Origin of the sequence: Streptococcus mitis, from assembly GCF_047459985.1 — a bacterium.
Taxonomy (GTDB): Bacteria; Bacillota; Bacilli; order Lactobacillales; family Streptococcaceae; genus Streptococcus; species Streptococcus mitis_DZ.
Map to the genome: position 1 here is coordinate 173,015 of NZ_JASHHD010000002.1, position 57,671 is coordinate 230,685.

General features: G+C 40.6%; 54 protein-coding genes and 1 tRNA gene (1 of these 55 cut by a window edge). 13 read left to right on the top strand and 42 right to left on the bottom strand.

What is annotated here, in order from left to right:
* Both uvrB and QM959_RS02380 read right to left on the bottom strand, forming a co-directional pair.
* On the bottom strand, positions 1-397 hold the 5' end (the start) of the coding sequence (gene uvrB / locus QM959_RS02375) for an excinuclease ABC subunit UvrB (RefSeq protein ID WP_414371184.1). It extends 1,592 nt beyond the left edge of the window; only the first 397 of its 1,989 coding nucleotides appear in the window; it begins with the start codon at positions 395-397; its stop codon lies beyond the left edge, outside the window.
* A gap of 76 nt (positions 398-473) precedes the next feature.
* Complete coding sequence (locus tag QM959_RS02380) at positions 474-1,427, bottom strand: CPBP family intramembrane glutamic endopeptidase (RefSeq protein WP_414371186.1); 954 nt, start codon at positions 1,425-1,427, stop codon at positions 474-476.
* A 171-nt stretch (positions 1,428-1,598) separates the two neighbouring features.
* Between QM959_RS02380 and QM959_RS02385 the strand changes: the two genes are divergently transcribed.
* The 3 genes from QM959_RS02385 (at position 1,599) to zwf (ending at position 6,142) form a co-directional block, all read left to right on the top strand.
* Positions 1,599-3,764: an ABC transporter substrate-binding protein/permease gene (locus QM959_RS02385; RefSeq protein ID WP_414371188.1), complete on the top strand. Its 2,166-nt coding sequence runs from the start codon at positions 1,599-1,601 to the stop codon at positions 3,762-3,764.
* A complete protein-coding gene (locus QM959_RS02390) occupies positions 3,764-4,504 on the top strand; it encodes an amino acid ABC transporter ATP-binding protein (RefSeq protein WP_124787698.1) in 741 nt (246 codons plus the stop codon). The genes QM959_RS02385 and QM959_RS02390 overlap by 1 nt, the downstream gene beginning before the upstream one ends.
* Before the next feature lie 150 nt (positions 4,505-4,654).
* On the top strand, positions 4,655-6,142 hold the full coding sequence (zwf, locus tag QM959_RS02395) for a glucose-6-phosphate dehydrogenase (protein ID WP_414371190.1): 1,488 nt from the start codon (positions 4,655-4,657) through the stop codon (positions 6,140-6,142).
* A 45-nt stretch (positions 6,143-6,187) separates the two neighbouring features.
* Here the strand turns inward: zwf and ftsY are convergent, their stop codons facing one another.
* From ftsY to QM959_RS02410, 3 genes are read right to left on the bottom strand one after another with little or no spacing between them, the layout of a single operon-like run.
* Positions 6,188-7,453, bottom strand: coding sequence for a signal recognition particle-docking protein FtsY (ftsY, locus tag QM959_RS02400; RefSeq protein ID WP_414371192.1), 1,266 nt, complete (start codon positions 7,451-7,453; stop codon positions 6,188-6,190).
* A 3-nt stretch (positions 7,454-7,456) separates the two neighbouring features.
* Positions 7,457-8,275, bottom strand: coding sequence for a Cof-type HAD-IIB family hydrolase (locus tag QM959_RS02405; protein WP_414371195.1), 819 nt, complete (start codon positions 8,273-8,275; stop codon positions 7,457-7,459).
* Positions 8,275-9,066, bottom strand: coding sequence for a Cof-type HAD-IIB family hydrolase (locus QM959_RS02410; RefSeq protein WP_414371196.1), 792 nt, complete (start codon positions 9,064-9,066; stop codon positions 8,275-8,277). The genes QM959_RS02405 and QM959_RS02410 overlap by 1 nt, the downstream gene beginning before the upstream one ends.
* Before the next feature lie 229 nt (positions 9,067-9,295).
* On the opposite strand from QM959_RS02410, the gene QM959_RS02415 reads away from it, so the two are divergent.
* Positions 9,296-9,991 carry a VIT family protein gene (locus QM959_RS02415; protein ID WP_414371198.1) on the top strand — a complete coding sequence of 232 codons (696 nt, stop codon included), beginning with the start codon at positions 9,296-9,298 and terminating at the stop codon, positions 9,989-9,991.
* A 41-nt stretch (positions 9,992-10,032) separates the two neighbouring features.
* Here the strand turns inward: QM959_RS02415 and QM959_RS02420 are convergent, their stop codons facing one another.
* From QM959_RS02420 to QM959_RS02440, 5 genes are all read right to left on the bottom strand, one after another.
* Positions 10,033-12,021, bottom strand: coding sequence for an ABC transporter permease (locus tag QM959_RS02420; protein WP_414371200.1), 1,989 nt, complete (start codon positions 12,019-12,021; stop codon positions 10,033-10,035).
* A 1-nt stretch (position 12,022) separates the two neighbouring features.
* Positions 12,023-12,781, bottom strand: coding sequence for an ABC transporter ATP-binding protein (locus QM959_RS02425; RefSeq protein ID WP_000173372.1), 759 nt, complete (start codon positions 12,779-12,781; stop codon positions 12,023-12,025).
* A 592-nt stretch (positions 12,782-13,373) separates the two neighbouring features.
* On the bottom strand, positions 13,374-13,646 hold the full coding sequence (locus QM959_RS02430; RefSeq protein WP_001085044.1) for a PspC domain-containing protein: 273 nt from the start codon (positions 13,644-13,646) through the stop codon (positions 13,374-13,376).
* Between the two features lie 58 nt (positions 13,647-13,704).
* Complete coding sequence (locus QM959_RS02435) at positions 13,705-14,154, bottom strand: SprT family protein (RefSeq protein ID WP_414371202.1); 450 nt, start codon at positions 14,152-14,154, stop codon at positions 13,705-13,707.
* Positions 14,141-16,270 carry a Tex family protein gene (locus tag QM959_RS02440; RefSeq protein WP_414371203.1) on the bottom strand — a complete coding sequence of 710 codons (2,130 nt, stop codon included), beginning with the start codon at positions 16,268-16,270 and terminating at the stop codon, positions 14,141-14,143. The genes QM959_RS02435 and QM959_RS02440 overlap by 14 nt, the downstream gene beginning before the upstream one ends.
* A gap of 331 nt (positions 16,271-16,601) precedes the next feature.
* Between QM959_RS02440 and QM959_RS02445 the strand changes: the two genes are divergently transcribed.
* Genes QM959_RS02445 through QM959_RS02455 form a run of 3 tightly spaced genes read left to right on the top strand, consistent with a single transcriptional unit; the run spans position 16,602 to position 18,451 of the window.
* Positions 16,602-16,733: an SPJ_0845 family protein gene (locus QM959_RS02445; RefSeq protein ID WP_004234728.1), complete on the top strand. Its 132-nt coding sequence runs from the start codon at positions 16,602-16,604 to the stop codon at positions 16,731-16,733.
* Positions 16,734-17,639, top strand: coding sequence for a permease (locus QM959_RS02450; RefSeq protein WP_414371205.1), 906 nt, complete (start codon positions 16,734-16,736; stop codon positions 17,637-17,639).
* The gene (locus tag QM959_RS02455) at positions 17,636-18,451 is read left to right on the top strand and encodes a TIGR03943 family putative permease subunit (RefSeq protein ID WP_414371207.1); all 816 of its coding nucleotides are present in this window, start codon (positions 17,636-17,638) and stop codon (positions 18,449-18,451) included. The genes QM959_RS02450 and QM959_RS02455 overlap by 4 nt, the downstream gene beginning before the upstream one ends.
* Positions 18,452-18,543: 92 nt before the next feature.
* On the opposite strand, the gene QM959_RS02460 is transcribed toward QM959_RS02455, so the two are convergent.
* The 24 genes from QM959_RS02460 to QM959_RS02575 all read right to left on the bottom strand — a co-directional run bounded on the left by QM959_RS02460 (position 18,544) and on the right by QM959_RS02575 (position 42,081).
* Positions 18,544-18,957, bottom strand: a complete 414-nt coding sequence (locus tag QM959_RS02460; protein ID WP_414371208.1) for a type II toxin-antitoxin system death-on-curing family toxin — start codon at positions 18,955-18,957, stop codon at positions 18,544-18,546.
* Positions 18,954-19,190 carry an AbrB family transcriptional regulator gene (locus tag QM959_RS02465; protein ID WP_414371210.1) on the bottom strand — a complete coding sequence of 79 codons (237 nt, stop codon included), beginning with the start codon at positions 19,188-19,190 and terminating at the stop codon, positions 18,954-18,956. The genes QM959_RS02460 and QM959_RS02465 overlap by 4 nt, the downstream gene beginning before the upstream one ends.
* Positions 19,191-19,612: 422 nt before the next feature.
* Complete coding sequence (locus QM959_RS02470; protein WP_414371212.1) at positions 19,613-20,533, bottom strand: bifunctional riboflavin kinase/FAD synthetase; 921 nt, start codon at positions 20,531-20,533, stop codon at positions 19,613-19,615.
* A gap of 296 nt (positions 20,534-20,829) precedes the next feature.
* Entirely contained in the window at positions 20,830-24,369 is a 3,540-nt protein-coding gene (gene smc, locus QM959_RS02475; RefSeq protein WP_414371214.1) for a chromosome segregation protein SMC, read from the bottom strand.
* Positions 24,360-25,058: a ribonuclease III gene (gene rnc, locus QM959_RS02480; protein ID WP_414371215.1), complete on the bottom strand. Its 699-nt coding sequence runs from the start codon at positions 25,056-25,058 to the stop codon at positions 24,360-24,362. The genes smc and rnc overlap by 10 nt, the downstream gene beginning before the upstream one ends.
* Positions 25,059-25,398: 340 nt before the next feature.
* A tRNA-Arg gene (locus QM959_RS02485) sits at positions 25,399-25,470 on the bottom strand.
* Between the two features lie 67 nt (positions 25,471-25,537).
* Complete coding sequence (locus QM959_RS02490) at positions 25,538-26,524, bottom strand: GMP reductase (RefSeq protein ID WP_125454453.1); 987 nt, start codon at positions 26,522-26,524, stop codon at positions 25,538-25,540.
* A gap of 198 nt (positions 26,525-26,722) precedes the next feature.
* Entirely contained in the window at positions 26,723-27,502 is a 780-nt protein-coding gene (locus QM959_RS02495) for an L-threonylcarbamoyladenylate synthase (protein ID WP_414371217.1), read from the bottom strand.
* 27 nt (positions 27,503-27,529) lie between these two features.
* Positions 27,530-28,123, bottom strand: a complete 594-nt coding sequence (leuD, locus tag QM959_RS02500; protein ID WP_414371219.1) for a 3-isopropylmalate dehydratase small subunit — start codon at positions 28,121-28,123, stop codon at positions 27,530-27,532.
* A gap of 9 nt (positions 28,124-28,132) precedes the next feature.
* Positions 28,133-29,515, bottom strand: coding sequence for a 3-isopropylmalate dehydratase large subunit (gene leuC, locus QM959_RS02505; protein ID WP_414371220.1), 1,383 nt, complete (start codon positions 29,513-29,515; stop codon positions 28,133-28,135).
* A gap of 3 nt (positions 29,516-29,518) precedes the next feature.
* A complete protein-coding gene (locus tag QM959_RS02510; RefSeq protein WP_414371222.1) occupies positions 29,519-29,788 on the bottom strand; it encodes a DUF1294 domain-containing protein in 270 nt (89 codons plus the stop codon).
* Positions 29,785-30,822: a 3-isopropylmalate dehydrogenase gene (gene leuB, locus QM959_RS02515; protein ID WP_414371224.1), complete on the bottom strand. Its 1,038-nt coding sequence runs from the start codon at positions 30,820-30,822 to the stop codon at positions 29,785-29,787. The genes QM959_RS02510 and leuB overlap by 4 nt, the downstream gene beginning before the upstream one ends.
* 11 nt (positions 30,823-30,833) lie before the next feature.
* Positions 30,834-32,396, bottom strand: coding sequence for a 2-isopropylmalate synthase (locus tag QM959_RS02520; RefSeq protein ID WP_414371227.1), 1,563 nt, complete (start codon positions 32,394-32,396; stop codon positions 30,834-30,836).
* Positions 32,397-32,710: 314 nt separating this feature from the next.
* Positions 32,711-33,367 (bottom strand): MmcQ/YjbR family DNA-binding protein, encoded by a 657-nt coding sequence (locus QM959_RS02525; protein ID WP_414371229.1) that lies wholly within the window; start codon positions 33,365-33,367, stop codon positions 32,711-32,713.
* A 43-nt stretch (positions 33,368-33,410) separates the two neighbouring features.
* Entirely contained in the window at positions 33,411-34,043 is a 633-nt protein-coding gene (locus QM959_RS02530) for a copper homeostasis protein CutC (protein WP_414371230.1), read from the bottom strand.
* Positions 34,044-34,133: 90 nt separating this feature from the next.
* Positions 34,134-34,493, bottom strand: a complete 360-nt coding sequence (locus tag QM959_RS02535; protein ID WP_001237214.1) for a YbaN family protein — start codon at positions 34,491-34,493, stop codon at positions 34,134-34,136.
* An 8-nt stretch (positions 34,494-34,501) separates the two neighbouring features.
* A complete protein-coding gene (locus QM959_RS02540) occupies positions 34,502-34,651 on the bottom strand; it encodes a hypothetical protein (RefSeq protein WP_414371232.1) in 150 nt (49 codons plus the stop codon).
* Positions 34,652-34,750: 99 nt separating this feature from the next.
* Positions 34,751-36,838 carry a type I DNA topoisomerase gene (gene topA, locus QM959_RS02545; RefSeq protein WP_414371234.1) on the bottom strand — a complete coding sequence of 696 codons (2,088 nt, stop codon included), beginning with the start codon at positions 36,836-36,838 and terminating at the stop codon, positions 34,751-34,753.
* Between the two features lie 117 nt (positions 36,839-36,955).
* Positions 36,956-37,804 (bottom strand): DNA-processing protein DprA, encoded by an 849-nt coding sequence (gene dprA, locus QM959_RS02550; protein ID WP_414371235.1) that lies wholly within the window; start codon positions 37,802-37,804, stop codon positions 36,956-36,958.
* Between the two features lie 87 nt (positions 37,805-37,891).
* A complete protein-coding gene (locus QM959_RS02555) occupies positions 37,892-38,581 on the bottom strand; it encodes a sugar phosphate nucleotidyltransferase (RefSeq protein WP_414371237.1) in 690 nt (229 codons plus the stop codon).
* A gap of 11 nt (positions 38,582-38,592) precedes the next feature.
* Positions 38,593-39,471, bottom strand: a complete 879-nt coding sequence (locus tag QM959_RS02560) for a DMT family transporter (RefSeq protein WP_414371239.1) — start codon at positions 39,469-39,471, stop codon at positions 38,593-38,595.
* Positions 39,461-40,330 (bottom strand): phosphotransferase, encoded by an 870-nt coding sequence (locus QM959_RS02565; RefSeq protein ID WP_414371241.1) that lies wholly within the window; start codon positions 40,328-40,330, stop codon positions 39,461-39,463. Before QM959_RS02565 ends, QM959_RS02560 begins: the two co-directional genes overlap by 11 nt.
* A 16-nt stretch (positions 40,331-40,346) precedes the next feature.
* Positions 40,347-41,369, bottom strand: coding sequence for a ribitol-5-phosphate dehydrogenase (locus tag QM959_RS02570; protein ID WP_414371244.1), 1,023 nt, complete (start codon positions 41,367-41,369; stop codon positions 40,347-40,349).
* Between the two features lie 4 nt (positions 41,370-41,373).
* On the bottom strand, positions 41,374-42,081 hold the full coding sequence (locus QM959_RS02575; RefSeq protein WP_000638489.1) for a 2-C-methyl-D-erythritol 4-phosphate cytidylyltransferase: 708 nt from the start codon (positions 42,079-42,081) through the stop codon (positions 41,374-41,376).
* Positions 42,082-42,414: 333 nt separating this feature from the next.
* Here QM959_RS02575 and tacF point away from each other — a divergent pair, with 333 nt between their 5' ends.
* The 3 genes from tacF to QM959_RS02590 are packed head-to-tail and all read left to right on the top strand — an operon-like array spanning position 42,415 to position 45,526.
* Positions 42,415-43,902: a type IV teichoic acid flippase TacF gene (gene tacF / locus QM959_RS02580; RefSeq protein WP_414371247.1), complete on the top strand. Its 1,488-nt coding sequence runs from the start codon at positions 42,415-42,417 to the stop codon at positions 43,900-43,902.
* Positions 43,903-43,911: 9 nt separating this feature from the next.
* Entirely contained in the window at positions 43,912-44,715 is an 804-nt protein-coding gene (locus tag QM959_RS02585; RefSeq protein WP_247935372.1) for a LicD family protein, read from the top strand.
* A gap of 1 nt (position 44,716) precedes the next feature.
* A complete protein-coding gene (locus QM959_RS02590; protein ID WP_414371250.1) occupies positions 44,717-45,526 on the top strand; it encodes a LicD family protein in 810 nt (269 codons plus the stop codon).
* A 69-nt stretch (positions 45,527-45,595) separates the two neighbouring features.
* On the opposite strand, the gene carB is transcribed toward QM959_RS02590, so the two are convergent.
* The 6 genes from carB to QM959_RS02620 all read right to left on the bottom strand — a co-directional run bounded on the left by carB (position 45,596) and on the right by QM959_RS02620 (position 52,951).
* Positions 45,596-48,772 (bottom strand): carbamoyl-phosphate synthase large subunit, encoded by a 3,177-nt coding sequence (carB, locus tag QM959_RS02595; RefSeq protein WP_414371253.1) that lies wholly within the window; start codon positions 48,770-48,772, stop codon positions 45,596-45,598.
* Between the two features lie 200 nt (positions 48,773-48,972).
* Positions 48,973-50,052 (bottom strand): carbamoyl phosphate synthase small subunit, encoded by a 1,080-nt coding sequence (locus tag QM959_RS02600; protein WP_414371256.1) that lies wholly within the window; start codon positions 50,050-50,052, stop codon positions 48,973-48,975.
* A gap of 49 nt (positions 50,053-50,101) precedes the next feature.
* Entirely contained in the window at positions 50,102-51,025 is a 924-nt protein-coding gene (locus QM959_RS02605; RefSeq protein WP_414371259.1) for an aspartate carbamoyltransferase catalytic subunit, read from the bottom strand.
* A gap of 18 nt (positions 51,026-51,043) precedes the next feature.
* On the bottom strand, positions 51,044-51,565 hold the full coding sequence (gene pyrR, locus QM959_RS02610) for a bifunctional pyr operon transcriptional regulator/uracil phosphoribosyltransferase PyrR (protein ID WP_247935376.1): 522 nt from the start codon (positions 51,563-51,565) through the stop codon (positions 51,044-51,046).
* 213 nt (positions 51,566-51,778) lie between these two features.
* Entirely contained in the window at positions 51,779-52,408 is a 630-nt protein-coding gene (gene nth / locus QM959_RS02615) for an endonuclease III (protein ID WP_414371262.1), read from the bottom strand.
* Positions 52,409-52,951, bottom strand: a complete 543-nt coding sequence (locus tag QM959_RS02620) for a YceD family protein (RefSeq protein WP_414371265.1) — start codon at positions 52,949-52,951, stop codon at positions 52,409-52,411. It lies immediately after the preceding gene.
* Between the two features lie 168 nt (positions 52,952-53,119).
* Between QM959_RS02620 and QM959_RS02625 the strand changes: the two genes are divergently transcribed.
* On the top strand, positions 53,120-53,449 hold the full coding sequence (locus QM959_RS02625) for a helicase BlpT (RefSeq protein WP_414371268.1): 330 nt from the start codon (positions 53,120-53,122) through the stop codon (positions 53,447-53,449).
* Between the two features lie 274 nt (positions 53,450-53,723).
* Positions 53,724-55,250, top strand: coding sequence for an ATP-binding cassette domain-containing protein (locus tag QM959_RS02630; RefSeq protein WP_414371407.1), 1,527 nt, complete (start codon positions 53,724-53,726; stop codon positions 55,248-55,250).
* Between the two features lie 44 nt (positions 55,251-55,294).
* On the opposite strand, the gene htpX is transcribed toward QM959_RS02630, so the two are convergent.
* Complete coding sequence (gene htpX / locus QM959_RS02635) at positions 55,295-56,194, bottom strand: zinc metalloprotease HtpX (protein WP_414371271.1); 900 nt, start codon at positions 56,192-56,194, stop codon at positions 55,295-55,297.
* 1 nt (position 56,195) lies between these two features.
* Complete coding sequence (locus tag QM959_RS02640) at positions 56,196-56,756, bottom strand: LemA family protein (RefSeq protein WP_000219828.1); 561 nt, start codon at positions 56,754-56,756, stop codon at positions 56,196-56,198.
* 93 nt (positions 56,757-56,849) lie between these two features.
* Here QM959_RS02640 and rsmG point away from each other — a divergent pair, with 93 nt between their 5' ends.
* Positions 56,850-57,563, top strand: a complete 714-nt coding sequence (rsmG, locus tag QM959_RS02645) for a 16S rRNA (guanine(527)-N(7))-methyltransferase RsmG (protein WP_414371274.1) — start codon at positions 56,850-56,852, stop codon at positions 57,561-57,563.
* Positions 57,564-57,671 lie beyond the last annotated feature (108 nt).

The following is a 57,671-nucleotide window of genomic DNA, read 5'->3' on the forward strand; positions in this document are numbered from 1 at the left end:
AAGTCGCTGAGTGACGGAGCTTGTCAATCTCGTCATTGACTGAACTATCCTTTTCAATATAGGTATCGCTAGAAGGGACATAGGCTTCTGGCTGGTAATAGTCATAGTAAGATACGAAGTACTCAACTGCATTTTCAGGGAAAAATTCCTTAAATTCTCCATAGAGCTGTCCGGCCAGAGTTTTATTGTGGGCAATAACCAGAGTTGGTTTATTGACTTTGGAAATGACCTGACTCATGGTATAGGTCTTCCCTGTACCAGTCGCCCCCATGAGAATCTGAGCTTTTTCTCCACCTTCAATGTTATCTACCAACTGCTCGATGGCTTGGGGTTGATCTCCTGAAGGTTGGTATTTTGATACTAGTTTAAATTGATTGTCTGTGATGCGATTGATCATAAGAATCCTCTCTCCATGTGCTATTCCTATTTTAGCATACTTGTAGCATTTTCACGAAGAAAAGGACGGACCGAAGTCACATCCTTTCATTTTCTTTCTTTAATTGATAAGCGAGATAGACAATCAGCAGTAACAATACCAGACTTGTCATAATAGAACCTTCAATCCCAAAAGATCCTCCTGCTATCCAGTCTTGATAACCTTGTGGTAAAAAGGTCATCAAGGACGTTCCTGATGGTTGACCACTAACTAAAATCCCAAAGAGATTACCCTGAGCAAAATTCCAAGCCCCATGAATACCGGCAACACCCCAAACTGTATCGGTTTTGAGAAGGTAAAGAGCCATGGCAACTCCGAATAAGAAGAGATTTACTAGAGATAAAGGTGTTATACCAGAATTGCTCATATGAAGCAGGGTAAAAAATAGGCTAGATATAACAATAGCAAGTTTTAGATTGGTTCTTGAGACCAATTGAGGAAGGAGCCAAGCACGGGACACCACTTCTTCTGCTGTCCCCTGTAAAATCCAAAATGGGATAGTAAAGACAACAAAGGAAATAGAATAAGGATTCAAGTGAATGGACTCCAAACGATATTGCCCCAAGGCCACTAAACCTAACAAGGTTAGAAGAAAAAGTGCCAGGCCTAGACCAAATCCTTTAAGTAGATTGCTGAGGAAATTCTCACTATAAAATCCCAAGGTTCGAATAGCTCTTTTCTCAACTTTTCTTGTCCATCTGAACACAGTGTTGAGAATAAAGCCAAAGGACAGCAATGATAAAATTAAACGAAAGTCACTTGTTCTATCCATCAAGCTCTGCTGCAAGGTCTGCAAGAAAGTTGCAATATTTTGACCAGTCTCTCCAAAATTTCTAGCAAGTCCTATGAGAGCTAATAAACTAATACCATACAAAGTATAAGCCACAAACTCTCCTATGAAGACAAAAACAAAGGCTAACAAGGGGCTTGTGTAAAGGTTTAACCGCATTTGGGAAACTTGGAAGTCTTTAAATATTCTTCTGTCCTTCATATCCCTGTCCTCTTTTCTTCTATTATATACTATTATTATAGCACTTTATAGTAGCAATTCAAGAAAGAAAAAAGAGACATATGTTATATTTTCTAACATAAAAATCACGTGATTTGCATTTTTTAGTGTTTTCTGATATAATGGGAAAATATTCGGAAAAGGAGACTAAAAATGAAGAAAAAATTTCTAGCATTTTTGCTAATTTTATTCCCAATTTTCTCATTAGGTATTGCGAAAGCTGAGACGATTAAGATTGTGTCTGATACCGCCTATGCACCTTTTGAGTTTAAAGATTCAGATCAAACTTATAAAGGAATTGATGTTGACATTATCAACAAAGTTGCTGAGATTAAAGGTTGGAACATTCAGATGTCCTATCCTGGATTTGACGCAGCAGTAAATGCGGTTCAAGCTGGTCAAGCTGACGCTATCATGGCAGGGATGACAAAGACTGCAGAACGTGAAAAAGTTTTCACCATGTCTGATACTTACTATGATACAAAAGTTGTCATTGCAACTACAAAGTCACACAAGATTAGTCAGTACGACCAATTAAAAGGTAAAACTGTTGGTGTTAAAAACGGAACAGCCGCTCAACGTTTCCTTGAAAGTATCAAGGATAAATACGGCTTTAGCATTAAAACATTTGACACTGGTGATTTGATGAACAACAGCTTAAGTGCTGGTGCCATCGATGCCATGATGGATGACAAACCTGTTATCGAGTACGCGATTAATCAAGGTCAAGACCTCCATATTGAAATGGATGGGGAAGCTGTTGGAAGTTTTGCTTTCGGTGTCAAAAAAGGAAGCAAATACGAGCAATTGGTTACTGAATTTAACCAAGCCTTGGCTGAAATGAAAAAAGATGGTAGTCTTGATAAAATCATCAAGAAATGGACTGCATCATCTTCTTCAGCAGTGCCAACCACAACGACTGCAGCTGGTCTAAAAGCAACTCCTGTTAAAGCTAAATACATCATTGCCAGCGATTCTTCTTTTGCACCTTTTGTTTTCCAAAATTCAAGCAACCAATTTACTGGTATTGATATGGATTTGATTAAGGCAATCGCTAAAGACCAAGGTTTTGAAATTGAAATCACCAACCCTGGTTTCGATGCGGCTATCAGCGCTGTCCAAGCTGGTCAAGCTGACGGTATCATTGCTGGTATGTCTGTCACAGATGCTCGTAAGGAAACTTTTGACTTCTCAGAATCATACTACACTGCCAATACTATCCTTGGTGTCAAAGAATCAAGCACCATTGCTTCTTATGAAGATTTGAAAGGGAAGACGGTTGGTGTTAAAAACGGAACTGCTTCTCAAACCTTCCTAACAGAAAATCAAAGCAAATACGGTTACAAAATCAAAACCTTTGCTGATGGTTCATCAATGTATGACAGTTTAAATACTGGTGCCATTGATGCCGTTATGGATGATGAGCCTGTTCTCAAATATTCTATCAGCCAAGGGCAAAAATTGAAAACTCCAATCGCTGGATCTCCAATCGGTGAAACAGCCTTTGCCGTTAAAAAAGGAGCAAATCCAGAATTGATCCAAATGTTCAACAACGGACTTGCAAACCTTAAAGCAAACGGCGAATTCCAAAAGATTCGTGACAAATACCTAGCTAGTGAATCTTCAACTGTATCAACAAGCACTGTTGATGAAACTACTATCTGGGGCTTGCTTCAAAACAACTACAAACAACTCCTTAGCGGTCTTGGTATCACTCTTGCTCTAGCTCTTATCTCATTTGCTATTGCCATTATTATCGGGATTATCTTCGGTATGTTTAGCGTTAGCCCTTACAAATCTCTTCGTGTGATCTCTGAGATTTTCGTTGACGTTATCCGTGGTATTCCTTTGATGATTCTTGCAGCCTTCATCTTCTGGGGAATTCCAAACTTCATCGAGTCTATTACAGGCCAACAAAGCCCAATTAACGATTTCGTAGCTGGTACTATTGCCCTCTCACTCAATGCTGCTGCTTATATCGCTGAAATCGTTCGTGGTGGTATTCAGGCCGTTCCAGTTGGTCAAATGGAAGCCAGCCGAAGCTTGGGTATCTCTTATGGAAAAACCATGCGTAAGATTATCTTGCCACAAGCAACTAAATTGATGTTGCCAAACTTTGTCAACCAATTCGTTATCGCACTTAAAGATACAACCATCGTATCTGCTATCGGTTTGGTTGAACTCTTCCAAACTGGTAAGATTATCATCGCCCGTAACTATCAAAGTTTCAAGATGTATGCAATCCTTGCTATCTTCTATCTTGTAATTATCACACTTTTGACTAGACTAGCGAAACGCTTAGAAAAGAGGATTCGTTAATGGCAAAACTAAAAATTGATGTAAATGATTTACATAAGTATTATGGAAAAAATGAGGTTTTAAAAGGAATCACGACCAAATTCTATGAAGGAGATGTTGTTTGTATCATCGGTCCTTCAGGTTCTGGTAAATCGACCTTCCTTCGTAGCCTTAATCTTCTAGAAGAAGTTACTAGCGGTCACATCACTGTGAACGGCTATGACTTAACTGAAAAAACAACCAACGTTGACCACGTCCGTGAAAATATCGGGATGGTGTTCCAACACTTCAACCTCTTCCCTCATATGTCTGTATTGGACAACATCACCTTTGCTCCTATTGAGCACAAGTTGATGACTAAGGAAGAAGCTGAGAAATTGGGAATGGAGTTGCTTGAAAAGGTTGGTCTAGCAGATAAAGCTAATGCCAACCCAGATAGCCTATCAGGTGGTCAAAAACAACGTGTAGCCATCGCTCGTGGACTAGCAATGAATCCAGACATCATGCTCTTTGATGAACCAACTTCAGCCCTTGACCCTGAGATGGTTGGAGACGTACTAAACGTTATGAAGGAACTGGCTGAGCAAGGTATGACCATGATTATCGTAACCCATGAGATGGGATTTGCCCGTCAGGTTGCTAACCGCGTTATCTTTACTGCAGATGGCGAATTCCTTGAAGACGGAACACCTGACCAAATCTTTGACAACCCACAACACCCACGTCTGAAAGAGTTCTTGGACAAGGTCTTAAACGTCTAACGTAAAACTGTAAGGATTTCCTTGCAGTTTTTTTCTATCTCGTATTGGATTTTTTGATTTTTCGGAAAATTATGTTAGAATTAAGTTTATGAAATGAGATTTCCTCATACCTAGTAAGACTAGGAATAAAAATAGAAATTAGGTAGCTAGATGTCATCTAAGGTTATTGTTACAATTTTCGGTGCGAGTGGAGACCTGGCTAAACGCAAGCTCTACCCTTCCCTTTTTAGACTTTATAAATCCGGCAATCTTTCCGAGCACTTTGCAGTCATTGGAACTGCTCGTCGTCCTTGGAGCAAGGAATATTTTGAATCTGTTGTAGTCGAATCTATCCTTGATTTGGCAGATAGTACCGAACAGGCTCAAGAGTTCGCTAGCCACTTCTACTATCAAAGTCATGATGTTAATGATACAGAGCACTACATTGCTTTACGTCAATTACAGGCTGAACTAAATGACAAGTACCAAGCTGAACACAACAAGCTCTTCTTCTTGTCTATGGCTCCTCAATTCTTTGGAACCATTGCCAAACACCTCAAGTCTGAAAACATTGTGGATGGTAAAGGTTTTGAGCGTTTAATCGTTGAAAAACCATTTGGTACAGACTACGCAACTGCAAGCAAGTTAAATGACGAGCTCCTAGCAACATTTGACGAAGGACAAATTTTCCGTATCGACCATTATCTTGGTAAGGAAATGATCCAAAGCATCTTTGCAGTTCGCTTTGCAAACTTGATTTTTGAAAACGTTTGGAACAAGGACTTTATCGACAATGTTCAAATTACCTTTGCGGAGCGCTTGGGTGTAGAAGAACGCGGTGGCTACTATGATGAATCTGGTGCCCTCCGTGACATGGTACAGAACCACACTTTGCAACTTCTTTCTCTGCTTGCCATGGACAAGCCAGCAAGTTTCACAAAAGATGAGATTCGGGCTGAAAAGATTAAGGTCTTTAAAAACCTCTATCATCCAACTGATGAAGAACTTAAAGAACACTTTATCCGTGGTCAATACCGTTCTGGTAAGATTGATGGCATGAAATACATCTCTTACCGTAGTGAGCCAAATGTAAATCCAGAATCTACAACTGAAACCTTTGCATCTGGTGCCTTCTTTGTAGACAGCGATCGCTTCCGTTGTGTTCCATTCTTCTTCCGTACTGGTAAACGTCTAACTGAAAAAGGAACTCATGTCAATATCGTCTTTAAACAAATGGATTCTATATTTGGAGAACCACTTGCTCCAAATATTTTGACTATCTATATCCAACCAACAGAAGGCTTCTCTCTTAGCCTAAATGGAAAGCAAGTAGGAGAAGAATTCAATTTGGCTCCTAACTCACTTGATTACCGCACAGATGCAACCGCTACTGGTGCTTCTCCAGAACCATACGAGAAATTGATTTATGATGTCCTAAATAACAACTCAACTAACTTTAGCCACTGGGATGAAGTTGGTGCGTCATGGAAATTGATTGACCGTATCGAAGAGCTCTGGGCTGAAAATGGTGCCCCACTTCATGACTATAAAGCTGGAAGCATGGGCCCTCAAGCCAGCTTTGACTTACTTGAAAAATTCGGTGCCAAATGGACTTGGCAACCAGATATCGCCTACCGTCAAGATGGTCGTTTAGAATAAAAAAATTTCCTGCAAGTTTATGCCTTGCAGGATTTTTGCTTCTGATTAGATTAAGCCTTCCAAGAGACCCTTCATAAAGTTTTCTGAGTTAAACTCACCAATATCATCGATCTTTTCACCAAAACCAATCAGCTTAACAGGGATATTGAGTTCTTCACGGATTGCTAGAACAACACCACCTCGGGCAGTCCCGTCTATCTTGGTTAAGACAATCCCTGTAACAGGAGTAATTTTTGAAAATTCCTTGGCTTGAACAAGAGCGTTTTGTCCTGTTGATGCATCAAGAGCCAAGAAGGTTTCATGCGGAGCTTCTGGCACAACACGTTTGATGATACGACCAATCTTTTCCAGCTCAGCCATGAGATTATCCTTATTTTGCAGACGACCAGCAGTATCAATCATGAGAATATCGATACCTTCAGCCACGGCACGTTCCATTCCATCAAAGACCACACTGGCTGGGTCAGCTTTTTCAGGTCCAGTCACAACTGGGACGTCCACACGACGGCCCCATTCAGCAAGCTGGGCTACTGCACCTGCACGGAAGGTATCTGCCGCAACCAACATGACCTTCTTGCCAGCTTGCTTGTAGCGATGTGCTAGTTTTCCGATAGAAGTTGTTTTCCCAACACCATTCACACCAACAAAGAGCATGACTGTCAAGCCATCTTGGAAGTGGATGCGTTCATCATAGTCGCCACCTTTTTCATAAAGCTCAACCAATTTCTCAATAATGACACGGCGAAGTGCGTCAGGTTTCTTGGCGTTTTCAAGCTTGGCTTCGTAACGTAGTTCCTCCGTTAAGTTTGAAGCTACCTGCACACCGACGTCGCTCATGATCAGCAGTTCTTCCAGTTCCTCAAAAAATTCTTCGTCAACAGAGCGGAAGTTGGCAAAGAAGGCGTTCAAACGGGCACCGAAACCTGTGCGAGTTTTTTTAAGACTACGATCATATTTTTCCTGAACAGTTTCTTCTGCTTGAGGCGTTTCTTGTTCAAGCACTTCAGAACTATTTTCCTCTACAGTCTCTAGGAGCTCAGAAGTCTCTTCCTCTGAGACTTCTTGTGAGTTTGGAAATTCTTCTATTTCTTCTTGAGAAACTTCTACAACTGACTCTGAATCCTGATTTTCTTCAACTGTGTCTTGATTTTCCTCTTCTTCGAGAACAGCTTCTTCAGAACTTTCAACCACTGCTTCTGTTAAGGCAGACTCAACATCTTCAGATAAATCAAGATTTTCCAGAGCTTCTTTTACAACTTCTTCGATTTTAGGTTCTTCTTTTTTTCCGAATAGACGGTCAAATAATCCCATATCTTAGTTCTCCTTTAGTGCATATTCTTCGATAGCCCAAGCGACAGCTTCCTCGTCATTAGTCATAGGAGTCACTACATTTGCGACTGCCTTGACTTCGGGAACAGCGTTTTGCATGGCAACACCGAGCCCTGCCCATTCAATCATAGAGAGGTCATTGGCCTCGTCACCACAGGCCATAACTTGGCTTTGCTCGATTCCAAGATGGCTGATTAGTTTTGCCAAGCCTGTTGCTTTATGAACATTCTTTGGTGACCATTCTAGCAACATTTCACGTGATTTAAAGATTTCATATTGGTCAAATAATTCTGGAGAAATCTTCTGAATGGCTGCATCCAAGGGTTCTTGAGCAAAGGCAGTCACGCATTTATTGTAGGTCATTTGACTAGATAGGTCTTCAAAGTTCACTGGAACAAAGGTCAAAGCTGGATTGAATTTGGCATAAAGACTTTCTTGGTCAGATTGGATTTGATAAACAGTTCCTTCTGAGATGGCATCAAGAGGCAGTGATAATTTCTCTGTTTCTTCGTACAAGCGTGCTACATCATCATATGAAAAAACTGTCTTATCAAGGATTTCACCTGTATTTTTCTGAACTAATCCACCATTAAAGGTAATCGTATACTCATCTTCCTGACCGTCAGTCCCTAGCTCATGGAGAAAGAAATCCATGGCTTTTAAGGGACGACCAGTTGTCAATACAACCTTGATGCCACGATCACGCGCAGCTTTCAAGGTTGCCTTGGTACGATCCGTCAGCCTTTTATCAGTAGTCAGCAAGGTCCCATCCAAGTCCAATGCAATCAATTTTATATCTGCCATTATAAGCCCTCCATATAAGCTATAACCGACTGGTCTTTATGGTGACCAATCACAGTCTCTGCTAATTCTAAAATTTCTGGTCGTGCATTTTCAGGAGCTACAGGATGTCCCACAACCTGCATCATATGCAAGTCATTTAGATTGTCTCCAAATGCCATGACCTGATCCATTGTGATACCAAGTTTTTTAGCTAATTCAACAATAGCCACTCCCTTATCGACATAGTCCAGAACAATATCAATGGATTCAAAGCCAGTTGTCATGGCCTTAACACCAGGGACATTTTCATTGACCCAAGCCTCCCCAGCTTCAAGAGTCTCTTCAGTGAAGTTGGTTGTAAATTTGAAAATGTCATCTGTGATATCTTCCAGACTCGTTACTTTTTGGATATTTTCATTATAATGCTGGCTCACTTTCAAATAGGTCTCATCAACCGTATCTAGAACATAAGAACCCTTCTTACCCGTCAAGAGCAGTTTATTGATATCTATATAAGGTGAAGTTTTCAGCTTTTCAAAAGTTGCCAGATAAAACTCACGAGACATGGTCGCTTCATACAAGTCCTGACCTTGATACTCTACCAAACTGCCATTTTCCGCAATGAAAATAATGTCATCACGAACATCAGCAAATAATTTTTCTAGAGATAGGAATCCGCGCCCCGAAGCTACTGCAAAGTAAATCCCTTTTTCCTTGTAGGAAACAAGTAAGTTTTTGAGGCGTCCCATATCAAAGCGCCCATTCCCATCTAGGAAGGTTCCGTCCATATCCGTTGCTACTAGTTTAATCATAAAATTTTTCTTACTCCGATTAGTAAATCTACCTCCTATTATACCATAGATAAGTAGAAAAAGGACTAGTCTATCAGCTTTGCTTCTCTTTTATCCTTCTCTACTAGCTAGTGCTGTTTCTAACTTAAAAAAAGCTCGTAAAATTAGAATCGTGCAACTTTTTTCAGATAGTTTTAAAAGATTGATTTCCTTATATTTTTCCTTTATACCGGATAAAAAGGAGAATACTATGTCAGAAACAAATCACGAAATCGATTCAAATTTTGCAGGTCGTTTAAATATCTTGCGTGCGGGTGTTCTTGGTGCTAACGATGGAATCATTTCCATTGCTGGTGTGGTTATCGGGGTTGCCAGTGCCACGAGCAATATCTGGATTATCTTTTTATCAGGTTTTGCAGCTATTTTGGCAGGTGCCTTTTCAATGGCTGGTGGAGAATATGTATCCGTTTCAACGCAAAAAGATACCGAGGAAGCAGCCGTTGCGCGTGAGCAGCTCTTGCTAGACCAAGATATGGAACTAGCCAAAAAGTCTCTCTATACTGCCTATATCCAAAATGGCGAATGCGAAACTTCTGCCCAACTCTTGACCAATAAGGCCTTTCTTAAAAATCCACTCAAGGCTTTGGTTGAGGAAAAATATGGGATTGAGTATGAAGAATTTACCAATCCTTGGCACGCTGCCATTTCTAGCTTTGTTGCCTTTTTCCTTGGAAGTTTGCCTCCAATGTTGTCAGTGACCATCTTCCCAAGTGAATACCGCATCCCTGCTACTGTCCTTATCGTTGGTGTGGCCCTTCTTCTCACTGGTTACACTAGTGCCAAACTTGGAAAGGCTCCGACTAAAACAGCTATGATTCGAAACCTCACTATTGGTCTCTTGACTATGGGAGTGACCTTCCTGCTCGGACAACTTTTCAGCATTTAATATACAAGAAATACCTCGATTTTGAAGTCGAGGTATCTTTTTTACATTTGCACAATCTTGCGATAGCTTCTAGAAGTAATCATGAAAATCAGCACATAGGCGATGAGGAAGATAGCGCAGATAGACAAGGTCACTGTCAACATCATAGTCGCATCCAGTACGCCAATCACTTTTAAAATCAGACTAAGCATATGGTAGGCAAAGGCTAGATGTAGGAAGGCAAAGAGCAAAGGAAGGAAGAAAACAGTTAAAACCTGTTTGTTGATGGTTTGCTTGATTTGCTTTTGATCTAAACCGACTTTCTGCAAGATAATAAAGCGTTCACGATCTTCATAGCCTTCAGAAATTTGTTTGTAGTAGATAACCAGAACCGTTCCTACCATAAAGATAATGGATAGGAAAATACCGATAAAGAAGACACCACCAAAGAGGGCACTCATCTGAGCACTAGCATCTGATAGATTGCTACCATACACATAGCTACCTTCCGTGTTTAATTGAGCAGTAAACTTTTGGAGGTATTTTTCATAGTCTTCAGCGACCTTGAGCTGTTCTTCTTCGCTGGCATTTACATTCATACCACCGTAAAGCTGATTATACATGGCAGAATCTGGGAATTGGTCCAAAAAGGCTTGTAAATCTGGAACAACAAGATAATTGTAATCAGCAGTCAAAATATTAAACTGATTTGGGACATGGTTCACGATGAAATCTTTAGTAAATTCTTCTTTTACAGAAAATTGATGATCGTTTAGAGTTAAGCCTTTCTGACCTTTCAGTCCATCATTCTTAGCGAAGAGTCCAACCTCATTTCCTGATAGAGACAGTTTTTGACCAGTCATATTTTCATAATCTTTTTGGTCAAATACCATGAAAAGTGTTTTGGGTTGGACACGATTTTGTCCTTTTTCAAAAATGGTTAACTTAGTTCCTTCTTGGTTCACAACACCAAAGTAAGTGTAACGAAGCACTTCTTTTTCTTTGATACTATAACCTTTGTCACTTGCAAACTGACTCAAGAGTTTGTCCAAATCTTCTTTTTCAACATTTTGCCCTGAAACCCCAAAATCATGAGGATTTAGAACTTTTTTTAAGCTTTCTGAAGCATTAAAAATGCTTGTCGCTGCAGACATGGTTACCAAGACCATTGTTGACAAAATAGCGATAGTTGCTAGTCCAACCGCATTTTTCTTCATACGGAAAATCAAGTTGGACACTGAGATAAGGTTATTTGGTTGGTAATAGTATTTCTTGTTTTTCTTTAAGATTTGTAGGAAAACTGTAATCCCTGCATTAAACAATAGATAAGTACCAAAGATAACCAGCAAAACAGCTAAGAAGAAGGTTATTAGGGCTGTAAGAGGATCTTTTACAGTAAGGGCAAGATAATAGCCAATCCCTAAACTAATGGAACCAAGAATGGTTTGAAGAGGAAGGAAACGACCTTTTTTCTCACCGCTAGCTTTTTCACGAGAAAGCTGGAGAGCATTCATACGGGCGATTCGAAGGGCATTCAGGAACATGAGGCCTAGGAAAATCAATCCAAAGACAACTAGCACTGCAATGACAACTTTCATCTGGAAGGTAGCGACTAGTTCAACCTTCAATTTCATCAGTTTGAGCAAGAAAGCGAAAATCAACTTGTCAAACAAGGCTCCAATACCGATTCCCGCTCCAACAGTTAGCATTCCAAATAGTACCAACTCCTTAAAGGTCATGCTGATCAGATGACGCTTTTCTAAGCCCAACATGCCATAAATTCCCAGTTCCTTGGAACGATTCTTCATGACAAAACTATTAGCATAAAGGACAATAATAGCAGATGCAAGTGTGACAATCACCATACCAAATCCTAGAGTAGCTTGGATGGTTTCCCCTCCACGAATTTCTGCAATTTTGGGATTGAAGGTTAGGGAGTAAAAGAGATAGGTGACGGTGACTGCCAAGAGAACAGCCAGTGCAAAGGGATAGTAGAGTTTGCGGTTTTTAATCAAATTGGATACCGCTAACTTATTGGTTAATCGAAACATACTAATTCACCTCGCTTGCCATGACAGTCAAGGTGTCAGAAATTTCTTGGAACATCTGACGCTCTGTCTTCTCTCCACGATAAATTTGGTTGTAAAGAATGCCGTCCTTGATAAAGAGTACACGCTTGGCCCTGCTAGCAGCTGCCGTTGAGTGGGTTACCATGAGAATGGTTTGGCCACGCTCATTGATTTCATCAAAAACATCAAGTAAGGCTGCAGATGACTTGGAGTCAAGAGCTCCTGTTGGCTCGTCCGCAAGGAGAATTTCAGGCTCTGTGATGATGGCGCGGGCTACTGCTACACGCTGTTTCTGCCCACCTGAAATCTCGTAAGGGTACTTCTCTTGCAATTGGTTGATACCCAAATTCTCAGCTGTTACCACCAATTTCTTCATCATCTCCGTAATAGGTCTTCTTGACAAGACAAGTGGAAGCAAGATATTGTCTTTAACAGAAAGCGTGTCTAATAGATTGAAGTCTTGAAAGACAAAACCCAACTTTTCACGACGGAAGCTAGAAGCCTGTGAATTTTTGATGGTTGCGGTGTCAGTTCCGTTCAGGTAAACCTGCCCACGAGTTGGTTTATCCAGCATAGCTAGGATATTGAGAAGAGTTGATTTACCAGAACCAGACTCACCCATGATAGCAACGTAGTCACCCTTTTCGACGGTAAAGTGAATGTCCTTGAGGGCTTCTACTTGGTTGCCCTGAAAACGAGTTTTATAAATTTTTTGAACGTGTTTTACATCTAAAAGTGTCATGAGAATCTCCTTTCTTAATATCCCATCAAATGAAATGTCGCTTGCATCATAGCGCATCCCAGCTGAACACGCTCGATTTCTTTGTGGCTTGGTTTTCTTGTTTTCTTATGTAAGATTTGTTTCATGATGTTACTCCTTTGTTCTTTATGAGTCTAGTTTACATCAAAAAAAGACGGCTTGCCATAACCTAACCTTACAAAAGAGACTTTAATCTTACATTTTTGTAAGATTGGGGGAAATGTAGATATTTTATTAAAAATATTTTACCATAAAAATAAAGTAAGAAGAAAACCCTTGCAGATACAAGGGTTAGAGATTAATCATCTTTCTGATTACGTCTAGAAATGATGAATTTATCTATAAAGAGAAAGTGAAAAAGAAACAAAGGAATTGCTAAAAGACAACCTTCTTCAGAAAAATCCTGTTTTGTTAAGTGGTATAAGTAATTATTGGTTGACAGAAAATTAGCAATCAAAATAAACAAAATCCAGAACGTGTCCGTCCATTTATAGTTTTTAAAGTATTTCCTAAGCATGCTACTACCTTCTTTCCATAATCATGTAGCAAAGCCTTTGTTAACTATTGATTTACCTCACCAAAACCAGCCTTCATTATCGTCAATGGCTTGGGCTTCTTTACGTTTGCGTGGGCCTGTTCCGTACATTTCTGCTTCGATTTCTTCCTTGGTTGGCATGATAGAAGCTAGGATGATATAAATAATCACGCCAAGTCCAAAGTTTGCGACTGTAAAAATGGCAAACAGAAAACGAACAAGGGTAACGTCAAAGTTCCATTTGTCTGACAGACCTGCCAGAACTCCTGAAATCATGCGATTTCGTCTCATTTTATAAAATTTACTGTTCATGGTATTACCTCTTTCTGCTAGGTTAGACATAGTATATCACGGGTAGGCTCGGCTTTCATCAGTCCTCAGGCTGATTTATTAGTAGCAATTTACCTCGACAAACCCCACAGCGATAGCGTTTGGTATCAATCCTTCGTTTGCGCTGATAAGTTTGCTGGCAGGATTGACAACGATAAAGCTTGAGTGGTTTATAGTGATTATTTGGCAAGGTTGGCACAAAGCGTAATCCATCCACCGTTTTCAAAAGTTCCTTAAAATCCCGATCCTTGTGTTGATAACCCTTCCCTTGAAAATAGAGGTGATAATGACAGAGTTCATGTCGGACAATTTTCCTAAAAACATCCAAACCCAGTTCCTGATAAATCTTGGGGTTGAAATCCAGATGCCCATCTTTTGGGAAAAATCGCCCACCTGTCGAACGTAGACGAGAATTCCACTGTGCATGATGGATAAAAGGTCTGCCGAAGTCTTCTAGTGAGACCTGCTTAATGTAATCAGTCAGTTTCATTTGGAGCTAGGAGCGACAGATTGACTTTTTCCCGTTCAGTATCAATTTTCTTAATCCAAACGGTCACCAAATCTCCGACGGACACCACCTGGCTAGGGTGTTTGATAAATTTACGACTCATATGAGAAATGTGAATCAAACCGTCCTCGTGAATACCGATATCAACGAAGGCACCAAAGTCAACGACATTACGCACCACACCTTCTAGCTTTTGTCCGACCACAAGATCCTTAATATCTAGGACATCTTGGCGAAGCACAGGCGCATCAAAAGAGTCACGGAAATCACGACCTGGTTTGAGAAGGTCGGCAATGATATCTTTAAGAGTTTCTGGACCAAGGTCTAGCTCTTGCGCCATTTCCTTGACTGAAAGTGACTTGAGTTTACTTTGGGCTTCTTCGTTTATGTCTTTAATATCTAAACGTTCGAAGAGTTCTTTAACGGCAGCGTAATTTTCTGGGTGAACTCCTGTATTATCAAGGATATTGCTACTTTCAGGGATGCGAAGGAAACCAGCTGCCTGTTCAAAGGCCTTGGCTCCCAGACGAGGAACCTTCTTGATTTGAGCGCGTGAAGTGATTTTCCCTTCTTCCTCACGATATTTGACGATATTTTCAGAAATGATCTTATTGAGTCCAGCTACGTGGGAAAGAAGAGCTGGGCTAGCTGTATTGACATTGACACCGACTTGGTTAACCACGGTATCCACGACAAAGTCCAGACTTTCAGACAGTTTCTTCTGGCTGACATCATGCTGATACTGACCGACACCGATTGACTTAGGATCGATTTTAACCAATTCCGCAAGGGGATCTTGCAAACGACGGGCGATAGAGATAGCAGAGCGTTTTTCAACAGTCAAGTCTGGGAACTCCTGACGAGCAAGTTCGCTGGCAGAGTATACCGAAGCACCACTTTCATTGACGATAACATAGCTGACTTCAGGAAAATCTTTCAGAACTTCCGCCACAAAGGCTTCACTTTCACGACTAGCCGTTCCATTTCCGATAGCAATGATTTCTACACCGTATTGCCCAATCAAGTCTGCAAGATCTTTCTTGGCTTCTTCGATTTGACGAACTGATGCTGGTTTGACAGGATAAATGACCTGTGTTGTCAGCATTTTTCCTGTTGCATCAACGACAGCTAGCTTGGCACCTGTACGAAAGGCAGGGTCAAATCCTAGAACCACGCGCCCTTTTAGAGGAGCAACCAAGAGGAGATTGCGCAGGTTGTCAGAAAAGAGCTGGATAGCTCCTTCTTCCGCTTTCTCAGTTAATTCTGTCCGAATGCGTCGCTCGATAGCAGGCAAGACTTTTTTCTTAACAGATTGCTGAACCACTTCATCTATATAGACGTTTTTCACCTTGAAACGAGCAGCAAAGAAAGCTAGAATACGGTCTGTCGCATGTTCAAAACCAACTTTCAAGACACCTAGCTTCTCTCCACGATTGAGGGCCAAGGTACGATAGCCCTGCATATTAGCAACTGTCTCTGAAAAATCATAATAAATCTGGAAAACTTGTTTTTCATCAAGACTTTCATCCTTGACTTGAGAAGTGAGTTTAGAATGTCTCAGCACCTCCTGATAAGTCATAGCACGTAAATTGACATCTTCTGATAAGACTTCGACCAAGATATCAACTGCTCCAGACAAGGCTTCCTTAGCAGTCGCAAATTCTTCACAGACAAACTTTTCAGCTTCATTTTCTAAGTCCGCCACATTCTGCAAAATCAAGCGAGCAAGTGGGAAAAGTCCGGCTTCACGGGCAATAGTTGCCTTAGTCCGACGTTTTTCCTTGTAAGGAAGATAAAGTTCTTCTACGTCTGCTAGTTTTTCGGCAGCTAAGATAGCCTCTTCCAAGTCCTTGGTTAACTTGCCTTGTTCTTGAATCTTAGCTAAGACAGCTTCCTTACGGTCGTTGAGGTTGGTCAGACTTTTATCCAAGTCAATAATGGCCTTAATCGCCACCTCATCCAGACTACCAGTCATGTCCTTGCGATAACGCGCGATAAAGGGAATTGTCGCCCCTTCAGCTGTCAAACTCATAACCGTATCAATTTGCTTTAAAGTCACTCCCAAATCCTGGGAGATTTTTTCATATTTTTTATCCATAAAACTATTATACCACAAGCTGGAAGGCTTTCTCCAATCCTTTTCATACTCAATGAAAATCAAAAAGCAAACTAGGAAGCTAGCCACAGGTTGCTCAAAACACTGCTTTGAGGTTGTAGATAAGACTGACGGAGTCAGCTCAAAGTACTGCTTTGAGGTTGTAGATAAGACTGACGGAGTCAGTCACATATATAATCTATAATCCAAGGCGAAGCTGACGTAGTTTGAAGAGATTTACGAAGAGTATCAACTATTGAAAACAAATTAAAAAACTCCCTTTTCCTCAAAATAATAGTATAATAGAGGTAGAATTTAGAATCGAGGTACACCTATGGCTGTAAAATTTACAAAAACAGACGACTTAGACAAAATGTTTGAAGAGTTTGCGAAACTCCCTGATTTGAAACAAGTTACTTTCCCTGATGACAAAGAGAAAAAAGCCAAAGCAGAAAAGAAAAACTAGATGACTGCTTTCCAACAACTACCATCTAGCGTGCTTCAGACTGGAGCCATTTTTCTCTCCATTATCATTGAAGCCCTACCTTTTGTTCTGATAGGAAGTATTGTATCAGGGCTGATTGAGGTTTATATCACACCTGACAAGGTGTATCATTTTCTCCCTCGAAATCGTTGGGGGAGAATCTTTTTTGGCACCTTTGTCGGGATACTTTTTCCCTCTTGTGAATGTGGCATTGTCCCCATTATCAATCGTTTTCTGGAAAAAAAGGTTCCCAGTTACACGGCCGTTCCCTTTCTCGTAACAGCACCTGTCATCAATCCCATTGTTCTCTTTGCGACCTATTCTGCCTTTGGCAACTCCTTCCATGTCGCTCTTTTACGAACTCTGGGTTCCATTCTTGTAGCTGTGATACTTGGGATTTTTCTGGGATTTTTCTGGCAAGAACCGATCCAAAAAGAAGATCGTTTGGCCTGTCATGAACATGATTTTTCTCACTTGAGTCCTGCAAAAAAAGTTTTTCAAGTCTTTGTGCAATCCATAGACGAGTTTTTTGATACAGGGCGTTATTTGGTATTTGGCTGTCTCTTTGCCTCTGTGATACAAGTTTACGTTCCGACTCGGATTCTGACCTCTATTAGTGCAACCCCTCTTTTTGCCATCCTGCTCTTGATGCTTTTGGCCTTTCTCCTTTCGCTCTGTAGTGAGGCGGATGCCTTTATCGGAGCTTCTCTTCTATCGAGTTTCGGCTTGGCACCGGTTCTGGCCTTTCTCGTCATTGGCCCAATGCTGGATATCAAAAATATTCTCATGATGAAAAATTACTTGAAAGCACGATTTATCAGTCACTTCATTACGATTGTGACTCTTGTCGTCTTAGTGTATTCTCTCTTGATTGGAGTCATCCTATGATTCGATTTTTAGTTTTAGCTGGCTATTTTGAACTAACCATTTACCTACATCTGTCGGGCAAATTAAACCAGTACATCAACATGCACTATTCCTATCTGGCCTATATTTCCATGGTACTTTCCTTTATCTTAGCAATTGTTCAATTATATATCTGGATGAAGCAAGTCAAAACCCATAGTCATCTGAGCAACCGATTAGCGAAGGGGACGAGTATTGCTCTTCTGGCCATTCCTATTGTCGTCGGCTTAACTTTCCCAACTGTTAGCTTGGATTCTCAGACCGTTTCAGCCAAAGGCTATCATTTCCCTTTATCAGAAGGCACGGATCAAGCCATTCAGACAAGTGAGGGGACAACGAGTCAATATTTGAAACCAGATACCAGTTCTTATTTTTCAAAAACAGCCTATGAAAATGAAATGCGAACTGCAGCGGATAAATATTTATCCCAAGATAGCATTCAGATTACTAATGAAAACTACATGGAAGTCATGGAAGCCATCTACGACTATCCAGATGAATTTGAGGGCAAGACAGTCCAGTTTACAGGCTTTGTCTATAATGACCCCAGTCACTCCAATAGCCAATTTTTGTTCCGCTTCGGCATTATTCACTGTATCGCAGATTCGGGTGTCTATGGATTGCTGACCAAGGGAAATACCCGTCAGTATGAAAATAACACCTGGATAACAGCTAAAGGAAAACTGGTCAATCACTACCATAAAGAACTCAAACAAAACCTCCCAACCTTGGAAATTGATAGTTTTACTAAAGTCGATAAACCAGAAAATCCCTATGTGTATCGTGTGTTTTAATAAAAAGAGACAATATCAGAGTTTCTGTATTACAGAATTCTAATATTGTCTCTTCATTTTTTCTTATGCTCATTTCAATCTAACAAACTAGCTTACTTTTTGTTATTTTCTCTGACAGAATGTTCAGAAACCCATTTGGAATAGCTTATCATTTTTTCATCAGTTAAAGCTTCTACCGCTATAGTCACACACATTTCAACCGCTTCTTCCACAGAAACAGAAAAGTGATAACCATTTAATTGTAAAAATTTCACTAAAACATAAAAGGCTGTTCGTTTATTTGCATTAGCAAAAACATGTTTCTTTATCAATTGAACAAATAGTATCGTTGCCTTATCAAAAATTGTTGGATAAAGAGGCTTCCCAAAGACAAATTGTTCTGGTAAATTGACAATCATATTTAAAGCCGAAGGACTAACTGTTTGAATTTTCTCATTTGGAGAATATCGTTGAATTGCTAAAGCATTGATTTTTTCAATTTGCTTTTCTGTTAGATAGATTATCATTTTTCCACCAAAGCTTTGAAAACATCATCGTATTCATCAAAAATTGTATCTAGTTTTATGTCAAAGGCATCCTCAGAAACATAAGAAATCTGGTGTCCAGACTCTTCGGGAGTAAAGATAATTTCACCACTTGGTAACAATTTCGCTTCGTATTTAACACCACTTGGAATATTGAATTCACTGGGAATGGTAATGGTGATTGAATTTCCTTGTTTTCTTGTTTTTACGACCATCTGATTTCCTCCTTTGAAGTATTATAACAAATAATTACGGTAATTACAACGATAGTGTAAAACTGCTATCTCATTTCAAATCTTATCTAAAATACTCCTGCATAAGTGATTTTTTAAGGTTTTTAATTCTTCCAAAGATTTTTGAATTGTCAACTATGATTTTGCTCTTTCTATCATATATTCAATATTTTTTAGAGGATTTGCGTTACCTTCAGTCCAAAGAATCTCCCACAACTAATCAATTTTATTTTTTAATTCACCTGTAATCATATAATCTCTTTTCTTTGGTTTTTAAAATTATTAATATCCTTATTTTAATAGATTTCGAACAAAGCTTCAATCGGGTTTATATCTGTAAGAATTTCTTTTCAAAAATAAAAAAGCAAACACAAAATATGGTTCACTTTTTAAACATCTTACTCTCAATCCTTCCAATTCCGAGCAATTTCTTCATCTTTCTGGAGTTGGTCTACCAGTTCTTCAACGGAGTCAAATTTGATCATTTCTCGTACACGGTCTAGCCAGTAGACAATGACTGTTTCACCATAAATGTCATCTGAGAAATCAAAAATATTGACTTCAAAACGTGGCTCTTCTCCGTCGAAAGTGACATTTTTCCCGACACTCGCCATTCCACGATATCTTTTACGCTGCACTTCGACATCGACTACGTAGACACCATCTGCTGGCATATAGGTTCGATCTCTTAAAACTAGATTTGCTGTTGGGTAACCGATAGTCCGTCCACGAGCATTGCCATGAACAACCATTCCACGTGATGGTAGAGGAGTTCCAAGTAAATGACCTGCTTCCCTTACATCTCCATCAAGAATAGCTTGACGAATACGAGTAGAACTAATTTTCCCCTTTTCATCCTCAACAGGTGGAACAATGATGATTTCTCCATCAAAGTAGTCTTTCAAATCATCAGCAGTTTTCTTATCAGAACCAAACGTGTAATCAAATCCCGCTACTATAATCGCCGGTTTTAATGCCTTAACATAGGTATCAAAGAACTCTTGCCCCGTTAAACTAGCAAATTTACTACTAAAGTCGAGTAAGAAAAGAGCCTCTACTCCATGCCATTTCATCTTATGTTCTCGTTCTTCATGGCTAACAATATGAAGCATTAATTCTGGCTTGTAAGGTTGCAAAGCGAGCTTAGGGGACTCTGTAAAGGTCATCACGACAACTGGTAGATAATCTTTCATAGAAGCCTTGCTAGCTACTTCAAAAAGCTTCTGATGTCCCTTATGAATACCGTCAAAATAGCCTAATACAAGAACTGTTTTATCCGGTACTGCAATGTCTTTTTCATTTTTTATAGGTACTGTTGTAATCATGAAACTATTATATCATAGAGAAAGCCTTTTCGCTAAAAGGAAATCCCAAATGTTGTTTTTTGCTCCTGAACTGACCTTATACTCTTCGAAAATCAAATTCAAACCACGTCAACGTCGCCTTGCCGTAGGTATATGTAACTGACTTCGTCAGTCTTATCTACAACCTCAAAGCAGTGCTTTGAGCAGCCTGCGGCTAGTTTCCTAGTTTGCTCTTTGATTTTCATTGAGTATTAAAAAACATTTCAAGGTGTTAGTTTTAAAAAATAGCACCTCCTAAGAGATGCTATCGTTGGTAACTAGTCTACTGCTTCTTCTATATCTTTTAACTTCACCGAAACAATCTTAGACACACCTGATTCTTGCATAGTCACTCCATAAATGGAATCAGCCGCAGCCATGGTTCCCTTACGATGGGTTACGACAATAAACTGGCTGTCCTTGTCAAATCGATTGAGGTAATCCCCAAAGCGTTTGACATTGGCTTCATCGAGCGCAGCCTCTACCTCATCCAAGATAACAAATGGAATAGTCTTGACACGGATGATGGAGAAGAGCAAGGCAAGAGCCGATAGGGCTTTTTCCCCACCACTCATGAGGTTAAGAGACTGGATTTTCTTACCTGGAGGTTGAACTGAAATTTCAACTCCAGCTGTCAGCAGGTCTCCTTCCGTCAAGATTAAGTCTGCCTGTCCTCCTCCAAACATCTGCTTGAAGGTCACTTTAAAGGACTCACGAATAGCTTCAAAGGTTGATTTAAAGCGTTCCTTAACCTCATCATTCATCTCTGTGATAGTCTCAAGGAGTAAGTTTTTCGCAGACAAAATGTCATCTCGCTGGCTATTTAAGAAATCCAGACGGTTGTGAACTTCTTCATACTGGTCAATAGCTTCCAAGTTGACAGGACCCAGTGAGCGAATAGCCTTCTCTAAATCCTTAACTTCCTGCTCTGCCAGATTGAGATTTTCCAACTCATGTGCCTTTTCTAGAGCTTCAGTATAGCTAATCTGATACTGGTCTGTTAATTGACTTTGTAAATGACGCAAGCGCTCGCTAACCTTTTCTTTCTTGGCTTCAGCACGTGTTTGCTTGCGAATCCACTCCTCATTCTGCTGGCGAGCCTGGTCCAAATGACTAGCAATATCATCCAGTTGCCCTTCAATATCATCCAACTCAAACTGCTTGCGAATCAAACCTTGTTGGAGGTTTGTTTTCTGAGTTTTGGCTTCTTCAGCCTGTTGACTGAGCAAATCTGTATCAACCTTCTCAAGATTATCAACCTTTTCTTGAAGAAGGCGCTGGATTTCCTCTTGTTCGATATCTAGATTATTCAGTTCCTTACCTAGGCGTTCAATATCAGCCACTTCGTAACGTTTTTGCCCTTGCAGTTCTGTCTTAAGCAAACGAGCTTGCGCTACCCCTTCTTGCAAGTTTTGATAACGTTCTTGGATGGCATTTTTGTTAGACTTAATCTCTTCAATCTCAACTTCCAGATTTTGCTTGTCACTGGCGATTGCAGCAAGGCGCTCTTGGCATTTTTCCTTGTCTGCTTGCCAATCTCCGTCAGAAAGACGATCTAATTCCTCTTCTTGGAGCTTCCAAAGAGTTTCTAGCTCTTCGACCTGCTGACTGGTTTGTTGATAAGCGAGGGATAAACCCTGCTCCTGAATACGAGCCTGCTCTCCTTGAGATTTGATGGTCTCTAATCTTTCTGTCAACGTAGCCATCTCATCTTGCAAAGCCTTCAAGCTCGCTTCTTCTGAACGCAAGCTTGCTTCTTCTTCAGCAATTTCTTTTTGCAATTGTTCCAGTTCTGGCTTGATAAAAATACTATTATTCTGGCGATTGGCACCACCCGCATAGGAACCACCTGTTCGCAACTCTGTCCCATCCAGTGTCACCATACGAACCTGATAACGAACTTGTCGAGCTGCTGCACGCGCGTGTTCCACGGTATCAAAAATTGCTGTTGTTGCTAACAAGTTCTTGAAAATGGCTTCTAGTCTCTTGTCAAACGACACCAACTCATCTGCCATGCCCAGAAATCCCGGACTTGCAGCGATAGCATCTTGATTCTGGCTAGAAATCGTACGCGCCTTGATCGTGGTCAAAGGAAGGAAGGTCGCACGACCAGCTCTGTTCCGTTTGAGGAAATCAATAGCCTTGGTTGCCGCATGTTCATCTTCTACGATGATATGCTGACTGCTGGCTCCAAGCGCGATTTCCAACGCAGTTTGATAATGCACATCAAAGGTCAGATGCTCACTAACTGCGCCAATAATCCCACCAAGACGGTCTTTTTCTTGGAGAACACTCTTAACACCTGCATAAAAGTTACTATGATTTCTTAGGATGTTTTCTAAGCTTTGGGCTCTGGCCTGCTTGTTTTTGAGATTATCCAGACGGTCAAAGAGTTGACTTTGTTGAGCTTGATAGGAAGTTTTATGCTCCTCTTGCTCCTTGGCACAAGCTTGGTAGTCAGCCAATAATTTCTGAACCTGCTCCTTAGCAGTTTCAAGCTCAGCCTCTTGCTGCCTAGCCTTTTCTTTAGCTGTAGCCAATTGTTCTTTGAGTTTTTCTAATTGATCTGCTTGTTTTTGAGAAAGCTGACGGCTATTTTCCAACTCATTCTCAATGCGGGTCAGTTGGTTTGAGACATCCGCTTCTTCCTGTAAAAGCAATACAAAGCGTTCACGTAAGTGCTCAATCATCTGATCAGGATCATCTGAAAAAGCTAGCAATTCAGCTTCTAAACGATTGAGCTTTTGATTATTCTGGATTAGGTTTTCCTCTAAAAGTGCTAAAGAGTTTTCTTTATCAGATTTTTCTTTGCTGAGTGAATTTCTCTTATCCTCCAAAGTAGCCAAACGGGCTTGTGCTTCCTGTTGATTGAGGGCTACTTGCTCAGATTCCAGTTTCGATAAGGCTAATTTCCTCTCTAAATCACTAATCAGACTGGTCAAATCCATCAAACTGCCTTGATCTTTGGCCATTTCAGCCTGTAAATCTTGGCGTTGCTTCTTGAGATTCTGATTTTCCTCTTCTAGTTTTTCACGCTTTTGGTAGTAGCTCGTCAAGAGTTCCTGAACCTGCGCCAACTCTTCTTCTGTCGAGTCTAGTTCAGCCTTATTTTCCTTGATTTGAGCAACCAGCACGTCTAAATAAATAGCCTTGCGTTGACCTTCTAAGTCTAAAAACTTACGGGCATTCTCAGCTTGCTTCTCAAGAGGCTTGATTTGATTATCCAACTCGTAGATAATGTCTTCTAAGCGATCTAGATTGTCTTGAGTTTGTTGAAGCTTACCTTCAGTCTCTTTTCTACGAGTTTTATATTTCAAAACTCCAGCAGCTTCCTCAAAAATGGCACGACGTTCTTCAGGCTTGGAGTTGAAAATCTCCTCAACCTTCCCTTGGGAGATGATAGAGAAGGAATCTCGTCCCAATCCGGTATCCAAGAAGAGGTCATGAATATCACGCAGACGGACTTTCTTGCCGTCAATCTTGTATTCGCTATCTCCACTACGATAAATATGACGTTCTACCCTGATTTCTTGACCTGCATCCTTGATAAATCCGTCATGATTATCCAGAGTCACAACTACAGAAGCATAATTGAGCGGTTTGCGACTTTCTGTTCCAGCAAAAATGACATCCGGCATCTTGCCACCACGGAGGCTCTTGACACTAGACTCCCCCAAGGCCCAACGCAGACTTTCTGTAATATTCGACTTTCCAGATCCATTGGGTCCAACAACTGCCGTCACACCTTGGTCAAAAACGACCTTGGTCTTATCAGCAAAAGACTTGAACCCCTGAATTTCGATTTCCTTTAAATACATGAATCCAGCCCTTTCTCAACGGCATTTTTGGCAGCTTCTTGCTCTGCTAATTTCTTAGAACGACCTTGACCTTGACCAATACTCTTGCCTTCAACAAGAACTTCTACCTCAAAGACCTTATCGTGAGCAGGACCCGTTTCAGAAATCACCTGATAACGAATAGCCACATCCCCATTGACCTGTAGTAACTCTTGGAGATGGGTTTTGTAGTCTGTAATCATCTCAAACTCGCCTGCTTCAACCTTAGGAATCATGACTTGATAGATAAATTCCTTGACCTTGGCCACATTCTTGTCCAAAAGGAGGGCGCCAAGAAAGGCTTCAAATGCGTCGCCAAGAATGGTATCACGATTGCGACCACCAGATTTTTCTTCCCCTTTACCCAGCTTGATAAACTGGTCAAACTGGCAATCACGCGCAAAACCAGCCAAACTCTCCTCGCGGACAATCATAGCACGGAGTTTAGACAAGTCACCCTCAGGTTTTTTAGGATATTTTTTATACAGATATTCTGAAATCAATAACTGTAGAACAGCGTCTCCTAAAAATTCCAAGCGTTCATTGTGTGAAATTTTTAAGAGGCGGTGCTCATTGGCATAACTCGTATGAGTAAAGGCAGTCTCCAGTAAATTTTTGTCTGCAAATTCGATTGCAAAATGGTTCTTTAGTACAGTTTGTAATTCTTTCATACCAACCTCTTTCTAACTGATAACAGTCCTTTTTATTATATCAAAAAAAGCCCCCTGAGTCACTTTAAAACGGGACTGGAGGGGATTTGATACTCTTCGAAAATCTCTTCAAACCCGTCAGTTTCGCATTGGATTATAGATTATATATGTGACTGACTCCGTCAGTCTTATCTACAACCTCACAACACTGTTTTGAGCAACCTGCGGCTAGCTTTCTAGTTTGCTCTTTGATTTTCATTGAGTATGAGCATTCTTTGGAATGAGATTATCAGTTTTAGGACAAAATTTGGAGCGGTGAAAAGAAAAAAGCCCTATTAAAGGCTTTTTTAGGATATTTACATCCACCCTGAGGGAATCGAACCCCCATCTCAAGAACCGGAATCTTACGTGATATCCATTACACTAAGGGTGGAAACTTGTTTTATTATAACAGAAATTTGCTCTAATAACAAGTTTTTTTTCTGGTCAGATGGCCCGTCTTAGTGGGAAGCATCCCCATTCCAGATAGAGTTTTTCACGATAACATAATCAACGTGTTTAAGGTCAGCAACCTGACGTCCACCTGCATAAGAAATAGCACTTTGAAGATCTTGTTCCATCTCAGTTAAAGTGTCTTGCAAATGGCCTTTGGCAGGAAGCAAGATGCGTTTGCCCTCCACATTTTTGTAAGCACCTTTTTGATATTGTGAAGCTGAACCGTAGTATTCTTTGAAGTGTTCACCATCAACTTCAATCGTTTTCCCTGGACTTTCAATGTGTCCTGCAAAGAGGGAACCAATCATGACCATGCTGGCACCGAAGCGGATAGACTTAGCAATGTCACCGTGTGTACGAATTCCTCCATCAGCGATAATCGGTTTACGTGCAGCCTTAGCACACCAGCGTAGAGCAGCTAACTGCCAACCACCTGTACCAAAACCAGTCTTGACCTTGGTGATACAAACCTTACCAGGACCGATTCCAACCTTAGTAGCATCCGCACCAGCATTTTCCAATTCACGCACAGCTTCTGGTGTTCCCACATTTCCAGCAATGACAAAAGTATCTGGCAATTCTTTCTTGATGTGTTGAATCATAGAAATCACGCTATCCGCATGACCATGGGCAATGTCAATCGTGATGTATTCTGGAGCATCAGCCTTGAGCTGGCTAACGAAATCATACTCATAGTCCTTAACACCGACAGAGATAGAAGCAATGAGCCCTTGATCGTGCATGCGCTTAATAAAGGGAATGCGTCCCGCCTCATCAAAACGGTGCATAATGTAGAAGTAACCCCCTTTAGCTAGTTGCTCTGCGACATTTTCATCCAAAATCGTCTGCATATTAGCTGGTACAACAGGTAGTTTAAAGGTGTGATTTCCTAGAGTGACACTTGTATCCGCTTCTGCACGGCTTTTAATGACACATTTGTTTGGAATCAATTGGATATCTTCGTAATCAAAAATTGGAAATTCATTTAACATATCGATGTCTCGTTTCTTTTGTAATGACCTACCTATGCTTGCGCATCACTACGCCTTTTCCGACGTTTCCTTAATTTATTATAAACCAAAGTACAGGTTTTGTCAAATTATTTTATATTTTAAAATATAATGTTCGGATTTTATTATATAAACAACAAAAAAGAGGAGAGATTATTTTCTCCCCACTTCTTCTACATTCTAATAATACTCTCCCTGGCGGTAGTCCCATGAGTTAAAGGTGTCTGACAGGTGCATCATAATCTTATCAATGTCAAGTCCTTTACGGATAACCACTGGCGCTGGTGAAGTTGAGCGTGCTCCTCCTTGTTCTGGGATGAGTTTGCCGTCTTTATCGACCATAGAGACCATCACACCTTGCTCGTAGCGTGTTTCAATCGTTTTGTCAGGTTGGATGGATGCCACATAGTCGTCTGCCTCGATGACAAGGTCCACTGCTCCTTCGATACGTTCTCCGATACCTTCAACCTTACCACGGTTTCCTTTTCCAGATGGGTTAGCTGATGAGGCATAGACCATCTTGCCTTCTTCCCAAAGTTCAGCAGCCAATTGTTCACCAGCTTTCCCAAATTTGATAACAAAGCAGCTAGTTCCACGAACGTCAGTCATAAGTTCTTCACGGCCATCACCGTATGCTTTGAGTTTTTCAAAAGCTTCTGGTTTCCAAGGAAGGATACAACCAAGTAGAATGTCTTCGTCCCAATGTTTTTGGTAGAAGGCTTCTATTTCTGGATTGAGTTGCGCTAAAGTGCGAAGCTCATCCATGCTACCGCAAAGAACAACCCCCGGTTTGTTACGGTTACGCTCTTTGGCTGCGAACTTACGTTCAAGTCCTGCCTTATCGCTGGTCATGATGATGTAGCCAACTTTAGTAGGGCAAACGATACACCCGCCCTCACCTTTTAAAATGTCATAGCCTTCTTGTGAAAGTGTTCCGTTCCATTGAATGTGTTTTGTCATAGTTCTATTTCCTTTTCTATTTTTATTTTAATCTTGCCAGTAGGCTGGGCGCTGTTTTTCATAGGCAGCAATCAAATCTTCATACTGCAAGGTAATACCGATATCATCCAAACCATTTAAGAGCTTGTGTTTCCACTCGCTATCGATTTCAAAAGTGAATTCTCCAAATGGTGAGATGATTTTTTGTTGTTCCAAGTCCACATTTACCTGATCGGTCGGTTCTAGCTGGGCCAGCTTTTCTCTAACCTCCCTAGGCTGAACAATGGGTAACATACCATTATTGAGTTCATTATTGTAATGAATGTCCCCAAAAGATCCTGCAATCACGACCTTAAAACCGTAATCTGCTAGTGCCCAAGCGGCGTGTTCCCTCGAAGAACCAGCCCCAAAATTATCTCCTGTGATGAGAATACTGGCTTTGCGATATTCAGGTCGGTTAAAGACAAAGTCGGGATCCTCAGTGTACTTGTCATCTAGATAACGCCAAGCATACATGAGGTACTTACCAAAGCCTTTCTTGTCAATCAACTTCAGAAACTGCTTGGGAAGGATTTGGTCGGTGTCGATGTTGTCATTCATCAGAGGAACCGTAGTTCCTGTATAAATAGTAAATTTTTCCATATCCTCTCCTTACTGAGCTTCAGGCATTTTCCGTACATCTACGAAACGACCTGCGATAGCTGCTGCTGCTGCCATGGCTGGACTGCAGAGATGGGTCTTGGCTCCAAAGCCCTGCCGATCCTCAAAGTTTCGATTGCTAGTCGAGGCACAATGAACACCATCTGGTACCTTGTCAGGATTCATTCCTAAGCACATGGAGCATCCAGGGTCTCTCCATTCGAAGCCGGCATCTAGGAATACCTTGTCCAAACCCAACTTCTCAGCAGCTCGCTTGACTGGTCGAGAACCAGGGACCACGATTGCTGTTAGGTTGGGAGCAATCTTCTTCCCTTCGACAAATCGAGCAGCCAGTTGCAAATCGCTAAGTCGAGCATTGGTACAAGAACCAATAAAGACATAGCCTAGTTCGATATCTGCTGGTTTCTGACCTGGTTGTAAATCCATGTAATGATAGGCTCGTTCATCATTCATATCCGTAATTTCTGGGAAGCTACTATCAAAATCAACACCCATAGCTGGATTGGTGCCCCAGGTCACCATAGGAGCCAATTCTGAAACATCCATACGGATAACCTTGTCATAGACGGCATCGTCATCACTAACCAGCCTTTTCCAGTCAGCAACTGCTGCGTCAAAATCTTTGGGAACACACTCGCGTCCCTTGAGATAGTCATAGGTGATCTGATCTGGATTCATGATTCCCATCTTTGATCCAAACTCAATAGACATATTGCAGATGGTCATTCGCTCTTCCATACTAAGTGCATCAACCGCTTCCCCACGATATTCCACCACATAGCCAACACCACAGGCGACACCATACTTGGCAATCAAGGCGAGTATGTAATCCTTAGAATAGACTCCCTTTTGAGGTACACCTTTGAATTCAACTAACATTTTCTTGGGTTTGACCTGCCAGAGTGTCTGGGTCGCAAAGACATGCTCAACCTCACTAGTTCCAATCCCAAAGGCGATGGCTCCGAAAGCTCCGTGAGTAGCCGTATGACTGTCTCCACAGACGATGAACTTTCCTGGTTGGGTTCGTCCTGTTTCTGGACCAACCATATGAACAATTCCTTGCTTTTCAGAACCGTGGGCTGCGTGTTCAATTCCAAACTCCTTAACATTTTCAGCTAGTTTATCAATTTGCGCCTTGGAAATCACATCTCGAATATCATAGATATTGACCGTCGGGACATTGTGGTCAAAGGTTCCAAATGTCAAGTCTGGTCGTCTCAATCTGCGACCTGCATCTCGCAATCCTTGAAAAGCCTGAGGACTGGTCACTTCATGGATATAGTGCTGATCCACATACATGAGTTGGGGTTGCCCCTCTTCTCCTGTAATCACATGGAGGTCCCATAATTTATCAAAAATCGATTTTCCTGCCATTCATTACCTCCATAAAAAACACAAAGCTACTAGTGTAGTCACCATCCCAAGAAACCAAACTGTTTTAAAGTACCATTTTTTAGTCTTATGGTGAAAAACAATTCCTGCTAACCAGGCACCAAATCCACCAAAAGTAAGAGCTAAAATGAGTAAGATTTTCTCTGGGATTCGCCACGCTCTTCTTCTTGCCTTAGATTTGTCAATGCCATAAATGATGAAAATCATGACATTCCAAATCAAAAGGACTAGAGTAATTTTTTCGTCTAACTTCATAATCTTGCAATGATAGCTTCCGTCATTTCCTTGGTCGAAGCCTGTCCTCCTAAATCTCTCGTTAAAATGCCAGCTGCCAAACTTGCCTCGACAGCATGCTCGATACGCTCTGCATCCTCATAACGTCCAAAACTATCTCTCAGCATCATGGCAACTGATAAAATCATGGAAATAGGATTAGCAACTCCTTGACCTGCAATATCAGGCGCTGAACCGTGAATGGGCTCATAAAGGCTTGGTCCATTTTCAGAATGACTGGCTGATGGCATAACCCCAAGAGTGCCAGATAGGACGCTTGATTCATCCGAGAGAATATCTCCGAAAAGATTCTCCGTCACAATAACATCAAACTTGGCAGGATTGGTAATCATAAGCATGGCAGCTGAATCGACTAGCTGATGCTCCAAGGTCACATCTGGAAAATCTTTTGCGACTTCCTCAGCCACTTTCCGCCAGAGTTTTGAAGTTGCCAACACATTTTGCTTATCGATGCTGGTAAGGATTTTTCTCCGACTTCTTGCGATTTCAAAGGCTTTACGAACAATCCGCTCCACTTCCTCATAGCTATAATCGTTGATATCACGCGCTTTTCGCTCTTCAAGATTATGATCCCCAAAGTAAATCCCGCCAGTCAACTCACGCACCACAACAAAGTCTACACCAGCAATTCGTTCTGGTTTGAGAGGTGACAAATGCTTAAGACTCTCAAAAATCTTAACTGGGCGAATATTGGCATAGAGATTGAGTTCCTTACGGAGAGCCAGCAGTCCTTGTTCAGGCCGAATCGCTGCCCCATCATACTGTGGACTACCGATAGCCGCTAGGAGGATAGCATCTGCTTCTCTACATGCCTTGAGGGTTTCATCAGGTAAGGGATGCCCCGTAGCATCAATACCTGCACCTCCAAAAGGTCGTCTGTCTATCTCATAATCAAAGTCTGTTTTTTTAGCTAGAGCCTCCAGAACCTCTAATCCAGCCTCCATGATTTCTGGACCAATTCCGTCCCCTGCAAGAGCTACTATTTTCTTTGTCATAGCATTCTCCTTTACACACTAGGCATATCGCGATAGGAAACACTGCGTCCCATCTCACCAGCATTCTCTTTTTGAACAAAGGTATTGGCATTGATGTAGGCAATAGCTGAAGCCTTTAGTGCATCAAAGTCAAGTCCCGCCGCATTAAAGATTGTTTCAGTATCTTTATTTTCAACAGTAACCAAAACCCGTGCCTGGGCATCGATACCATCCGTCACCGCATCGATAGTGTAGGATACCAAGCGAACCGATTGGTTGAAGAATTTATCAATAGCGTTAAAGATAGCCTCAACGGAACCTTGTCCTGTCGCATTAAATTCAACTTTCTCACCATCCATATTAGCTAGGCTAACGAGTGCTTCGATGTCATTATCTGCATGAGTTTGCAATTGTAAATCATCAAAGTGGAAGCCTTCTGGATTTTCAACCATGGTGCCAGCTACCAGAGCTCGAATATCTGCATCTGTGATTTCTTGTTTCTTATCGGCCAAGGCCTTGAACTTAGCAAAGAGTGGTTTGATGTCCTCTTCTGTAAAGTCTAGGGCTAATTCTCTTAGTTTTTCGACAAAGGCATGGCGACCGGACAATTTTCCAAGTGGAAGACTATTGCTCTTAACACCGACCAATTCAGGGGTGATAATCTCATAAGTGAGAGGATTTTTAAGAACTCCATCTTGGTGAATACCAGATTCGTGAGAGAAGGCATTGCCACCAACAACGGCCTTGTTTTTAGGAACTGGGATACCTGAGAAGCGAGAAACCATTTCAGAAGTATTGATGGTTTCATTTAGGACAATGCTTGTCTCTGCCTGATAGTAATCTTGGCGAATATTGAGAGCCACTGCAATTTCTTCCAAACCAGCATTTCCAGCTCGCTCCCCAATACCGTTAATAGTTCCCTCTACTCGTCCTGCCCCATTCTTGACGGCAGCGAGGCTATTTGCTACCGCCATTCCGAGGTCATCGTGACAGTGAGGAGAATAGATAATCTGACGATCCGTCTTGACATTCTCAATCAGGTATTTGAAGATAGCACCATACTCTTCTGGCGTGGTAAATCCTACCGTATCAGGGATATTGATATAAGACGCACCTGCATCGACAGCTGTTTGAACAACTTGCAAGAGGAAATCCAACTCAGTTCTAGTTGCATCCTCTGGAGAGAATTCAACCACTTCAAACTTAGAACGGGCATAAGAAACATGCTCCTTAATCGCTTCCAAAATCTCTTCCTTGCTCTTATTAAGCTTATACTTTCGGTGAATCGGACTGGTAGCAATAAAGACGTGAACCTGTGGATACTTGGCGTCCTTGAGTGCCTCATAACAAGCATCAATATCAGACTTGACAGAGCGGGCCAGACCAGTTACCGCTGTTGTCTTCAAGACTTTGGCGATCTCCTGAACTGCTGTGAATGAATCAGGACTCGCCGCCGGAAAACCAGCTTCAATGGCTGAAATACCCCATTTCTCCAGCTGCCTTGCGATGGCAATTTTTTCCTTGATTGAAAAATTAACACCAGGTGTCTGCTCTCCATCCCGAAGGCTGGTATCTAGAAATTCAACTGTTCTCATATGATTTCCCCTTTTCCAAATGTGATTTTTAAAAAAACATCTCGCTTAGAAGTCCAAGCGAGATGTTGATTTACTCCCGCTTGGTAAGCCAAACAGGACTAATGCTTTTTGCACTAGCCCGAGTACCTCAACAACAAAGCAAATTGATTAAACTTAGCTGCTTTCATGTTTGACTTTCTCCTTCGTTTGATATCTTGTTTAGTATTTTAGCATAGGCAAAAGCACTTGTCAAGAAAAAATCCAATATTTTCTGAAAATTTCTTCAGTAAAGAATATTTCGCTAATTGAAAGTTCTTGAAAATCTTTGAAATGTTTCATTTTTTAGAGGTTAAGCTCCAACTTTTTTCTATCAATTCCAGGACCATTTCATCTGACAAAGTACCATCAAGAGCCACACTAATCCAGTAGCGTTTGTTCATATGAAAAGCTGGATAAATGCCCTTTTGTGAAAGTAAGTCAGCTACTTGGTCATGCTTGAGGTTAACTGCTTCCACTTGTCCTTCTCTCCCCTTTTCCAGCTTATCCCAAGAAATTCTCATCAAAACAGCATACCACTTTTGATTGCCTTCATGTCTTAACACTGCCGTATCAGGCGATTTTTCCCACAGAAACTCCAACTGGTTTCCATACTTTTCCTGAACCTGAGCCATGATACGCTTAGTCTGAGGACAAATGAAATCCTGCACATCAAAACAATCCTTCCGAATCTGGTAAAGAATCTCCAAACAAGCCTCACGGACACTTCCTACAAAACTCCCCCTCATGCTTTCCATATGGACTTGAGGATAGAGGTCGCCCGTTTCCCGGTCAAAGACCTGAAAGCTCACATTATCAGCAGTGATGGACACAGTCATGACAAAGTCACCATCCAAAATCTGGCAACTGTAGGCCCAGACTCCACAATTTTCTACAAAACCATAAGCATGAGCCTTTTCTTGATTAAATTGATAGGATTTAAAAATTTCAAACATAAGTGAAAACTGCTACCCAAAGCTAGCAGTTCCTTTCTATTTTTTAAAAGACAACCTTGGTTCCATGTAATTGTGTCACACCCAGCTGGTCGATAAAGGTTTGACGGTTGTCAAGGTCAATCCCTCCACCTGGTAAAATTTCAATCTTACCTTTAGCATGCTCCAAAATTCTGTGATAGTGAGCAAAACGTTCTTCTAGCGAGTCTCCAGACACACCAGCACGAGTTAAGATACGAGTGACTTCAGCTTGACTGAGCCAGTCAATAGCTTCCAACTGATCTTCATCACTCAATTCATCAAAGGCCATGTGGAAGACAATTTCCATTCCTTTTGATGCAGCAATTAACTTTTCAAGATTAGGCTTATCCAACTTCTTATCAGCAGTTAAAGCTCCAAAAACGACCCCTTGACTTCCAGCCTGAGCAGTCAAACGAATGTCTTCTAGCATAATAGCAACTTCTAAATCATTGTAGACAAAATCACCACCACGTGGACGAATCATGGTCATGATGGTCGTATCGTAGTTAGCTGCCAATTCAACTGCTGCCTTAGTCACTCCATAGCTGGGGGTTGTTCCTCCCACTGCTAGATTATCACAGAGTTCGATTCGACGAGCTCCAGCCTGCATCGCTTTTTCAAGCAAGGTCACATTTTCAGCACAAAATTCGTAAATCATTTGATTCTCCTTGAGTATTACTTTAAATTTATTATATCATATTGTTGTGAATATGCTTTCATTTATATCAAGGAAAATTGCTACTATTTTTTATTCTTTGTCCGGAATGACCTTGAAGAGATAATAAGTGATAAAGATGGTCAAGGCTCCTAGACCAATTTTGACAGGTAAGAGAGGAGCAAAATAAATGGAAATTCCCATCAAAATGTAGATTGATACGATAATTTTTTTCTTACGTTCACGCGCAATTGACTTAGTCTCACGAAAATCAGCTACATATGCTTGATAGAGCTTGGTATGATAAAGCCAATCTTCGAAACGCTTGGAACTTCTGGAGAAACAAGCAATAGACAGTAACAGAAAAGGTGTTGTAGGCAACAAGGGCAAAACAACCCCAACAATAGCCAAGGCCAGTGATAAAAAACCAATTATTAAATAGATAAGACGCATAACTTCTCCTAGTTATACTCTTCGAAAATCTCTTCAAAGCACGTCAGCGTCGCCTTACCGTAGATATGATTATTGACTTCGTCAGTCTTATCTACAACCTCAAAGCAGTGCTTTGAGCAACCTGCGGCTAGCTTCCTAGTTTGCTTTTTGATTTTCATTGAGTATTAAAATAATCTTATTCTAGTTTCGCATACAATGATGAATTTTGTCAAGTTCTAACCAAAAAGAGCCTGAAATTCACTTTCAGGACTCCCCTCTTATTTAATCTTTTCTTCCTCGTAGTCGCCATTACTACATACAACCTGCTTGCCACCACCACGGACTTTTTTCTCCATGAGGAAATTGCCACATTTTGGACAGTCACGACCAACAGGCTTGTCCCAAGAGGTAAATTCACATTCTGGATAGCGATTGCAACCATAGAAGAGGCGGTTACGTTTGGTTTTACGCTCAATGATTTGTCCCTGATGACAACTTGGACACTCTACACCAATTTCTTTCACGATTGCTTGGGTATGACGGCAATCTGGGAAATTGCTACAAGCGTAGAACTTACCAAAACGACCAAGTTTAATAACCATTGGACTGCCACACACTTCACAGTCAAATCCAGCTGGTTCATCCTTGATTTGGATTTTTTCCATTTCTTCTTCAGCCTTGGCGACTTCTTTAGAGAATGGTTTGTAAAAGGCGTCAATAACACGTTGCCACTGCTCTTTTCCGACTTCGACATCATCCAGTTTACCTTCCATTTCAGCTGTGAAGGTCACGTTTACGATATCTGGGAAATATTCAACGATGAGCTTGTTGACAATTTCTCCCAACTCTGTCGGTTCAAAGCGTTTGGCTGCAAGGCGAACATAATAACGTTTCTGAATGGTTTCAATGGTCGGTGCGTAGGTGGACGGACGTCCAACCCCATTTTCCTCCAAAGTCTTAATTAATGTCGCTTCAGAATAGCGAGCAGGTGGTTGGGTGAAATGTTGCTCTGGTTTACTATTGACCTGTTTGACCACATCTCCAACAGCCATATCTGGTAACATCTTATTCTTGTCAGAATCGTTATAAATGGCAAGATAACCATCAAACTTAACCTGACTACCATTAGCAGCGAATTGAACGCCATTTTGCGACAATTTTACAGCCATGGTATCAAAGACAGCAGCTGTCATCTGGCTAGCCACAAAACGATTCCAGATAAGAGTATAAAGCTTGAGCTGATCCTTGTCCAGATACTTAGCAATACTTTCAGGTGTATTAAAAACGCTAGACGGGCGAATAGCCTCATGGGCATCCTGAGCACCTGATGCATTTTTGACCTTGCTACCATGCTTAGAATACTTGCTACCAAAACGATCCGTAATGAAACTTGCTGCTTCATTTTGCGCTACAGGACTGATACGAGTCGAATCGGTACGCATATAGGTAATCAAACCTTGGACACCAGAACCGATATTGATCCCTTCATAGAGCTGTTGGGCAACCATCATGGTCTTTCGAGTACGGAAGTTAATTTTATTGGCAGCATCCATCTGCATGGATGAAGTGGTATAAGGTAATGGAGCATTGCGTTTGCGCTCTTTCTTGTCTACCTGATCCACTGAAAAGTCTTTACTAGTCAGACGAGACAAGACTTCCTTAACCTCGTCATTGCTAGTTAGTTTCAGCTTTTTGCCATCTACTCCATAGAAGGACGCTTGAAATTGCTTGGTTCCCTTTTTAAAGACTCCATCAATTGTCCAGTATTCTTCTGGCTGGAAGGCATTGATTTCATTCTCACGATCAATGATTAACTTAAGTGCAATAGACTGAACGCGACCTGCTGACAAGCCCTTCTTGACCTTCTTCCACAAAATAGGCGAAATCGAATAGCCTACCAAGCGGTCCAGGACACGACGTGCCTGCTGGGCATCGACCAAGTCCATATCAATCTTACGAGGTTCTTTAAAAGCATTTTTAACCGCATCCTTAGTGATTTCATTGAAGACCACACGGTTTTCATCATTTTCATCCAAGTTGAGAATATGAGCCAAATGCCAAGAAATCGCTTCTCCTTCACGGTCCGGGTCACTCGCCAGAAAGACTTTATTAGCTTTTTTGGCTTCTTTTTTCAAGTCATTGATAAGAGGACCTTTTCCTCGAATATTGATATATTGCGGTTCATAATTATTTTCAATATCGACGGACATACTGGATTTCTTCAAATCACGGATATGCCCGACACTGGCTAAAACCTTGTAGTTTCTGCCTAGATATTTTTCAATTGTCTTAGCCTTAGCAGGCGACTCCACGATTACTAGATTTTTTTTAACTGTTGATTTTTTCTTTTTTGTTGCCGTAGCCACAGTATCACACCTTTTCAAAGTAATAAACTTTATAAAGTGTAAACCATTTTGCCATAACTGTCAAGACTTAGCTCCTATATATAGAAGAAAAGTTGCTTTAAAAAGAGAAATTTCGTCTTAAAATTCAAATTCTGCAAGAACATCTTGCCCACTGGTGACCAATTTTGCCCCTTCTTGAATCAAATGATGGCAACCGTCTGATAGTCCATCTAAAATGCTACCAGGTATAGCAAAGACATCGCGCCCTTCTTCCATTGCTCGCTCACAGGTAATGAGACTACCTGAGCGCATCTTAGCTTCTGCTACAATTACTCCACGACAAAGTCCAGCAATAATGCGATTACGGGCAGGAAAATGAAATTTCAGAGGTTGTTCGCCAGGTCCGTATTCACTGAGAACCAGATGGTCATTGCCGATGTAATCTTGCAAACGTTTATTGGCTTTAGGATAAAACACATCCAAACCTGTTCCAATCACTGCAATGGTTTTTCCGCCATTCTGAAGAGCTGCCATATGAGCTGCTGTATCGATACCCTTGGCTAATCCACTGACGATAACCAGTTCATTTTCCAAGCCTTGAATGACTTTTTCAACTGACTTTGCTCCCTGTTTGCTACAAGCACGACTGCCCACAACCGCTACCTTTGGAAATTTCAAGAGGTCAAGATTTCCCTTGTAAAATAAAAGTACAGGTGCATCATATATTTCACTCAAATCCCAAGGATAACAGTCATCTAAAATAGAGAAAGATGGAAATTTTTGAAACTCCTTCTCCAAATGCGTATCGTCTATCTGAAAATAACGTTCCATAAAAACAGCTGGATTTCTGCAACCTGATATATCTGCAATATCACCTAACAACAGTTCTTGATCAACATTTTCACCGTATTCTAGGACATTTAAAATCTGTTGATTGGTCAAACCCGATTTTTTTAACTTATAGATTTCATAGTTTGTGATTTTCATAAATATCTCCATTTCTTTTTCTAGTCATCTATTTATTCGTAAAAAATCAAAAAAACATCCGACTATTTTAGCCAGATGTTGGAATCTTTAATTTTCGTTTTTAAGAATTTCTTCTAATTTATGGTAGTCTTGGACACTATCGATCTCATAGATGCTATTGCCTTCTAATTCTTCAACATAGACATCCAGTTCTTTGATATTATCCTTAACCATATTGTCCCAATAGAGATCAACAAATTCACCACTTGCATAAGCCTTGTCAATAAAGCTGACAATCTTTTCTGCAGTTGGTGCATCCCAGAATGAAACACCACTAAGGATACGACCTGCCTTACTATCAACAATAATGTCTTGAACTTTGTAGTCATCTCCATAGACCAAGAACCATTCGTTGGTACAATCTTCACGATAAACACTAAAATAAGTCGAACGAGTCAAATCATTGCGAAACATATTTTTAAAGAGATAATTATCAGCATCAATAACATAACTGTTGGCCAACTCTTCTTTTACAAGATAGAGAGAGTAAAAGTTATTGTAATCAGCGTATTTATCATTGAAAACGAGTCGAACTCCATATTTCTCTTTCAAGTAATCGAATTGTTCTTTAAGGTAACCAACGATGATGATGATTTCATCGATTCCTTTTTCTTTGAGAAACTCAATTTGGTATTCAATCAAGGGTTTTTGATTAACCTGAACCAAGGCCTTAGGGGTATTTTCAGTCATAGGACGCAAGCGAGTTCCCAATCCCGCTGCTAAGATGATGGCTTTCACACAAATCTCCTTTATTCTTTAATAATAATATAAACTCCAGCAATGACGACAAGTGACGTAATAATTGTCATCATATCTAGCGGTGCACCTAAGAAAACAACTGCAAACAAGACAGTCCAAACTACATAGCTCACGTTCAATCCAGTAGCTTTAGCAGGTTGCAAGCGATTGATAGCGATATAGTAAGCCAAGTAAGAAATCATATCAAAGGCTGCAAAGACAATCATGAGACCTAGCAATTGCCCATTGGCTACTTCTGCAAATGACTGATGAGAGAAGAGCACAATTACAAGATAGGACAAGAATGAAGTCACTTGACGAATTAAGAGGGCTTCGATTTCACTCAATTCACTTTCCATAGCAAAGGAGCTAAGAACACTCTCACTTCCCCATGCAATAGCACAAACCAATGCACAAAGAATCCCAATGTAGAAGGAATTGACCTGTTCAACCTTATAGGTCTGAGCAATAATCCCTGCAATAATCAAGATGATCCCAAACACAGTATTTTTCGAAATCTTGTGCTTCAAAAAAAAGAAAGCCAATAAAACTGAAACTGCAGGGTAGATAGCAGATACCGATGAAGCTAAGGAACTTCCGATATACTTAACCGCATAAAGATTAGCCTGCATACCGATAGGACCAGCTAGTAAGGCTCCGATGATCACACTAACATTGCGAATATTTAAGAAAATTGAGAGACGAACTTTCCCTTCTTTTACTAAAAGAAAAGCTAGTAAGATAAAGATACTCAAGAAATCGTGAGCAGCTGCCACCACAAAGGGCGACAAATCTGTAAAAATTGAAAAGATATAAGCACTAATTGTTAGACCTAACCCCCAGAAAATACCTGAAAGTAGACCAAAAGAAACTCCATTTTTATTTTTCATCTGAACCTCCATAGTAAGCCAAACCATTAACAGCTCTCTGGTAACGACTCACACCATAGTCGCCAAAATCTGCACCTTGCTCTTCCTTATAGACAGTCCATAGACTCCAGATAGCATCTTGCAAAATTTTATAGATTGCAATCTTTTCACGAGAGACAGGTGTTTGATCACTCTCATAGTGAGACAAGAAGTCTTCTTCCTCTTGAGGAGTGAATTCAGACTCTAAAAAGAGGGCAGCCAAATCCCACATTGGATCATTCATTGATGAATATTCCCAGTCAATCAGATATAGACGTCCTTGAGGTGATTCGATAAAGTTTTCAGGGACCAAATCGATATGACAAGATTTTCTGTCAACACCTAAGTCAGCCAGTCTTTTCTCTAAGGAGAAGATTTTTTCCCTAACAGTTTCATAGTTGGCATAAGGAATCTTTTCTTCAATCAAGGATTCGTATTTCTTGATTTCTTCAAAAGGAGCAAATTCTCCTCTTAATTCCTTACCAGACGCATGAATGGTTTGTAAAATTGGAGCAATTTTATCAAATTTGGTCTTAATTGAAGTCGCATCAAGCGTAATCGCAGATTCGATATACTCATTTACTTTGATACCAGCTTCAATATCAAAAAGATAATTTTTTACATCTAAGTCTAAATCTTTTAGTAGTTCAAGATTGTACTTTTCATCTTGACGATTGATCAGTTTTTCAGTCCCTTTACCAAAGAACTTAACAATGTACTGATTATTTGTTGTTATGACCAAATAGTTTTGATTGGTCATTCCACCCAGTTGTTCAACACTGAGGACTTCCTCTTCTTGACTAAGTAAAGAAGAAATTTTTTCTTTAATGATTTTCTCCACAATTAACCTCCAGCACTTATACTTCCCACTTAAACACAGTTTTAAAGGCAGTGTTTAAATCGGTCGCAAAGACACGGTGAATATCTTTAATTTCTCTTACAGGTTCTTCTAGATAAAGGATATTTTTAAGACGATTGGCAAATTTCTTGACTTCCATCATTTGGATTGCATTTTCAAAATCGATGCGACCAGAACGAGAGGAACCAACCAAGAGCAAGCCTTTCTCTAAGGCATCGCGTGTATTGAGATTGACTTTATATTCGCTAACACCCATCATGAGAATCGTTCCCTGAGGACGAATGTAACGAATCAAGTCATTTATAGCTGGTCCAGTACCATCACCACCACAACACTCTAAAGCATGGTCAAAGGCCAAATCTTCAGGAATATTATCAGTGATATAACATTCTTTGGCAAATGAGAAAAGTTCCAACTTTTCCCAATGACGACCAATAACCACAATTTCTGCTTCTGGCAAAGTATAGTTGATAATATTAGCAACCACAAATGCCAAACTTCCATCTCCGATAACGGCGATTCGGTCCCGCTTGCTATGAGCAAGAGTCAATAGACGATTCATGGCATGCATGCCAACACTGACGAACTCTGTAATCGCTGCAACCGTATCTTCGATAGCATCATAAGCCACCACACGATCTTTAGGGAGAGAAACAAACTCTCTCATAAAGCCATCAAAGCCACTAGACAAGAAATGGGTCCCTGTCATGTAGTTCTCATAAAATTCTTCATCACTCTGCATAGGAGGCTGATTCGGAATCATGACAACTTTTTGCCCAACCTCGTAGGTTCCTGTTGGGTCAGAAATAACGGTTCCACATGACTCGTGAATCATTGCCATTGGAAGTTTTTTATTCAAAATCTTTGGATCACGTTTTCCTTGATAGTAACGCTGATCCGCATGACAGACCGCCATATAATTAGGGCGGATGAGAATATGATTCTCTTGATCAATAGCCTCTTCCTGGTATTTGACGTTGATAAACTTGGGCTTAGTCAGTTGATAAATTTGATTAATCATTTCACTAGTCTTTCTCAATCATACTTTTTGCAATCTTCAAATCTGTCACTGTTGTGATTTTTAGATTTGAGTATTCACCCTTAGCCAAGGCCACATCTTTTCCTTTGATTACAAAGATTTTACATGCATCTGTTAAGATTTCTTTCTCTTCAGCAGAGAGAGAGCCGTAAAGGTCCATGAAGTCCTTGCAACGGAATGTTTGAGGTGTTTGTCCTTGATAAAGGTGAGCACGATTTGGAATATCTGTAATGAATTGACCATTAGTGCTTTCAACGATAGTATCAACCGCTTCTACCACTGTGTCCACTGCGTCATGATTTTGGGCAAGTTGGATATTGTCCTGAATCATGCGAAGCGTAATGAATGGACGAACAGAGTCGTGCGTAACAACGATGTCCTCTGGAGTAAGCGGACGATAAGCATCGATAGCTTCAATGATTTTCTCAATACTCGTATTACGGTCAGCACCACCTTTTGTAATGATGATACGATCCTTATGAAGAGGTAGATATTTATCTACAAGATCCTCTGCATGGGAAACCCAGTCTCCATGTACACCAACTACAATTTTTTCAATGCTTGGTTCCAAGACAAATTTTTCAATTGTATGAATCAAAATAGGTCGGTCACCTAGCTCTAAAAATTGTTTTGGCAAGTTACTGATTCCCATGCGTGTGCCAGTTCCACCGGCAAGAATTCCTGCATAAATCATCTATTTTCTCCTTTGTCTTACTAAAAAACTTATTCTCTCTATTATACCACAATCTAGTCCCATCATGAAAGAAATACCGGTCCTCCCCTTCTAGAATAGGCGGATTAAGCAGTTCTATTATTCAAAGAAACTAGTCCATTTCTAGTAATGACTAGGAATTCTGTAGCAATTACAAATAAATGGCTGTGAAATGTTAGAGTTCTTCAGAATAATATATTTTCCTTAAAGAAAACTTAAAATCAAACTTTGAAACTTCAAAGTGATTACTCGACTTACTGCCCTTCATTTCTTATTAGCTAACTTTATGATATAATGAAAAACGAGGTAAATTGAATGAAAAGTATAAAATTAAATGCTCTATCTTATATGGGAATTCGTGTCTTAAATATTATTTTTCCCATCCTAACTGGAACCTATGTCGCGCGTGTCTTGGACCGAACAGACTATGGTTACTTCAACTCAGTCGACACTATTTTGTCATTTTTCTTGCCCTTTGCGACTTATGGAGTCTATAACTACGGTTTACGGGCCATCAGTAATGTTAAGGATAACAAAAAGGATCTCAACAGAACCTTCTCTAGTCTTTTTTATTTGTGCATAGCTTGTACGATTTTGACAACCGCTGTCTATATCCTAGCCTATCCTCTCTTCTTTACTGATAATCCAATTATCAAAAAAGTCTACCTTGTTATGGGGATTCAACTCATTGCCCAGATTTTTTCAATCGAATGGGTCAATGAGGCTCTGGAAAATTACAGTTTTCTTTTTTACAAGACTGCCTTCATCCGCATCCTGATGCTGGTCTCTATTTTCCTGTTTGTCAAAAATGAACATGATATTGTTGTCTATACACTCGTGATGAGTTTATCGACACTGATTAACTATCTGATTAGTTATTTTTGGATAAAAAGAGATATTAAGCTTGTTAAGATTCACCTAAGTGATTTTAAACCGCTCTTTCTCCCTCTGACAGCCATGTTGGTCTTTGCCAATGCCAATATGCTCTTCACATTTTTGGATAGACTCTTCCTCGTTAAAACAGGGATTGATGTCAACGTTAGTTACTATACCATGGCTCAACGAATTGTGACCGTTATAGCTGGGGTTGTAACAGGTGCAATTGGAGTGAGTGTGCCTCGTCTCAGTTACTATCTAGGAAAAGGCGATAAGGAAGCTTATGTCGCCCTTGTTAACAGAGGAAGTCGAATCTTTAACTTCTTTATCATTCCACTGAGTTTTGGACTCATGGTTTTAGGGCCCAATGCCATCCTACTTTACGGTAGTGAAAAATATATCGGAGGTGGTATCTTAACCTCTCTCTTCGCTTTTCGTACAATTATTCTGGCACTAGATACCATTCTTGGTTCCCAAATTCTCTTTACAAATGGCTATGAAAAACGTATCACAGTCTATACAGTCTTTGCAGGATTACTCAATTTGGGCTTAAATAGTCTCCTCTTTTTCAACCATATCGTAGCTCCTGAATACTACTTACTGACAACTATGTTATCAGAGGCCTCTCTACTTGTTTTCTATATCATTTTCATTCATAGAAAACAGCTTATCCACTTGGGACATATCTTCAGCTATACTGTTCGATACTCCCTCTTTTCACTTTCTTTCGTAGGAATTTATCTCCTGATTAATTTCTTGTATCCTGTGGATATGGTCATTAATTTGCCATTTTTGATTAATACTGGTTTGATTGTCTTGCTATCAGCCATCTCTTATATTGGTCTACTTGTCTTCACCAAAGATAGCATTTTCTATGAATTTTTAAACCATGTCCTAGCCTTAAAAAATAAATTCAAAAGATCATAGGAGTGTAGAATGAAACAACTAACCATTGAAGATGCCAAACAAATTGAATTAGAAATTTTGGATTATATTGATACTCTCTGTAAGAAGCACAATATCAACTATATTATTAACTACGGTACTCTGATTGGGGCAGTTCGACATCAAGGCTTTATCCCTTGGGACGACGATATTGATCTGTCCATGCCTCGAGAAGACTACCAACGATTTATTACCATTTTTCAAAAGGAAAAAAGCAAGTATAAGCTCCTATCCTTAGAAACTGATAAAAACTACTTTAACAACTTTATCAAAGTAACCGACAGTACAACTAAAATTATTGATACTCGAAATACAAAAACCTATGATTCTGGTGTTTTTATCGATATTTTCCCTATGGATCGCTTTGATGACCCTAAGGTCATTGATATTTGTTATAAACTGGAAAGCTTCAAACTTCTGTCTTTCAGTAAACATAAAAATATTGTCTATAAAGATAACCTTTTAAAAGATTGGATACGAACAGCCTTTTGGTTGCTCCTTCGACCGGTTTCACCTCGTTATTTCGCAAATAAAATCGAGAACGAAATTCAAAAATATAGTCGTGAAAATGGGCAGTATATGGCCTTTATCCCATCTAAATTTAAGGAAAAAGAAGTCTTCCCAAGTGGTACCTTCGATAAAACAATCGATTTGGCCTTTGAGAATTTAAGCCTTCCTGCGCCTGAAAAATTTGATACTATTTTGACACAATTTTATGGAGATTATATGACCCTACCACCTGAAGAAAAACGCTTCTACAGTCATGAATTTCATGCCTACAAATTGGAGGATTAGGATGCAATATTTAGAAAAAGAAGAAATTAAAGAAATTCAACTAGCTCTGCTAGACTATATTGATGAGACTTGTAAGAAACATGATATTCCTTATTTTCTCAGTTATGGGACCATGCTTGGAGCAATCCGCCACAAAGGTATGATTCCCTGGGATGATGATATCGATATTTCCCTTTATCGTGAAGATTATGAGCGTTTACTGAAGATTATTGAGGAAGAAAATCATCCTCGTTATAAGGTTCTCTCCTACGACACTTCTTCTTGGTACTTCCATAATTTCGCATCGATTTTGGATACTTCTACTGTTATCGAAGACCATGTTAAGTACAAGCGTCATGACACCAGTCTCTTCATCGATGTCTTCCCAATTGATCGCTTTACAGACTTGAGCATTGTCGACAAGAGTTATAAGTATGTAGCCCTTCGTCAACTAGCTTATATCAAAAAATCACGTGCTGTTCACGGTGATAGCAAACTAAAAGATTTGTTAAGATTATGTAGCTGGTACGCTCTCCGATTGGTCAATCCCCGTTACTTTTACAAGAAAATTGATCAGCTAGTCAAAAAAGCTGCAACCAACACTCCTCAATATGAAGGAGGAATTGGGATTGGTAAGGAAGGTATGAAAGAAGTCTTCCCAGTTGACACCTTTAAAGAACTGATTTTAACTGAGTTTGAAGGCCGTATGTTGCCCGTCCCTAAAAAATATGATCAATTTTTAACCCAGATGTACGGGGATTATATGACACCACCATCAAAAGAAATGCAAGAATGGTATAGTCATAGTATTAAAGCTTATCGCAAAAACTGATTAATCAGTAGTTTACAAGAAAAAATATAACAAAAAAGAGAAGATCATTACACCTTCTCTTTTTTTTATTTAAATTGCTTCTGTGACAAAACTACGGCTTTCAAGTACCTTAAGCATGGCATTAGCTGTATCTAGGGCTGTGAATAGGGGCACACCGTGTTCAATGGCTGAACGGCGAATCTGCTCACCATCTTCGTCAGCAGTACGTTTTGTTCCAACTGTGTTAATGATAGCTTGAATTTTTCCTTTGCGGACAAAACTTGGAATATCCTTATCGTCATCACCAATTTTACCAACAGGTTGGGCTTGAAGTCCATGACTGGCAAAGAAGGCTGCTGTCCCTTCTGTCGCGAGGATACCGTAGCCAATATTTTGGAAACGACGAGCTAAGTCCAAAGCTTCTTCTTTTGTATCATCAGCAATGGTAAATACAACGTTACCAAAGGTTGGCAAGTGTAAGTAAGAAGCTTCAAAAGCTTTATAGAGAGCTTTTTCCAAAGTCGTATCAGAACCCATAACTTCACCTGTTGACTTCATTTCAGGACCGAGCAAGCTGTCTACTTTCGCGAGCTTAGTGAAGGAGAAGACAGGCGCCTTGATGTGAACACGACTGCTTTCTGGGTAAAGTCCATCTTGGTAACCAAGTTCTTCAAGACTTTGACCAAGAATCAACTTAGTTGCAACCTGAGCCATTGGGATATTGGTTACTTTTGATAGGAATGGAACAGTACGGCTGGCACGTGGATTGACCTCAATAACGTAGACTTTCTCATCCTTGATGACAAACTGAATGTTCATCATACCAAGACAGTTGAGGCCAATTGCAAGACGTTTAGTATAGTCTGCGATGGTTTCTTGAACCTTTTGAGACAAGGTTTGTGGAGGATAAACAGCCATGGAGTCACCTGAGTGGACACCAGCACGTTCGATATGCTCCATGATACCAGGGATAAGGACATTTTGTCCGTCTGAAATAGCATCGACTTCACACTCTTGTCCGACGATATAAGAGTCAACAAGAACAGGATGGTCTGGACTTGCCTTAACCGCAGTACGCATGTAAGAACGAAGATCATCTTCATTCTCAACGATTTCCATGGCACGTCCACCCAAGACATATGAAGGGCGAACGAGAACTGGGAAACCAATCTTACGAGCAGCAAGCACTGCTTCTTCTTCATTAGTCGCAGTTTGTCCAGGCGGTTGTGGAATATCCAAATCTTTTAGGGCTTGTTCGAAGAGGTCACGGTCTTCGGCACGGTCTAGATCAGCTACTTGCGTACCAAGAATGGTTACACCAGCTTTCGCCAATGGCTCTGCAAGGTTGATAGCTGTTTGACCACCAAATTGAACAATAACACCCTTTGGTTGCTCCAAATCGATGACATTCATCACATCTTCAAAAGTCAATGGCTCAAAGTAAAGTTTGTCTGATACAGAGAAGTCGGTTGAAACTGTCTCTGGGTTTGAGTTCATAATGATGGCTTCATAGCCAGCAGCTTGGATAGCCTTAACAGAGTGAACTGTTGCGTAGTCAAACTCTACCCCTTGACCGATACGGATTGGACCTGAACCTAGGACAAGTACAGATTCCTTATCAGATTTGATAGACTCATTTTCCCAACCATATGTTGAGTAGAAGTATGGTGTTTCTGATTCAAATTCTGCAGCACAAGTATCTACCATCTTGTAAACTGGGACGATTTTGTTTTCCAAACGTAGTTGGCGAACTTGGTCAGCTGTCGTTTTCCAGAGTTCCGCAATCTTACGGTCTGAAAATCCATTGAGTTTAGCTGTTTTCAAGACTTCTATATCTTGTGGATGGGCACCTAATTCTTGCTCAATTTCAAAGATGTGCAAGAGTTTATCCAGATAGAAGATATCAATCTTTGTAAGCTCAGCAATTTCTTCTGGTGTGTAACCACGGCGAATGGCTTCTGATACGTAGAAGAGACGATCATCTTGAGCCTTGACAACTTTTTCAATCAAGGCATCATCAGAAATCGTTGCAAGTTCAGGCATTTCATTATGGTGGACACCAATTTCAAGTGAGCGACAAGCTTTAAGGAGAGACTCCTCGATGTTACGACCAATCGCCATAACTTCTCCGGTCGCCTTCATCTGGGTACCAAGACGGCGCTCACCCTTTTCAAACTTGTCAAATGGGAAACGAGGAATCTTGGCAACAACGTAGTCAAGGGCTGGTTCAAACATGGCATAGGTTGAACCTGTAACTGGGTTGATCACCTCATCCAAAGTCAAGCCAACTGCGATTTTGGCAGCCAACTTAGCAATTGGGTAACCTGTCGCTTTAGAGGCAAGGGCTGACGAACGTGATACACGAGGGTTGACTTCGATAACATAATACTTAAAGCTGTGAGGATCAAGTGCCAGCTGAACATTACATCCCCCTTCAATCTTGAGGGCACGAATGATGCTCAAGCTCGCGTCACGTAGCATTTGGTTTTCATAGTCTGACATGGTTTGGGCAGGGGCAAATACGATGGAATCTCCTGTGTGAATCCCAACTGGGTCAAAGTTTTCCATGTTACATACGACAAGGGCATTGTCAGCTGAATCACGCATGACTTCGTATTCGATTTCCTTGAAACCTGCAATTGAACGCTCAATCAAACATTGGGTAACAGGTGACAATTTCAACCCATTTTCAGCGATTTCACGCAATTCTTCCTCGTTGGCACACATACCACCACCAGTACCACCTAGAGTAAAGGCTGGGCGGACAATCACTGGGTAGCCAATTGTCGCTGCAAAGGCAACTGCTTCTTCTACTGTGTTGACAATTTCAGATTCTGGGATTGGTTGGTTCAGCTCTTCCATCAATTGTTTAAAAAGGTCACGGTCTTCAGCCTGGTCAATGGCAGATAATTTAGTTCCCAGAAGTTCAACACCAAGCTCATCTAGGATACCATTTTTAGATAATTCCATGGCCATGTTGAGACCTGTCTGACCACCGAGTGTTGGTAGCAAGGCATCTGGACGTTCCTTACGAAGAATACGTGTCACAAACTCAAGTGTAATCGGTTCGATGTAAACCTTGTCCGCAATCTCCTTGTCCGTCATGATAGTTGCAGGGTTTGAGTTAACCAAGACAACCTCATAGCCTTCCTCTTTCAACGACAAGCAAGCCTGGGTCCCAGCATAGTCAAACTCAGCAGCCTGACCAATAATAATCGGACCAGAACCAATCACCATAATTTTTTGAATATCAGTACGTTTAGGCATAGTTTATGATACAAAGCCCGTAAAGAACACAGTGAAAATAGGAAACTCGGTGCAGACGCCTTCAGCGTCAAAACGATGTTTATCTTTTTCACACAGTTCTTAGGGCGTGTTCACTTCCGCGAACAATGTATCTTCTCCTTTCTATTCGTCGCCTCACAGAGCGACATTAAATAAATTCTCCGACGATTTCTCACTCGTCTTTAGTTTGCTTGTTTGAAAGCTTCCATCATCTCGATGAACTCATCAAATAGATAACTTGCATCGTGTGGCCCAGGAGCTGCATCTGGGTGGAATTGCACAGAGAAACCTGGTTGATATCTGTGACGTACGCCTTCAACTGACTTGTCATTGATTTCTTCGTGGGTGATGATTAAGTGCTCTGGTAAATCTTCACGGCTAACTGCATAACCATGATTTTGACTTGTGAAGTCCACGCGCCCAGTTGCAATTTCACGTACTGCGTGGTTAAATCCACGGTGACCAAACTTCATTTTATAGGTCTTAGCACCATTTGCCATCGCAAAGAGTTGGTGCCCCATACAGATGCCAAAGATTGGAATTTTCCCGAGAATACCACGAATCATATCAAGAGCTTCTGGTACATCTTCTGGATTACCCGGACCATTTGACAACATAACTCCATCTGGGTTTAAATGTAAGATTTCCTCAGCTGTAGTTGTGTATGGAACTACAGTCACATTGCAATCACGTTTAGATAGCTCTCGTAAAATAGAGTGTTTAAGGCCAAAGTCTACTAAAACAACGCTCAAGCCAACTCCCGGAGCTGGATATGAAGTTCTAGTGGAAACCTGTTTGATATTGTCTGTCGGCAAGACTGTCGCTTGGAGCTGGTCAGTCACATGGTCCATGCTGTCTCCAACATGGGTCAAGGTTGCACGCATAGTACCATGCTTACGGATAATCTTGGTAAGAGCACGCGTATCAATCCCTGAGATCCCAGGAATTTTCTTAGCCTTCAAAAATTCGTCCAGCGTCATTTGGTTACGCCAATTGCTGGCTCTACGTGCCTCTTCAAAAACTACAACTCCCTTACAAGTAGGACTAATAGATTCATAGTCGTCACGGTTAACCCCATAATTCCCTACTAGTGGATAAGTGAAGGTCAGGATTTGTCCATTATAGGACTGGTCCGTAATGGATTCTTGATATCCTGTCATGCCTGTATTAAAGACGATTTCGCCTGTTACATCAATATCTGCTCCGAAGGCCTTACCTTCAAAAACTGTGCCATCTTCTAAAACTAGAAGTCGTTTTGTCATATTTTCACCTCTCGTGGACGCTCACTGGCGTCTTTTAACGTTTTGTGTCTTATTTGGCTTTTCTACTTGCCAATACGGATTCTAAGATTGCCATTCGAACAAAGACTCCATTGGTCATTTGTTGGACAATGCGTGATTTTGGTGCTTCAACAAGATGATCAGCAATTTCTACATCTCTATTTACTGGAGCTGGATGCATAATGATTGCTTCTTCTTTTAAGCGATTATAGCGTTCTTGGTTCAAGCCATGTCGAGCGTGATAGTCTTCTTTTGAGAAGACTGCTCCACTTTCGTGGCGTTCATGCTGAACTCGAAGCAACATCAAAACATCCACCTGATCAACAATCTCGTCAATGGTTACAAACTGACCATAGTCTGAAAACTCTTGACTTCTCCATTCCTCAGGTCCTGCAAAATAAAGTTCAGCACCTAAGCGTTTTAAAATCTGCATATTGGATTTGGCAACACGTGAGTGATCCAAGTCACCTGCAATCGCAACCTTGAGACCCTTAAAGTGACCAAATTCCTCATAAATGGTCATCAAATCAAGCAAGCTCTGGCTAGGGTGTTGGCCCGAACCATCTCCACCATTGATGATGGAAGTCGTAATCGTTGGACTTGCAATTAGCTCTCTGTAGTAGTCAACCTCTGGGTGGCGAATCACACAGACGTCAACTCCTAAAGCAGATAAAGTCAAGATGGTATCATAAAGTGTCTCACCCTTATTGACCGAGCTGGTCTTGACATCAAAGTCAAGTCTTTCCAATCCCAATTTAATCTCTGCCACTTCAAAGGACTTATGCGTCCGTGTGGAATCTTCAAAGAAAAGGTTGGAAACAATCGGGTGGTTTTCATAGGGAAGCTGAGCTCCGTTTTTAAACTCAATTCCTCTCTTGATCAATTTCATCACTTGATCGACAGTGAGGTCTTCCATGGACACCACATGGTTCAATGCTTGTTGATTTTCTGACATGGCTACTCCTTTAGCTTTCTAAGCTTCTTCAGTAATCAGAACTCTGTCTTGACCATCAAGTTCTGCCATCTCTACGATGATTTCTTCAGAACGACTAGTTGGGATATTTTTTCCAACGTAATCTGGACGGATTGGCAGTTCTCTATGTCCACGATCGACTAGAACTGCTAAACTCACGCGCGCAGGACGACCATGACCGACAATATTATCAATAGCAGCGCGGATGGTACGACCTGTATAGAGCACATCATCCACCAAGATAACCTCACGGCCTGTCACATCAACAGAAATCAAAGAAGTATCTTCTCCGCTTTTAACATCATCACGGAAAGGTTTAGTGTCCAATTCCACGACAGGAACTGAAAGATTTTCTAGTTGCTCCAAACGTTCTTTGATACGGTGGGCAATAAAGACACCACGAGTTTTAATACCAGCCAAGACGATTTTATTCAAATCTTTGTTACGTTCGATAATCTCATAAGTAATACGAGTAATCGCTCGTTTGACGGTCAATTCGTCTACAACTTCTTTTGTCTTCATGACAAACCTCCAAAAAGAAAAGTCTCCTTAAACAAGGAGACTTAGAATGTATAGCTAAGCGAGCCCTACTGCAAACAGTATAGACTTCACCCTTCTACTTTATCATCGCGCTCCTTGCCTGCCTCACGGGACAGGTTTAAAGGAATATTTAGTTATCAAATAATATAGCACAAATCATGCTTAAAATCAAGCAAAAACTTTTGATGACTCATCTTATAAATTGCTAAAGTCATATAACTGTGGGTACTGGTCACACTCTGGATTTTTGGGATGACAGATAGCACGACCAAAGTAAATCATAGCCTGATGGGCTGCCAACCATTCTTCTGGTGGCAAGACATCCATGACACGTTTTTCGACCTCAAGGGGTGTAGCTGATTTTTTAACGATATCGTGGTGTTTACAGATACGCTCAACATGAGTATCTACCGCAAAAGCTGGAATACCGAATCCCACGCTCAAAACTACGTTAGCTGTTTTTCGGCCAACTCCTGCCAAACTCTCTAATTCTTCCCTAGTCTGAGGGACTTGACCGTCAAAATCATCCAGTAGTTGTTGGGCACATTTTTTGAGGAATTTAGCCTTATTGCGATAAAGGCCTAGGCGAGAAATATACGAAGCAATCTCACTCTCACTTGCATCTGCCATGGTTTGTGGGGTTGGAAAAGCTGCAAAAAGGCCAGGAGTAGCCTTGTTGACTGCCGCATCTGTCGTCTGAGCAGACAGCATAACAGCAACCAGAAGTTCAAAATGATTGCGAAAATCTAGACTTGGTTTTGCATCTGGAAAAAGAGCAATGATTTCCTCAATGACATGACGGGCACGTTTCTTGGATAAAACCATCTATTCGTCTCCGTCAAACAGTCCTTGCAAACCTGCAAAAGGACTATTTTCTTCTTTCTTGACTGCCTGTTGGGCTTGATACTCTTCCTCAGACATGATTTGCCAGTCATTTCCAGAAACAAATCCCTGACCAGCTTCTTCCTCAGCTGTTAAGACCTTGATTGGAATATTTAGCAAGATATTATCTGAGACACTTTCAGCCAGGTCGATTTCCCCATTTTCAATCGGCAAAACCAAGTCATCATCTAGAACATCTTGATCCAGTTGATTGGTAGCACCTTCCATAAAGACTTCCGTCACTGGATATGATTCATTCAATTCAACCGGCTCCATGCTACGGCTAGAGGCTAAGACGATTGTATAAGACAACTGATAATCTAGGAAAAACATAAGGTCTTCGTACTGAATTTTTCCTACAGCAACAATATCTTTTACATCTATAATTTCTTGATTACGGACACGCAAGTCAGCTGCTAAGTCTAAAGTTTGCTCAAAGTGCAAACCTTCAGGCTGCTTACGAATTTCTTGAATATTTAATTTCATACTTCCTCCATAAAGATTTACTCACTTGATTATACCATGAAAGAACCGCAAGCAAGGCAACTAAACTTTCAAAAAATCATTCTCTATTTTTTGATATGTTTATTATGACAATTTTATTTTTTGTGCTATACTATAGGCATCAATACATGAGCAAAGGAGGACGCTCATATGGAAGACAAAGAACTAATCTTAGAAGCTTATCAACTCATTTCCGAGTTAAACAAAGCTTACCAAACTTGTAAACAAGGATTGCCTGATGATCTGCGCTTGCAACAAAATATTGACGAGCTACTCAGACAACTTAAAAAAGCTGAGAAATTAGACAATGCTATCTTAATTGAACTGGAAAGCTTTTACCAACGGACTAGTCTTTTGATTGGACTTGGCTCACTAAAACTAAACGATCAATCTCGCGCTGCTTGGCGAAACTATGACAAGTTCCACTACGATCAAGTTAAGCACGTTTTAACACTCTATGGACCTGTTTTTGGTTTCTAGAAAGATTTGAATTTCTCATTTCTTTTGACAAAGTGTTCCAAAAGGTATAAAATAAACATAGTAATTTTTGGAGGTAAGGGAGACATGAACAACTAAGTCTATCAAATAAAGAACCTTTATTTAGTAGATCTTGTTTCTGTCTCTTTTTGTGTGCTCTTTTTTCTGCTGTTTTTTCAGCCCTTTTAAAAGAGGATTTTTTGACATAGACGATTGGCTCTACTAGGTAAAGTAGAGCTTTTGTTATGTATTATCCAAATTTAGAAAGGGAAACATGATGATAAAAATCAACCAGCTAACCATCACTCAAAATAAAGACCTACGAGACCTTATTTCCGATTTAAATATTACGATCCAAGACGGAGAAAAGGTCGCTATTATCGGCGAAGAAGGAAATGGAAAATCAACCTTACTTAAAACTTTAATGGGAGAAAGATTAGAGGATTTCACTATCAGGGGCGACATTCAATCTGACCTTCAGTCCCTGGCTCACATTCCCCAACATCTCCCTGAAAAATTGAAGAAAAAATCTCTACAGGACTACTTCTTTTTAGAGTCTGCTGATTTGGACTACAGTATTCTCTATCGTTTAGCTGAGGAATTGCAATTTGATAGCAGTCGTTTTGCTAGTGACCAAGAGATTGGTAGCCTATCGGGTGGCGAAGCTTTGAAAATTCAGCTCATCCATGAATTATCCAAACCCTTTGAGATTCTATTTTTAGATGAACCTTCAAATGACCTAGATCTTGAGACAGTTGATTGGCTAAAAATTCAGATTCAGAAGATCAGGCAGACCGTTATTTTCATTTCTCATGATGAAGACTTCCTCTCTCAAACTGCAGACACCATTATCCACTTGCGACTGGTCAAGCATCGAAAGGAAGCTGAAACCCTAGTCGAGCACTTAGACTATAATCGCTATAGTGAACAGAGAAAGGCTAACTTTGCCAGACAAAGCCAGCAAGCTGGTAACGACCAACGATCCTATGATAAAGCCATAGAAAAGCATCGCCGAGTCAAGCAAAAGGTAGAAACTGCACTTCGCAATACCAAAGATAGTACTGCCGGACGACTACTGGCTAAAAAGATGAAAAATGTTCTCTCCCAAGAAAAACGTTATGAAAAAGCAGCTCAATCGCTGACTCAAAAGCCACTTGAAGAAGAGCAAATCCAACTTTTCTTTTCAGATATAGAGCCATTAGCAGCTTCTAAAGTCTTACTTCGACTGGAAAAGGAGACTTTATGCATCGGCCAACGAATTTTGTCTCAAAAACTCCAACTAACTGTTTGGGGGCAAGATAAAATCGGCATCATCGGGCCAAATGGAATTGGCAAATCGACTCTGTTAGGCAAGTTACAACAACTACTAAGTGGCAAAAGTGAGATTTCACTTGGTGTTATGCCACAAGATTACCAAGAAACATTGCAATTGGATTTATCTCCAGTAGAATTTCTCAGCCAAACTGGACATAAAGAGGAACTACAGAAAATCCAATCCTTCCTAGCCAGTCTCAATTTCAGTTATCCAGAGATGCACCACAAGATTCACTCTTTATCTGGTGGTCAACAAGGTAAACTCCTTCTTTTGAATTTAGTTCTGCGTAAGCCAAACTTTCTCCTTCTGGATGAACCCACACGAAACTTTTCTCCAACTTCTCAACCTGAAATCAGAAAACTCTTTGCCAATTATCCTGGTGGTCTGGTCACTGTTTCACATGATCGACGTTTCTTAAAAGAAGTCTGTAGGAGTATCTATCGTTTGACAGAGAATGGTTTGGAAATAGTTGATTTACAAGATTTATAACTGTAGAAAATAGCAAACATCCAGAGAAAAATCTCTGGATGTTTTTACATATGTTGCAAACGCTCAATCCGTTCTGAGATTGGCGGATGGGTATAGAAGAGTTTTTGCAAGCCACCTCGTTTTTGAGGATCATTGATGTAAAGTGCACTGCTAGCATCATCTATATAACGACTCATAGGCTGACTATGGTCCAGCTTACGAAGGGCATTGATCATCCCTTGAGGATTACGAGTCAACTCTACACTTGAAGCATCTGCTAAAAATTCTCGTTGACGAGAGATGGCTAGTTGTACCAAGGTTGCTGCTAAGGGAGCCAAAACAATTGCTAGGAGAGAAACAACTAGCATAATAATTTCAAGTCCACCATTATCACGGTCATCACTTCTACGACCACGGCCTGCACCACCCCACCACATCATACGACCTGCCATACTAGACAAAAGGGTAATAGCACTTGCAAGGGCAACGGCAATAGTCGAAATACGAATATCGTAGTTACGAATATGACTAACCTCATGTCCCATAACAGCTTCCAGTTCTTCACGATTCATGATAGCTAGGAGACCTGACGTCGCAGCAACCGCCGCATTTTGAGGGTTAGAACCTGTCGCAAAGGCATTTAAGGCTGGATCATCAATGATGAAAACTCGGGGCATAGGGATCTGAGCGACCATAGCCATATCTTCCACTACATGGTAGAGGTCTGGTGCCGTTTGCTCATCCACCTCACGCGCTCCATTCATGGACATGACAATCTCTGTCGATTGAAAAATCATGGACAAGGCATAGATAAAGCCAATTATCAGTGCAATAACCAAACCACCAAGCCCCGACCGCATAAAGAGATAACCAACCGCATAGCCAACAAGAGCTAAGAGTAGGAAAAATACCAGCAACAAAATCCACGTTTTTCGTTTATTGCTTGCAATTTGATCAAACAGCATCTTAGTCACCTAAACCGCTAAAATCAACTTTAGGAACTGCCTTTTCCTCTTCTGGAGTTTGAAGGAAATCTGCTGCTTTAAATCCAAACATTCCAGCGATAATATTGCTTGGGAAAGTTTCTAATTTTACATTGTAGTTGCTGACAACACTGTTGTAGAGTTGACGAGAGTAAGAAATTTTATTTTCTGTGTTTGTCAACTCCTCTTGCAATTTAACAAAGTTGGCACTGGCTTTCAAATCTGGATAGCTTTCTGCAACTGCAAAAATACCTGAAACCTGACGAGTGAGGGCATCACTAGCTTTCATAGCTTCTGCTGGTGAAGTCGCTGCCGCCACTTGGTTACGCAGTTCTGCCACCTTTTCAAGAGTAGAACCTTCATACTTTGCATAACCTTTTACAGTCTCAATCAAGTTTGGCAAGAGGTCATTTCGACGCTTCAATTGAACATCAATCTGGCTCCAAGCCTCCTTTGTTTGCATACGATTCTTAACCAAACCGTTATAGCTAACAATCACAAAAATAACAACAAGAGCGATAACTCCTAGAATAATCCAAGTCATTATATAAGTCCTTTCTACTTTTAGATTAGTACCAGTATATCAAATTTTTAATGATTGTGGTAAAATAAGATGATACTAAAGAAGGAAATAACTATGAAACCAGAAACATTTTACAATTTGCTTGCCGAGCAAAATCTTCCACTTTCGGACCAGCAAAAAAAACAATTTGAACGCTATTTTGAGCTCTTGGTCGAGTGGAATGAAAAGATTAATTTAACAGCCATTACGGACAAGGAAGAAGTTTATCTCAAACATTTTTACGATTCGATTGCACCCATTCTTCAAGGTTTGATACCCAATGAAACTATCAAACTTCTGGATATCGGGGCTGGTGCAGGATTTCCTAGTCTACCGATGAAAATCCTCTATCCTCAGCTAGAGGTAACCATTATCGATTCTCTAAACAAGCGGATTAACTTCCTTCAGCTTCTGGCCGAGGAACTTAATTTAGAAGGAGTTCATTTCTACCATGGACGAGCTGAAGACTTTGCCCAAGACAAGAACTTCCGTGCTCAATATGATTTTGTAACGGCTCGTGCGGTTGCCCGTATGCAGGTTTTATCTGAATTAACTATTCCCTACCTTAAAGTTGGTGGCAAACTATTGGCACTCAAGGCAAGTAATGCACCTGAGGAATTACTCGAAGCCAAAAATGCCCTCAACCTCCTCTTCAGTAAAGTCGAAGACAATCTCAACTACGCCCTACCAAATGGAGATCCGCGTTATATCACAGTGGTAGAAAAGAAAAAAGAAACGCCAAACAAATATCCACGTAAGGCTGGCATGCCCAATAAACGCCCACTTTAGGTTATTTTAAAAAAAAATTCAAAAAATCAATCTCGCGTCTTTATTTCCTGGCTCGGGAAAAATTCGTTTACAAAACGAATTTTTTCTGCTATACTATCCTAAGCAAAG

What these genes read in the sequence shown, in the direction of transcription:
- QM959_RS02380 (WP_414371186.1), bottom strand. Translation starts at nt 1,427, where the DNA reads ATGAAGGACAGAAGAATATTTAAAGACTTCCAAGTTTCCCAAATGCGG.
- QM959_RS02385 (WP_414371188.1), top strand. Translation starts at nt 1,599, where the DNA reads ATGAAGAAAAAATTTCTAGCATTTTTGCTAATTTTATTCCCAATTTTC.
- QM959_RS02390 (WP_124787698.1), top strand. Translation starts at nt 3,764, where the DNA reads ATGGCAAAACTAAAAATTGATGTAAATGATTTACATAAGTATTATGGA.
- zwf (WP_414371190.1), top strand. Translation starts at nt 4,655, where the DNA reads ATGTCATCTAAGGTTATTGTTACAATTTTCGGTGCGAGTGGAGACCTG.
- ftsY (WP_414371192.1), bottom strand. Translation starts at nt 7,453, where the DNA reads ATGGGATTATTTGACCGTCTATTCGGAAAAAAAGAAGAACCTAAAATC.
- QM959_RS02405 (WP_414371195.1), bottom strand. Translation starts at nt 8,275, where the DNA reads ATGGCAGATATAAAATTGATTGCATTGGACTTGGATGGGACCTTGCTG.
- QM959_RS02410 (WP_414371196.1), bottom strand. Translation starts at nt 9,066, where the DNA reads ATGATTAAACTAGTAGCAACGGATATGGACGGAACCTTCCTAGATGGG.
- QM959_RS02415 (WP_414371198.1), top strand. Translation starts at nt 9,296, where the DNA reads ATGTCAGAAACAAATCACGAAATCGATTCAAATTTTGCAGGTCGTTTA.
- QM959_RS02420 (WP_414371200.1), bottom strand. Translation starts at nt 12,021, where the DNA reads ATGTTTCGATTAACCAATAAGTTAGCGGTATCCAATTTGATTAAAAAC.
- QM959_RS02425 (WP_000173372.1), bottom strand. Translation starts at nt 12,781, where the DNA reads ATGACACTTTTAGATGTAAAACACGTTCAAAAAATTTATAAAACTCGT.
- QM959_RS02430 (WP_001085044.1), bottom strand. Translation starts at nt 13,646, where the DNA reads ATGAACAGTAAATTTTATAAAATGAGACGAAATCGCATGATTTCAGGA.
- QM959_RS02435 (WP_414371202.1), bottom strand. Translation starts at nt 14,154, where the DNA reads ATGAAACTGACTGATTACATTAAGCAGGTCTCACTAGAAGACTTCGGC.
- QM959_RS02440 (WP_414371203.1), bottom strand. Translation starts at nt 16,270, where the DNA reads ATGGATAAAAAATATGAAAAAATCTCCCAGGATTTGGGAGTGACTTTA.
- QM959_RS02445 (WP_004234728.1), top strand. Translation starts at nt 16,602, where the DNA reads ATGGCTGTAAAATTTACAAAAACAGACGACTTAGACAAAATGTTTGAA.
- QM959_RS02450 (WP_414371205.1), top strand. Translation starts at nt 16,734, where the DNA reads ATGACTGCTTTCCAACAACTACCATCTAGCGTGCTTCAGACTGGAGCC.
- QM959_RS02455 (WP_414371207.1), top strand. Translation starts at nt 17,636, where the DNA reads ATGATTCGATTTTTAGTTTTAGCTGGCTATTTTGAACTAACCATTTAC.
- QM959_RS02460 (WP_414371208.1), bottom strand. Translation starts at nt 18,957, where the DNA reads ATGATAATCTATCTAACAGAAAAGCAAATTGAAAAAATCAATGCTTTA.
- QM959_RS02465 (WP_414371210.1), bottom strand. Translation starts at nt 19,190, where the DNA reads ATGGTCGTAAAAACAAGAAAACAAGGAAATTCAATCACCATTACCATT.
- QM959_RS02470 (WP_414371212.1), bottom strand. Translation starts at nt 20,533, where the DNA reads ATGATTACAACAGTACCTATAAAAAATGAAAAAGACATTGCAGTACCG.
- smc (WP_414371214.1), bottom strand. Translation starts at nt 24,369, where the DNA reads ATGTATTTAAAGGAAATCGAAATTCAGGGGTTCAAGTCTTTTGCTGAT.
- rnc (WP_414371215.1), bottom strand. Translation starts at nt 25,058, where the DNA reads ATGAAAGAATTACAAACTGTACTAAAGAACCATTTTGCAATCGAATTT.
- QM959_RS02490 (WP_125454453.1), bottom strand. Translation starts at nt 26,524, where the DNA reads ATGTTAAATGAATTTCCAATTTTTGATTACGAAGATATCCAATTGATT.
- QM959_RS02495 (WP_414371217.1), bottom strand. Translation starts at nt 27,502, where the DNA reads ATGACAAAACACATTCAATGGAACGGAACACTTTCACAAGAAGGCTAT.
- leuD (WP_414371219.1), bottom strand. Translation starts at nt 28,123, where the DNA reads ATGGAAAAATTTACTATTTATACAGGAACTACGGTTCCTCTGATGAAT.
- leuC (WP_414371220.1), bottom strand. Translation starts at nt 29,515, where the DNA reads ATGGCAGGAAAATCGATTTTTGATAAATTATGGGACCTCCATGTGATT.
- QM959_RS02510 (WP_414371222.1), bottom strand. Translation starts at nt 29,788, where the DNA reads ATGAAGTTAGACGAAAAAATTACTCTAGTCCTTTTGATTTGGAATGTC.
- leuB (WP_414371224.1), bottom strand. Translation starts at nt 30,822, where the DNA reads ATGACAAAGAAAATAGTAGCTCTTGCAGGGGACGGAATTGGTCCAGAA.
- QM959_RS02520 (WP_414371227.1), bottom strand. Translation starts at nt 32,396, where the DNA reads ATGAGAACAGTTGAATTTCTAGATACCAGCCTTCGGGATGGAGAGCAG.
- QM959_RS02525 (WP_414371229.1), bottom strand. Translation starts at nt 33,367, where the DNA reads ATGTTTGAAATTTTTAAATCCTATCAATTTAATCAAGAAAAGGCTCAT.
- QM959_RS02530 (WP_414371230.1), bottom strand. Translation starts at nt 34,043, where the DNA reads ATGATTTACGAATTTTGTGCTGAAAATGTGACCTTGCTTGAAAAAGCG.
- QM959_RS02535 (WP_001237214.1), bottom strand. Translation starts at nt 34,493, where the DNA reads ATGCGTCTTATCTATTTAATAATTGGTTTTTTATCACTGGCCTTGGCT.
- QM959_RS02540 (WP_414371232.1), bottom strand. Translation starts at nt 34,651, where the DNA reads ATGAAAATCAAAAAGCAAACTAGGAAGCTAGCCGCAGGTTGCTCAAAG.
- dprA (WP_414371235.1), bottom strand. Translation starts at nt 37,804, where the DNA reads ATGAAAATCACAAACTATGAAATCTATAAGTTAAAAAAATCGGGTTTG.
- QM959_RS02560 (WP_414371239.1), bottom strand. Translation starts at nt 39,471, where the DNA reads ATGAAAAATAAAAATGGAGTTTCTTTTGGTCTACTTTCAGGTATTTTC.
- QM959_RS02570 (WP_414371244.1), bottom strand. Translation starts at nt 41,369, where the DNA reads ATGATTAATCAAATTTATCAACTGACTAAGCCCAAGTTTATCAACGTC.
- QM959_RS02575 (WP_000638489.1), bottom strand. Translation starts at nt 42,081, where the DNA reads ATGATTTATGCAGGAATTCTTGCCGGTGGAACTGGCACACGCATGGGA.
- tacF (WP_414371247.1), top strand. Translation starts at nt 42,415, where the DNA reads ATGAAAAGTATAAAATTAAATGCTCTATCTTATATGGGAATTCGTGTC.
- QM959_RS02585 (WP_247935372.1), top strand. Translation starts at nt 43,912, where the DNA reads ATGAAACAACTAACCATTGAAGATGCCAAACAAATTGAATTAGAAATT.
- QM959_RS02590 (WP_414371250.1), top strand. Translation starts at nt 44,717, where the DNA reads ATGCAATATTTAGAAAAAGAAGAAATTAAAGAAATTCAACTAGCTCTG.
- carB (WP_414371253.1), bottom strand. Translation starts at nt 48,772, where the DNA reads ATGCCTAAACGTACTGATATTCAAAAAATTATGGTGATTGGTTCTGGT.
- QM959_RS02600 (WP_414371256.1), bottom strand. Translation starts at nt 50,052, where the DNA reads ATGACAAAACGACTTCTAGTTTTAGAAGATGGCACAGTTTTTGAAGGT.
- QM959_RS02605 (WP_414371259.1), bottom strand. Translation starts at nt 51,025, where the DNA reads ATGTCAGAAAATCAACAAGCATTGAACCATGTGGTGTCCATGGAAGAC.
- pyrR (WP_247935376.1), bottom strand. Translation starts at nt 51,565, where the DNA reads ATGAAGACAAAAGAAGTTGTAGACGAATTGACCGTCAAACGAGCGATT.
- nth (WP_414371262.1), bottom strand. Translation starts at nt 52,408, where the DNA reads ATGGTTTTATCCAAGAAACGTGCCCGTCATGTCATTGAGGAAATCATT.
- QM959_RS02620 (WP_414371265.1), bottom strand. Translation starts at nt 52,951, where the DNA reads ATGAAATTAAATATTCAAGAAATTCGTAAGCAGCCTGAAGGTTTGCAC.
- QM959_RS02625 (WP_414371268.1), top strand. Translation starts at nt 53,120, where the DNA reads ATGGAAGACAAAGAACTAATCTTAGAAGCTTATCAACTCATTTCCGAG.
- QM959_RS02630 (WP_414371407.1), top strand. Translation starts at nt 53,724, where the DNA reads ATGATAAAAATCAACCAGCTAACCATCACTCAAAATAAAGACCTACGA.
- htpX (WP_414371271.1), bottom strand. Translation starts at nt 56,194, where the DNA reads ATGCTGTTTGATCAAATTGCAAGCAATAAACGAAAAACGTGGATTTTG.
- QM959_RS02640 (WP_000219828.1), bottom strand. Translation starts at nt 56,756, where the DNA reads ATGACTTGGATTATTCTAGGAGTTATCGCTCTTGTTGTTATTTTTGTG.
- rsmG (WP_414371274.1), top strand. Translation starts at nt 56,850, where the DNA reads ATGAAACCAGAAACATTTTACAATTTGCTTGCCGAGCAAAATCTTCCA.